Below are 55,015 nucleotides of genomic sequence, written 5' to 3' on the forward strand. Positions count from 1 at the left end.
CTCGCTCAGCCACCTCAAGCGCCTGCCCATGAGCGAGCTCAAGATCGACCGCGCCTTCATCACCGAGGTGGCGCGCGGCGGCCGCGATGCCGCCCTGGCCTCGGCCATCATCACCCTGGGCCGCGAGCTGGGCCTGCAGGTGGTGGCCGAAGGGGTGGAGACGCAGGAACAGTCCGAGTTCCTGATCGGCCGCGGTTGCCGCCTGCAGCAGGGTTACTGGTTCGCACGACCACTGCCGCCGGAGGCCTTCGAGGCCATGCTCAGGGCCGGTACGACGCGGGTGTGAACTCGCTGGGTTCTCGGGCTCTGGCCGGCCATGCGAGGGTCAGAGGCTGAAGTCGTAATCCACCGTCAGCGGCGCATGGTCGCTGAACTTCTGGTCTTTGTAGATGGCGGCGCGCTGGGCCAGGGCGGCCAGCTTCGGCGTCGCGAAGTGGTAGTCCAGGCGCCAGCCCACATTCTTGGCATAGGCCTGGCCGCGGTTGCTCCACCATGTGTAGCACTCGTCGGTGGTGTCGGGTTGCAGCTGGCGGTAGACATCGACCAGGCCGCCCTGGCCCTGGCCGCTGCCGAAGAGCTGGTCCAGCCAGGTGCGTTCCTCGGGCAGGAAACCGCTGTTCTTGAGGTTGCCCTTCCAGTTCTTCAGGTCGGCTTCCTTGTGGGCGATGTTGACGTCGGCCACCAGGATGAACTCGCGCTGGGACTTGAGTGCCATCAGGTGCGGGAACATGGCGTCGAGGAAACGGTACTTGGCTTCCTGGCGCTCGGGGCCGCTGCTGCCGCTGGGGAAGTAGCAGCTGATCAGGCTGAGCTTGCGGCCGGGCTTGTCGAAGCGCTTTTCGATGTAGCGGCCTTCGGCGTCGAATTCGGGGTTGCCGAAGCCGATCAAGACCTCGCTGGGTGTTTCGCGGGTGTAGAGGCCCACGCCGGAGTAACCCTTTTTCTCGGCGTAATGGAAATGGCCTTGCAGCTCACCGGAGCTGCAGTAGGTGCCGGCCACATGCTCGTCCTGTGCCTTCACTTCCTGCACGCCTAGGGCGTCGGCATTCTGCGCTGGCAGCCAGTCGAAGAAGCCCTTGGTGGCGGCGGAGCGGATGCCGTTCAGATTGGCGGTGATGAAGCGCATGGGCGGGGTCTCTCAAGAAGGCGGCGAACAGGATGTGAAGGCTGCGCAGAGCGCGGCGCAGTATCGCAAATGGCGGGGCGAGCTTTGTCAGCAGCCTGGGTCGTCCCGAGCGACTGCGAGACGTATTGGTATCTCAATTGGTCTGCATGATTTTGGCAACAAGCGCAGCAAGTTCAGCCGGGTTCGCCGATTTCCGGCACGCGACTTGCTAGATTTCAACGTTTCGAGGAGCGGCCTCGGCGCAGGCTTTGAGCCTTGCTTCTCGCAGATTCATCTCAGTCGCCCTTTTGGGTTTTTTGGAGTTCCCCGCATGAAAGCGCAGTTCCCGGTTCAGTCTCCCTCTCGTTTGACCTTGGCGCTCGGCCTGGTGCTGGCCGCCTGGCCCCTGAGCTCTGCGCTGGCGCAGACCTCAGAGGACGCAGGCGCGGCCAAGTCCGACAAGAGCAAGCTGGACACCGTGGTCATCACCGCCGAGCGCCGCACCGAGAACATCAAGGACGTGCCCAATGCCGTCTCCGCCATCAGCGGCGAGAAGCTCGATGTGCTGAACTCCAGCGGCCAGGACGTGCGCTTTCTGTCCGGCCGCGTGCCCAGCCTGAACATCGAGTCGTCCTTCGGCCGCGCCTTCCCCCGCTTCTACATCCGCGGCTACGGCAACACCGATTTCCGCCTCAATGCCTCGCAGCCCGTCTCGCTGATTTATGACGACGTGGTGCAGGAGAACCCCATCTTGAAGGGCTTCCCGGTCTTCGACGTCAAGAACGTGGAAGTGATCGCCGGCCCGCAGGGCACGCTGTTCGGCCGCAACACGCCGGCCGGCGTGGTCAAGTTCGATTCGGTCAAGCCGGGCAAGAAGCAGGAAGGCTATGCCAGCTTCTCCTACGGCACCTACGGCACCAGCAACCTCGAAGGTGCTTTCAACCTGCCGCTGAGCGGCGAGTGGGCCGCACGCATCTCGGCCCAGGTGCAGCACCGTGACGACTGGGTCAAGAACCAGGTGCCCAATGCCCAGACCCCGGCCACCGAAGGCTATGACGACCGCGCCGTGCGCATCCAGGCCCTGTACGAGCCGAGCAAGACCTTCAGCGCCCTGTTCAATGTGCATAACCGCGAGTTGGACGGCTCGCCACGCATGTTCCGCTCCAGCATCATCAAGCCGGGCAGCAACGAGCTGGTCGCCGGCTTCGACCCGGCCAAGATGTACATCGATGGCAAGAACGAGCAGCGCCTGCACGCCACCGGCGGCAGCGCCAAGCTCAAGTGGGTGATGGGCGACCTGACCCTGCACTCGATCACGGCCATCGAGACGGTGCAGCCCTTCAGCCGTGCCGACGTGGACGGCGGTTACATCTTGCGGGTCATCCCCAGCAACTTCAAGCTGCCGCCTTACGACAAGGAAGGCGAAGTGTTCTTCCCGGTCGAAACCTCGGACGCGCTGCGTGACCACCGCCAGCTGACCCAGGAATTGCGCCTGGAGTCGAACGCCGCCGGCCCGCTGCGCTGGCAGGGTGGCGCCTACTTCTTCGATGAGCGCTACACCATGGAGTCGTACGACTACACGGTGGCCGTGCCGCCTTTGGTCAGCACGCGCCAGACCAACAAAGCCTGGGCCTTGTTCGGTTCGGTCAACTACGAAGTCACGCCCGAGCTGAAACTGCGCGCCGGCCTTCGCTACACCAACGACAAGAAGACCCTGGCCACCACCGGCAAGGTCATCGACACCGCGGGCACCAGCGCCGAGACCGACGACAACAAGGTCAACTGGGACGTTTCCGGTACCTACAGCCTCAGCCGCGACACCAACCTTTATGCCCGCGTGGCCACCGGCTTCCGCGCGGCCTCGATCTACCCGGCCGACGGTTTCGGTGCGCAGAGCAAGGCACGCCCGGAGAACGTCACGTCCTTCGAACTGGGCATCAAGAGCGACTTCTGGCAGCGCCGCGCCCGTCTGTCGGCCAATGTCTTTTCCTACAAGGTCAAGGACCAGCAGCTGACGGCGGTGGGCTCGACCAGCAACACCAACACCCTGCTCAATGCCAGCAAGGCCACCGGCCAGGGCTTCGAGATCAACCTCGATCTTCTGCCCACCGAGAACCTGATGCTGACCCTGGGCGCCAGCTACAACGACACCAAGATCAAGGACGCCAGCCTTTCCGACCTGCGCCCTGGCAGCGGCGCCATCCCCATCGGCACGCCCGATGGCCAGGGCCGCTACAGCCTCTATGGCAATCCCCTGCCCAATGCCCCCAAGTGGATTGCCAACATGACCGCCCGCTACGGCGTTCCCCTGGCCGACGGCAGCGAGGTGTTTGTCTACACCGACTGGGCCTATCGTTCGAAGATCAACTTCTTCTTGCTGCCCTCGGTGGAGTTCACCGGCAAGTCCCTGCTGGAAGGTGGCGTGCGCGTCGGCTACATCTGGAACAACGGCAAGTACGAGGTGGCTGCGTTCGGTCGCAACATCACCAACAAGGTGGTGGTCAACGGCGCGATCGCCTTCAACAACCTGACCGGTTTCATCAACGACCCGCGCACCTACGGCCTGCAGTTCAAGGCCCTGTTCTGAAGCTGATTTCCGGTGCATGACGCCGGGAATTCGCACAGTCGGCAGCCCGTCCCTCTTAGGGGGGACGGGCTTTTTTGCGCCTCTACAATGTGTTGCACACCCTTGCATGAAGCCTCCATGAACGCCTCGACCTCTCCCGCCGCCCCCGCCACGCCCGACCTGCTGGCCCAGGAATTTGTTGCCTTCGCGGTCGAGTCCGGCGTGCTGCGCTTCGGTGAATTCAAAACGAAAGCTGGGCGCCTGAGCCCTTACTTTTTCAACGCCGGTCTGTTCGACGATGGCGCCAAGCTGGGCCGTCTGGTGCAGTTCTATGCCCAGCGCCTGATCGCCTCGGGCCTGCAGTTCGACATGATCTTCGGCCCCGCCTACAAGGGCATCACCCTGGCCGCGGCCCTGTCGGTGGAGCTGGCGCGTCTGGGCCACAACAAGCCTTACGCCTACAACCGCAAGGAAGCCAAGAACCACGGCGAAGGTGGCACCCTGGTCGGCGCGCCGGTGCGGGGCCGGGTCTTGATCATTGACGATGTCATTTCCGCCGGCACCTCGGTGCGCGAGTCCATCGCCATGATCGCCGCAGCGGGTGCCACGCCCTGCGGTGTCACCATCGCCCTGGATCGCCAGGAGAAGGCGGTCGAGAACGGCGTCGAGAGCCCCAAATCCGCCGTGCAGTACGTCAGCGAAGAATTGCAACTACCGGTGATTGCGATTGCCGGCCTGGCCGACTTGCTGGAATACTTGCGCACCACCAGCGACAGCGGTGTCACCGCTTACGCGGGCGCTGTCCAGGCCTATCGGGATCGCTACGGAGTCTGATGAGCGCTGCTTCAGCCATGGTCGCCAGTCGCACGTTTCAGCGCATGAAGTGGTCCGCCTGCTCCGCAGTCGTGCTGGCGCTGGGCTGTGTGGCCACGGCCCAGGCCATTGCCCAGCCCCCCTCGCCCGGACCCAGCGGCATCTACAGCTGCACCCTGCCCGACGGGCGGCGCCTGACCTCGGACCGGCCGATCGCCGAATGCACCTCGCGCGAGCAGCGCATCCTCAATGCCGATGGTTCCCAGCGCGCGGTCCTGCCACCCTTTCTTTCGCCCGAGGAGCGCGCTGCCCAGGAAGCCAAGGAGCGCCGCCTCGCTGCCGAACAAGCCGCCAAGAACGATGCGATCCGCCGCGACCGCAATCTGGTGCTGCGCTTTCCGAACGCGCAAGTTCATCAGCAGGCGCGCGCAGCCGCGCTCGACGATGTCAAGAAGGGCATCGAGCTCTCCGAGCGCCGCATCAAGGAGCTGGCGCTGGAGCGCAAGCCCTTGCTCGATGAGACCGAGTTCTACAAAGGCAAGCCCCTGCCGCCCAAGCTCAAGCTGCAGCTGGATCGCAACGAGGCCGCCAGCACCGCCCAGCAGCAGTTGATCGGCAATTCGCGCGCCGAGATGGTGCGCATCAACGCCCGCTACGACGAAGAACTGGCCCGCCTCAAGCGCCTCTGGGGCGGTGCCGCGCCCGGCAGCCTGGGCGTGATGAGCACGCCGGAAGCGGCGGCCTCGGGCTCACGCTGATCGGCGGGCAAGACCAAACAAAACGGCGCCGAGGCGCCGTTTTTTCTGGGAGAAACCGCCTGCTGGCCCTCAGCCGGCCAGCTTCTTCTTCAGCAGCTCGTTCACCAGGCTGGGGTTGGCCTTGCCCTTGGTGGCCTTCATGGCCTGGCCGACCAGGGCGTTGAAGGCCTTGTCCTTGCCGGCGCGGAACTCTTCCACCGATTTGGGGTTGGCGGCCAGCACCTCGTCGAGGATGGCTTCGATGGCGCCGGTGTCGCTGACTTGTTCGACGCCCAGTGCCTTGATGACCTCGTCAACGACTTCGGGGAGATCTCGCGAGTCTTCGCAAATGGCCTTGAAGACGTCCTTTGCGCCGCTGTTGCTGATCACTCCAGAGCTAATGCGCTCGATCAGACGTCCCAAAACGCGTGGTTGCACGTGAACGTCTTCAAATGTCTGACCCTTGGCGTTCAAAAGTCGAGCGATTTCGCCGTTCATCCAGTTCACCACCAGCTTCGGGTGCCCGCAAGCGTCGCGAGCAGTCTCGAAGTAACGAGCTTTCGCAAGACTTTCAGTAATCAATGCGGCGTCGTACGGTGACAGCCCATCTTGCTCCTCGAACCGCTTCGCCATTTGAGAGGGCAGCTCGGGCATCTCCTGCTTGACCCGCTCAATCCAGTCGGCGCCGATCACCAGCGGCGGCAGGTCGGGGTCGGGGAAGTAGCGGTAGTCGGCCGAATCTTCCTTGCTGCGCATGGCGCGCGTCTCCCCCGTGTCGGGGTTGAAGAGCACGGTGGCTTGCTGGATCTTGCGGCCGTCCTCGATCTCGTCGATCTGCCAGTTGACCTCGTAGTCCACGGCCTGCAGCAGGTAGCGGAAGCTGTTGAGGTTCTTGATCTCGCGGCGGGTGCCGAAGGGCTCGCCGGGCTTGCGCACCGAGACGTTGACGTCGCAGCGGAAGGAGCCTTCCTGCATATTGCCGTCGCAGATGCCCAGCCACATCACCAGGGCGTGCAGGGTCTTGGCGTACTCGCAGGCCTCGGCGGCGGAGCGCATCTCGGGCTCGGAGACGATTTCCAGCAAGGGCGTGCCGGCACGGTTCAGGTCGATGCCGCTCTGGCCGTGGTAGTCCTCGTGCAGGCTTTTGCCGGCGTCTTCCTCGAGGTGGGCGCGGGTCAACTGCACGACCTTCTTCTCGTCGCCGACGAAGAATTCGACCTTGCCGCCTTGCACCACCGGGATCTCGAACTGGCTGATCTGGTAGCCCTTGGGCAGGTCGGGGTAGAAATAGTTCTTGCGCGCGAAGATGGACAGCGGCGCCACCTTGGCGCCCACGGCCAGGCCGAAGCGGATGGCACGCTCGACCGCACCGCGGTTCAGCACCGGCAGAGTGCCCGGCAGGGCCAGGTCCACGGCCGAAGCCTGCGTGTTGGGCTCGGCGCCGAAGGCGGTGGAGGAGCCGCTGAAGATCTTGGAGACGGTGGACAGTTGGACGTGGTTTTCCAGGCCGATCACGACCTCGTAGCCACGGATCAATTTGCTGCTGCTAGATGCCATGTGCTTAGATTCCTGCGGGAGCGGCACGGTGCCAGTCGGTGGCTTGCTGCAGCGCGTGGGCGGTGTGCAGCAGCTGGCCTTCCTTGAAGTAGTTGCCCAGCAGCTGCAAGCCGACGGGCATGCCGCCTTCGCCCAGGCCCACCGGCACGCTCATGCCGGGCAGGCCGGCCAGCGAGCCGGGCAGGGTGAAGATGTCGGCCAGATAGGCCTTGACCGGGTCGTCCTTGCCCTCGCCATGCTTCCAGGCCACGGTGGGCGCCACCGGGCCAGCGATCAGGTCGCACAGCTGGAAGGCCTGCTGGAAATCGTCGGCAATCATGCGGCGCAGCTTTTGCGCTTGCAGGTAGTAGGCGTCGTAGTAACCGTGAGACAGCACGTAGCTGCCGATCATGATGCGGCGCTTGACCTCGGCGCCGAAGCCTTCGGCGCGGGTCTTTTTGTACATGTCCAGCAGGTCGTCGTACTGGGCGGCGCGGTGGCCGAACTTGACGCCATCGAAGCGGCTCAGGTTGGAGCTGGCCTCGGCCGGGGCAATGATGTAGTACACCGGAATCGCCAGCTCGGTGCGCGGCAGGCTCACATCCACCAGGGTGGCGCCGAGCTTTTCCAGCTCGGCCAGGCCGGCGCGCACGGCGCTGTTGACATCGGCCGACAGGGCGGCGGGGAAGAACTCGCGTGGCAGACCGATGCGCAGGCCCTTGAGCGGCTGGGCGGCGGTGGCGCCCTCGCGGGCGCTCAACATTTGCGCGTGGAAATCCTGCGGGGCTTGCTGCACGCTGGTGGCGTCGCGCTCGTCAAAGCCGCTCATGGCCGAGAGCAGCAGGGCGCAGTCCTCGGCCGAGCGGGCCATGGGGCCCGCCTGGTCCAGGCTGGAGGCGAAGGCGATCATGCCGTAGCGGCTGCAGATGCCGTAGGTCGGCTTGATGCCGGTGATGCCGGTGAAGCTGGCCGGCTGGCGGATCGAGCCGCCGGTGTCGGTGCCGGTGGAGGCCGGCAGCAGGCGTGCGGCCACCGCAGCGGCCGAGCCGCCCGAAGAGCCACCCGGTACGCGGCTGGCGTCCCAGGGGTTGGCCACCGGCTGGTAGGCCGAGTTCTCATTGGCCGAGCCCATGGCGAATTCGTCGCAGTTGAGCTTGCCCAGCGAGACCGTGCCGGCCGCATTCAGGCGCGCCACCACGGTGGCGTCGAAGGGGCTGCGGTAGCCGGCCAGGATCTTGGAGCCGGCCGTGGTCGGCATGTCGGCGGTGACGAAGATGTCCTTGTGCGCCAGGGGCACGCCGATCAGGGCGCCGCCGGCTTGTGCGCCTTCGCCGGCGGCCAGGCGGGCATCCGCCGCACGGGCGCGGGCCAGGGCATGGTCCGCGTCCACATGGAGGAAGGCGCCCAACTGGCTGTCGCTGGACTGGACGCGCTGCAGCAGATGCTGGGTCAGCTCGACGCTGGAGAACTGCTTGTCGCGCAGGCCTTGGCCCAGCTCGGCCACGCCCAGGTCGTGCAGGGGGGTGTTGTTCGAGATGCTCATTCGATGACCTTGGGAACCAGGAACAGGCCGTCTTCCACGGCCGGGGCGCTGCGCTGGTTGAGTTCGCGCTGGTTGCTTTCGGTGACGGCGTCCTCGCGCAGGCGCAGATGCACCTCCTGGATGGCCGACAGCGGGGTGTACAGCGGCTCGACGCCGGCGGTGTCCACCGCGCTCATCTGCTCGACGATGGAGAAGAAGTCATTCAGCTGGGGCAGCAGGGCGGCGCTTTCGGCCTCCTGCAGCTCCAGGCGCGCCAGATGGGCGATGCGGCTTACGTCTTGTGGTGTCAAGGCCATGGGAAAACCGGGTCCGGAGGTGGCGGAAACATCGGCCGTGGCGAGCTGTAAAGAGCGCAACAAACGGCCCGTCCCAGCCGATAACTAGGGGGTGATCGGGTATTATCTCCGCTTATCTCCAATGTCACGGGGCTGCGTGGCCGCAAGGGCTCACCCAGCCTCGTTGCATATGGCGAACACCGAACAGCCCGACCCCCTCTTTTCCGACCTCCCGACCAACCCGCGAGTCACCCACGATCTCCAGCCCACAGGCTCAGATGTCGGTACTTTGCGCTCCAGACACATCATGTTCGCTTCCCTGCGCCGCTATTTCTCCTCCGACCTCGCCATCGACCTGGGCACCGCCAACACGCTGATTTATGTGCGCGGCAAGGGCATCGTGCTGGATGAACCCTCGGTCGTGTCGATCCGCCACGAAGGTGGCCCGCACGGCAAGAAGACCATCCAGGCTGTGGGCCGCGAAGCCAAGGCCATGCTGGGCAAGGTGCCGGGCAATATCGAGGCGATCCGCCCGATGAAGGACGGCGTGATCGCCGACTTCACCGTCACCGAGCAGATGCTCAAGCAGTTCATCAAGATGGTGCACGACTCCAAGATGCTGCGCCCCAGCCCGCGCATCATCATCTGCGTGCCCTGCGGATCCACCCAGGTCGAGCGCCGCGCCATCCGTGAATCGGCCCTGGGCGCCGGTGCCTCCGAGGTCTACCTGATTGAAGAGCCGATGGCGGCCGCGATCGGCGCCGGTCTGCCGGTGTCGGAAGCCTCCGGCTCCATGGTCGTGGACATCGGCGGCGGCACCACCGAGGTGGGCGTGATCTCGCTGGGCGGCATGGTCTACAAGGGCAGCGTGCGCGTCGGCGGCGACAAGTTCGACGAAGCCATCATCAACTACATCCGCCGCAACTACGGCATGTTGATCGGTGAGCCCACCGCCGAAGCGATCAAGAAGAACATCGGCAGCGCCTTCCCGGGCTCCGAGGTCAAGGAAATGGAAGTCAAGGGCCGCAATCTGGCCGAAGGCGTGCCGCGCAGCTTCACGATTTCGTCCAACGAGATCCTGGAAGCCCTGACCGACCCGCTAAACCAGATCGTCTCCGCCGTGAAGAACGCGCTGGAACAGACCCCGCCCGAGCTGGGTGCCGACATCGCCGAGCGCGGCATGATGCTGACCGGCGGCGGCGCGCTGTTGCGCGATCTGGACCGCCTGCTGGCCGAGGAAACCGGCCTGCCGGTGCTGGTGGCCGAGGATCCGCTGACTTGCGTGGTGCGGGGTTGCGGGATGGCTTTGGAGCGCATGGAGCGCCTCGGCTCCATCTTCACCTCCGAGTGATTGTTTTCGCCTACTGCGCGAGCCTCATGCGTCGTTGGGCGGTGCTCGCAATCCTCACGTACTGCAAGTACGCTCCGGTTGCTCCGCTCCGTCCGCCTCGCCTGCGGCCCGCTCGCTACGGCTGCTGAGAGCGGGCGTTAGCGGTCAGATTGTTCTTCACCAGCGCCATGCCCCTCGGCCCCCCAGATCGCAACCCGCCACCATTTTTCCGCCAGGGCGCGTCGGCCCAGGCGAGGTTGCTGCTGTGCGCGGCGCTGGCGGTGTTCTTGATGGTGGCGGATGCGCGCTTTCATGTGGTGGGGCCGGCGCGGGCGGGCTTGGCCTTGTTGCTGCATCCGTTTCAGCGTTTGCTGCTGACGCCGGTGGATGCCTGGGAGAGCTTCGAGGCCTACCGGCTGGGCACGCAGCGGGCCATGGAGGCCGAGGCGCTGGCGCGCCAGCAACTGGTGCAGCAGGCCGAGCGCCTGGCGCGTGCGGCCCAGCTGCAGGCGGAAAACCAGCGCCTGCGTGCGCTGCTGGAGCTGCGCCCGGCGCTGGAAGTGGCTTCGCTCTCCGCCGAGGTGCTCTACGAAGCGGCCGACCCCTACTCGCGCCGCGTGGTCATCGACCGCGGCAGCAAGCATGGCGTGCAAGCCGGCTCGCCCGTCATCAACGATGCCGGCGTGCTGGGCCAGGTCACCCGGGTCTACACCCTGTCGGCCGAAGTGACCCTGCTGAGCGACAAGGACGCGGCCATTCCCGTGCTCAACACCCGAACCCAGGCGCGCAATGCCGCCTTCGGCAGCAGCGATGGCAATGGCATGGAGCTGCGCTTCCTGGCCGCCAATGCCGACATCAAGCCGGGTGACTTGATGGCCACCTCGGGCCTGGACGGGGTCTACCCCTCCGGCCTGCCGGTGGCCAAGGTGAGCTCGGTCGAACGCCGCGGCGACACCAGCTTTGCCAGCGTGCGCCTGCAGCCCGTGGCCCAGGCCGACAGCGTGCGCCATGTGCTGGTGCTGCAGCCGCAGGAGCAGCATGCCAAGGCCATGGCTGAAGCCGCGGCCGCACAGGCTGCCGACGCGGCCTCGGCCGCCCAGCTCAAGGCGCAGCGCAAGGCCGCCGCGGCCCAGGCCAAGGCCGAGGGCAAGACCGATGGCAAGAGCGAAAAATCAGATGCGGGAGCTGCCCCATGATCATGCCGCGTGGCGCCGGTCAGCTGCTGCTGCCGGTCAACCCAGCTTTCATCGCCCTGAGCCTGTTCCTGGCCTTGCTGGCCGATATGGTGCCGATCGGCCGCTTCCCGGCCATGCCTGATTTTCTGGCCGTGGTGCTGGTGTTCTGGGGCGTGCACCAGCCGCGCCGGGTCGGCGTGGTCTGGGCCTTTGTGCTGGGCCTGATGATCGACATCCACCATGGCGCCCTGCTGGGCCAGCATGCCCTGGCCTACAGCCTGCTGAGCTTCGGTGCCATCACCCTGCACCGCCGTCTGACCGGCTTCAGCCTGGGCGCGCAGGCCCTGCAGGTGCTGCCGCTGTTCGTGCTGGCGCATGCCGTGTCCTTGCTGGTGCGCCTGGCCGTGGGCGGCATGTGGCCGGGCTGGTTGCTGCTGCTGGCGCCGGTGTTCGAGACCCTGCTCTGGCCGCTGGCCAGCGTGGTGCTGCTGGCGCCGCAGCGCCGCGCGCCCGACCGCGACGCCCACCGCCCGCTGTGAGGCGGCCTGCCGAGCTGTCGATGAACACGCAGACGAAGAAGAAAAAGACCGCGCGATGACGGTGCTCAAGAACGTCAAGCAGGAGCTGGGCCGCTTCCGCCTGCGCTTGCTGGCCGCGGCGGCCTTTGTGCTGTTCTGCTTCGGCCTGCTGCTGGCGCGCCTGGTGTTCCTGCAGGTGATCCAGCATGAAAGCCTGTCGGACCGGGCCGAGTCCAACCGCATCACGGTTGTGCCCATCGTGCCCAACCGCGGCCTGATCAAGGACCGCAACGGCATCGTCCTGGCCAGCAATTACTCGGCCTACACCCTGGAGATCACGCCCTCCAAGGTGCCCGATCTGGAGGCCACCATCGATGCCCTGGCCCAGGTGGTCGAGGTGCAGCCGCGCGACCGCCGCCGCTTCAAGCGGCTGATGAGCGAGAACAAGAACTTCGAATCCCTGCCCATCCGCACCAAGCTGAGCGAGGCCGAGGTGGCGCGCTTCACCGCGCAGCGCTTCCGTTTTCCCGGGGTCGAGATCAAGGCGCGGCTGTTCCGCAGCTACCCGCTGGGCGAGGTGGGCTCGCACCTGATCGGCTACATCGGCCGCATCAACCAGGCCGAGAAAAAGGCCATGGACGAGTGGGAAGAAGAGGACATCGCCAACTACCGCGGCACCGAGTACATCGGCAAGCTGGGCCTGGAGCAGAGCTACGAGCGCGAACTGCACGGCATCACCGGCTTCGAGCAGGTGGAAACCAGCGCCGGCGGCCGCGCCGTGCGCCGCCTGGCCCACCGGCCGCCAACGCCGGGCAACACGCTGATGTTGTCCATCGACATCCGCCTGCAAGCCCTGGTCGAGGAGCTCTACAAGGACCGCCGCGGCGCCCTGGTCGCCATCGACCCGCGCAACGGCGAGGTGCTGGCCTTTGTTTCCAAGCCGACCTTCGACCCCAATCTCTTCGTTGACGGCATCGATGCCGACAGCTGGCGCGACCTTAACGAAGACCTGGACAAGCCCCTGCTGAACCGTGCCCTGCGTGGCACCTACCCGCCGGGCTCGACCTTCAAGCCCTTCATGGCCATGGCCGCGCTCAACAGCGGCAAGCGTTCGGCGAGCACGGTGATCATGGACAACCTGACCTACAGCTTCGGCGGCCGCACCTTCGGCAGCCCGGAAAGCGACCGTCCGGGACCCAAGGACATGCGCCTGGCCATCGTCAGCTCGTCCAATGTCTACTTCTACAGCCTGGCCAATGAGATGGGCGTGGACTTGATCCACGACGAGCTGGAGCCCTTCGGCTTCGGCCGCAAGACCGAGATCGATGTGCAGGGCGAAGTCTCGGGCGTGCTGCCCTCGCAGGCCTGGAAGCGTCGCTATTTCGCCCGCAGCCCGGCCAACCAGAAGTGGTTTGCCGGCGAGACCATCTCGCTCGGCATCGGCCAGGGCTACAACAACTTCACCATGCTGCAGATCGCCACCGCCGTGTCCACGCTGTCGACCGGCGGTCAGCGCTTCAAGCCCCGCCTGGTGCGTGAGATCGAAGACGTGGTACGCCATGAGCAGCGGCGCATCGCCAGCGATGCCCTGCCGCCGCTGCCACTCAAACCCGAGCAGGTCGAGGTGATCCGCAATGCCATGTACGGCGTGACGGTGGAGGGCACTTCCACCGAGGTGTTCCGTGGCGCCGGCTACAAGAGCGGCGGCAAGACCGGCACGGCTCAGGCCGTGGGCCTGAAGGCGGGCGAGCGCTACAAGGACATCAAGGCCGACGAGCGCAAGCGCGACCATTCGCTCTACGTCGCCTTTGCGCCGCTGGAGGCGCCTACCATCGCCCTGGCTGCGATTGTCGAGAACGCCGGCTTTGGCTCCACCTCGGCCGCGCCAATTGCGCGTCGGGTGTTTGATTTCATGCTGATGGGCCAGTACCCCAGCGAGGAAGACATTGCCCTGACCCAGCAGGGCAAAACGAAGGCGCCCGTGGGCCAGCCGCGTCGCATCGATCAGGTGCCGCTGCCGGGCCAGGTCTCGCAGGCGGAGGCTGCAGCATCCGGCGTCGTTGCTGCTGCATCGGGCGTGGCGGCGACGGCACCCACGGCTGCGTCAGCGCCTCGTATCCCCTCGCCCGCGGCGAGGCCATCGTCTGCGGTAGCGACCTCGAGACCCGCCTCTGCCCCTCGTGCCCTGCCTGCCGGCGCCTCCGGAGTTCGTCCATGAGTGCCAATGCCTTCAACGGTCCCAGCTGGTGGCAGCGCCTGCGACCCTGGTTCTCCGGCTTCGATCTGCCCTTGCTGCTGTCCATCGCCTGGCTGATGGGGCTGGGTCTGGTGAGCATGTATTCCGCGGGTTATGACCATGGCACGCGTTTTGTGGATCATGGTCGCAACACCTTGCTGGCGATTGCCCTGATTTTTCTGGTGGCCCAGGTTTCGCCACAGCGCATGATGGCTCTGGCTGTGCCGCTGTACACCGTGGGCGTGGCGCTGCTGGTGGCCACGGCCTTGTTCGGCATCACCAAGAAGGGCGCGACGCGCTGGCTCAATGTCGGCGTGACGCAGATCCAGCCCTCGGAGATCCTCAAGATCGCTGTGCCGCTGATGCTGGCCTGGTGGTTCCAGAAACGCGAAGGGCAGCTGCGCCTGCCGGACTTTGTGGCCGCCTTCATCCTGCTGGCTGTTCCTGTGGGCCTGGTGGCCAAGCAGCCCGACCTGGGCACCTCCATCCTGGTGCTCTCGGCCGGCTTGTACGTGATCTTTTTTGCCGGCCTGTCCTGGCGCTTGATCATCCCGGCCTTTGTGCTGGCGGGGGCGGGCATCACGGCCCTGGTGGTGAGCGAGGAGGCGATCTGCCAGCCCGATGTGACCTGGCCGGTGCTGCGCGAGTACCAGAAGAACCGCGTCTGCACCCTGCTGGACCCGACCAAGGATCCGCTGGGCAAGGGCTTCCACATCATCCAGGGCGAGATCGCCATCGGCTCCGGCGGCCTGACCGGCAAGGGCTTCATGAAGGGCACGCAAACCCATCTGGAGTTCATTCCCGAGCGCACCACCGACTTCATCTTCGCCGCCTACGGCGAGGAGTTCGGCCTGTTTGGTGCCCTGGGGCTGCTGCTCGGCTTCACGGCCCTGATCCTGCGCGGGCTGATGATTGCCTCGGACGCACCCACGCTGTTCTCGCGGCTGATGGCGGGGGCCATCACGCTGAGCTTCTTCACCTATGTGTTCGTGAACATGGGCATGGTCAGCGGCATCCTCCCGGTGGTGGGCGTGCCCTTGCCCTTCATCAGCTACGGCGGTACGGCCATGGTGACCCTGGGCTTTGGCCTGGGTCTGTTGATGTCGATCGCCAAATCGCGGCGCTTCAACCGTTCCTGAGCCCGCCTCACTCCGTGGCGGGCTGAGCCGGCCGCGCATGGAAGCGCACGGTGAAGCGCGCGCCGGGGCCCTGGCCATCGGGTTCGGGCTGTTGACCGGGGCGGCGCGGGCGGGTGTCGTCCAGGCTGAGCTCGGCCTCATGCTGCTGGGCGATCTCGCGCACGATGGCCAGGCCCAGGCCGGAGCCATCGACATTGGTGCCCAGGGCCCGGTAGAAGGGCTGGAAGACCTTGTCCCGCTCACTCTCGGGAATGCCCGGGCCGGAGTCTTCCACCTGCAGCACGCTGACCTGGCCGAAGGGGTCTTCGACGATGCGCACGGTGACCGTGCCGCCGGCCGGCGTGTAGAGCAAGGCGTTGTCCACCAGGTTGCGGATCAGCTCGCGGATCAGCAGGGCGTGGCCGTGCAGGGTGAGGCTGCAAGCTTCGGGGTCAGGGCCCTCGTAGCCCAGGTCGATGCGCTTGTCGAGCGCGCGCGGCACGAAGTCGCGCACGGTCTCGGTGGCCAGCTCGGCCAGATTGACCTCGCCACGCCGGGCCGCATGCTCCTGGTCCTCGGCCCGGGCCATGGCCAGCAGCTGGTTGACCATGTGAGCGGCGCGCTGGCTGGACAGGGCAATCTGTTGCAGCGAACGCTTCAGTTCAGCAGGCTCGCTGCGGCCTTCGTCAATCTCGCGCTGGGCGAATTCCGCCTGCGTGCGCAGGCCGGCCAGCGGGGTCTTGAGCTGGTGGGCGGCGTCGGCCAGGAAATGCTTCTGGCTGCTGATGGACTGGTCCAGGCGCGCCAGCAGGTCGTTGATGGCCCGCACCAGGGGCGCCACCTCGTCGGGGATGCGGCGCTCGTCGATGGGGCTCAGGTCCGAGCTTTCTCGCGAGCGGATGCGGCGCTGCAGCTCGTTGAGCGGGGCAATGCCACGCGCCAGGGCCAGCCAGACCAGCAGCACCGCCAGCGGCAGGATCACGAACTGCGGCAGGATCACGCCCTTGATGATTTCGTTGGTCAGGCGCGAGCGTTTGCCCAGCGTCTCGGCCACCTGCACCAGCATGGTTTGGGTGCTGCCCGCCATGCCCTCGGGCGACACCCAGAGGTAGGCCACGCGCACGCGTTCGCTGCCCATGTCTTCATCGCGGAAATGCAGCTCCCAGGGCACGATGACATCGTCCTCGGGCGGCACGGGCAGCTTGGCATCGCCGTTGAGCAGCTCGCCGCGCAGGCCCAGCACCTGGTAGTAGACGGTGTCGGTTTCGTCCGCGCGCAGCAGGGCCGCTGCCTCCGGGGCCAGGGCGTAGCGGGAGCGGGCGCTGCGCCCCTCGGGCAGCGGCGCGGCCGAGGCCACTTGCAGGCCCAGGGTGCGGGCCATTTCGCCGAGCTCTCGGTCGTAGGGCCGGCTGGCGATGCCTTGCGCCACCAGCCAGGTCAGGGCCACGCTGATCGGCCAGATCAGCAGCAAGGGCGCGAGCATCCAATCGAGGATCTCGCCAAACAGCGAGCGTTGGCCGGTTTCAGCCGCCATGGTGGGGCAGGCTCCGGTTGGGCGCGGGCGTGGGCGTGGGCTTCAAGCGCCGGGCTGGATCTTTTCCAGGCAGTAGCCGAGGCCGCGCACGGTGGCGATGCGGATCGGGCCTTGCTCGATCTTCTTGCGCAGGCGGTGGATGTAGACCTCGATCGCGTTGTTGCTGACCTCTTCGCCCCACTCACAGAGGCGCTCGACCAGTTGGTCCTTGCTGACCAGGCGGCCGGCGCGCTGCAGCAGCACTTCCAGCAGGCTCAGCTCGCGGGCCGAAAGCTCGATCATCTGGTCGTTGATGTAGGCCACGCGGCCGGTGGCGTCGAAGCTCAGCGGGCCATGCTTGATCACCGAGGAGGCCGTGCCCAGGCCGCGCCGGGTCAGGGCGCGCACGCGGGCTTCCAGTTCCTGCAGCGAGAAGGGCTTGGCCATGTAGTCGTCGGCGCCCAGGTCCAGGCCCTTGACGCGCTGCTCGACGCTGTCGGCCGCCGTCAGGATCAGCACCGGCATGGAGGAGCCTCGGGCGCGCAGCTTGCGCAGCACCTCCAGGCCATGCAGGCGCGGCAGGCCCAGATCCAGGATGACCAGATCGAACTCATGCGAAGCCAGGGCCGCATCGGCCTCGGTGCCGCTGCCGACCTGATCCACCGCATAACCGGAGGCGCGCAAGGAGCGCAGCAAGGCATCGGCCAGGACTTGGTCATCTTCGGCAATCAGGATGCGCATGCGTCAGTCTCCATCACTCATGGCCAGGGGGCTAGTTCCCGCATTCTAGGGATGCCAGCCAGGGCTTCGGCGGCTCACAGCTGCTTGTGCGCGGTGAAATCAAGCGCCATCCGAATTTTGACTTCATCAATTGCTGGCTCATCCAGTGAGCCAGTGGCGCCCTAGGATTCAGCGATGACACGGCGAGAACCGAAACGGCTTGCCAAAGTTCAATCGTCAAACTACTGTACAAACATACAGATTGCGACATAATCCGCCCAGCCCTTTTCAGGAGAACGAATCATGGATGCCCCCGTCAAAGCCCTCAACACCGAAAAAGCCAAGGCCTTGCAAGCCGCCCTCAGCCAGATCGAGAAGCAGTTCGGCAAGGGTTCCATCATGCGCCTCGGTGAAGGCGAGGTGATCGAGGACATCCAGGTCGTCTCCACCGGCTCCCTGGGCCTGGACATCGCTCTGGGGGTCGGTGGCCTGCCGCGCGGCCGTGTGGTCGAGATTTACGGCCCGGAGTCCTCGGGCAAGACCACCCTGACCCTGCAGGTCATCGCCGAGATGCAAAAGCTGGCCGGCACCTGCGCCTTCATCGATGCCGAACACGCGCTGGACATCCAGTACGCGCAAAAGCTGGGCGTCAATCTGCAAGAGCTGCTGATCAGCCAGCCCGACACCGGCGAACAGGCCCTGGAAATCGTCGACGCCCTGGTGCGCTCCGGCTCGGTCGACCTGATCGTGGTCGACTCCGTGGCCGCGCTGACGCCCAAGGCCGAACTCGAAGGCGAAATGGGTGATTCCCTGCCGGGTCTGCAAGCCCGCCTGATGAGCCAGGCCCTGCGCAAGCTGACCGCCACCATCAAGAAGACCAACTGCATGGTCATCTTCATCAACCAGATCCGCATGAAGATCGGCGTGATGTTCGGCAGCCCCGAAACCACGACCGGTGGCAACGCGCTCAAGTTCTACGCCTCGGTGCGCCTGGACATCCGCCGCATCGGCTCGATCAAGAAGGGCGATGACGTCATCGGCAGCGAAACCAAGGTCAAGGTCGTCAAGAACAAGGTCTCGCCTCCGTTCAAGACCGCCGAGTTCGACATTCTTTACGGCGAAGGCATCAGCCGCGAAGGCGAAATCATCGACATGGGCGTGATTGCCAAGGTGGTTGAAAAGTCGGGCTCCTGGTACGCCTACCAGGGCGAGAAGATCGGTCAGGGCAAGGACAACGCCCGCGAGTTCCTGCGCGAGAACCCCGACATCAGCCGCGAGATCGAAAACCGCATCCGTGAATCCCTGGGTGTGGCGCTGCTGAACCAGACCGGCGCGGCCGAGTAAGGCCGCCCCGCTGCGGCAGCCCGGCCTGCAACCGTTTTGCCAGGCCTCGGGGCACCTGGCCGCGGCGGCGCTTGAAGCCCTGCGGCTTGGCTGCCCGGTGTGCTGCCGAGCCCCGAACTTCAACTTTTCTCGTGAGAGCTGCCCAGCCCCTCTCTCTGAAGGCCCGGGCCATTGCCCTGCTGGCCCAGCGTGAGCACAGCCGCAGCGAGCTGCGGCGCAAGCTGCTGCGCATCGCCCGCGATCAGCGGGCTGCCGCCGCGCGCCAGTCGGCCGCGGCGAAGGAAAGCCTGTGCGGCGGCCCGGCCTGGTTCGAGCCGCTGTCGCCGGAGTCGCCCGAGCGCTTGAGCGCGCGCGAGCAAGACGAGGGTGCCGCGCGGGATATCTCCGAAGTGGGTGACTCGGAAGAACCCGCTGCCGCCATTGCCGCCGAGGTGGATGCTCTGCTGCTGTGGCTGCAGGAGCGCGGCTACCTCAGCGAGGAGCGTTTCGTCGATGCACGCATCCACGCGCGGGCACGGCGCTTCGGCAGCCAGCGCATCCAGCAGGAGCTGGCACAGCACGGCGTGCAAATGAGCGCCGAACAGCGGGCCAGCCTCAAGGACAGCGAGCTGGCCCGAGCCCGCGAGGTCTGGCAGCGCAAGTTCGCCGGTCGCTGGCCTGAGGATGCCGCCATGCGCGCCAAGCAGACGCGTTTCTTGATCAGCCGGGGTTTTGGCAGCGAGGTGGTGCGCCGCATCTTGCGCGGCCCGGCGGACGAGGACGAAAGCTGATCTCGACCGGCCGCCGCGCCAGCCCCGCGTCCTTGATCCGGGTCAACCCTGAGTGAATTGTCACCTTGGGCGACGGGCGAACTGGCTGCACGACAGCTTGGTGAAAGGCTTGGTGCAGTGCGACATGCTACATTCTCGCCCTGCGCAAATGCCCGGCGGGCGGCGGATTCATGCCGTTAGATGCCGGTTTGCGAAGCCGTTTTGCCACCCATGTCTCTCTCATCCCCCACCTCCGAGCGCCGTTTGCTGCATCGCCGCGCCATCGATGTGCAGGTCTATGCACGCGATGATGGCCTGTATGAGGTCGAGGCTGGGTTGACCGACACCAAGACGCGCGACCTGCCGCTTGCCACCGGCCTGCGCCTGGCCGGCGACCCCATCCACGCCATGCAGCTCCTGCTGACGGTGGACGCCGAGCTGAACGTGCTGGCAGCCCGCTCCGCCACCACCTGGATGCCTTACGCCGGCGTGTGCGACGAACATGGCAATGCCTACGGCCGCTTGGTCGGCCTGAACCTGATGAAGGGCTTCCGTCTAGGCCTCAAAGAGCGTCTGGCCGGCGTCAAGGGTTGCACGCACCTGACCGAGCTCTGCCAGATCCTGCCCACCGCTGTCATTCAGGCCTTTGCCGGCCTGGTGCTGGATGTGCGTGAAGGCAGTGCCGATGGCCTGCCGCCCTTCCAACTCGACCGCTGCCACGCCCTGCGACGCGATGGCGAGGTCGTTCGTACCCATTACCCTCGCTGGTACCGCAGTGCCGACGCAGCCTCACCGCTGGCCGCCGTCACCGCGATGCCCGCCTCCACTTCCTGACTTTCCTCACAAGCGAGACCCCTATGAAGATTCACGAGTACCAGGGCAAGGAAATCCTGCGCCAGTTCGGCGTGCCGGTGCCGCGCGGCATCCCGGCTTTCACGGTGCAAGAAGCCGTTGAAGCCGCTCAAAAGCTGGGCGGCCCGGTCTGGGTGGTCAAGGCGCAGATCCACGCCGGTGGCCGTGGCAAGGGCGGCGGCGTCAAGCTGGGCCGTTCGCTGGATGACGTGAAGTCGCTGTCCGAGCAGATCCTGGGCATGCAGCTGATCACGCACCAAACCGGCCCGGAAGGCCAAAAGGTGCGTCGCCTCTACATCGAAGAAGGCGCTGACATCAAGAACGAACTCTACGTCTCGCTGGTCACCGACCGCGGCACGCAGAAGGTGGCCTTCATCGCTTCCAGCGAAGGCGGCATGGACATCGAGGAAGTGGCCCACTCCACCCCCGAGAAGATCCTGACCGAGATGATCGACCCGCTGGTCGGCCTGACGGTCGAGCAAGCCAAGAAGATCGCCGGTGGCATCGGCCTGACGGGCCACTCGGTGGACCAAGCCGTCGACCTGTTCCAGAAGCTCTACAAGTGCTACATGGACACCGATGCGTCGCTGGTGGAAATCAACCCGCTGAACTGCGATTCCAAGGGCAATCTGATCGCCCTGGACGCCAAGTTCAACTTCGACGCCAACGCCCTGTTCCGTCATCCTGAAATCGTGGCCTACCGCGATCTGGACGAAGAAGATCCGGCCGAGGTGGAAGCCTCCAAGTTCGACCTGGCTTACATCAGCCTGGACGGCAATATCGGCTGCCTGGTGAACGGCGCCGGTCTGGCCATGTCGACCATGGACACCATCAAGCTGTTCGGCGGCGAGCCGGCCAACTTCCTGGACGTGGGCGGTGGCGCCACCGCCGAGAAGGTCACCGAAGCCTTCAAGATCATGCTGAAGAACCCTGAAGTGAAGGGCATCCTGGTCAACATCTTCGGCGGCATCATGAAGTGCGACACCATCGCCGAAGGCGTGATCACTGCCTGCAAGGCCGTGAACCTGTCCGTGCCGCTGGTCGTGCGCATGAAGGGCACCAATGAAGAGCTGGGCAAGAAGATGCTGGCCGAATCCGGCCTGCCCATCATCGCCGCCGACACCATGGCCGAAGCCGCGACCAAGATCGTCGCCGCGGTTGCCTGAGTCTGCCTAAGCCCACGCAAGGAAAAAAATCATGTCGATTTACATCAACAAAGACACCAAGGTCATCACCCAGGGCATCACCGGCAAGACCGGTCAGTTCCACACCCTGGGTTGCCAGGCCTATGCCAACGGCAAGAACGCCTTCGTGGCGGGCGTGAACCCCAAGAAGGCCGGCGAGAAGTTTTCGGACATCCCAATCTACGCCACCGTCAAGGAAGCGGCTGCGCAAACCGGCGCCACCGTGTCGGTGATCTACGTGCCGCCCGCCGGTGCTGCGGCCGCTATCTGGGAAGCCGTCGAAGCCGACCTGGACCTTGCCATCTGCATCACGGAAGGCATCCCCGTCCGTGACATGCTGGAAATCCGCAACAAGATGAAGGCCAAGGAAGCGGCCGGCGGCAAGAAAACCTTGTTGCTGGGCCCCAACTGCCCCGGCCTGATCACGCCCGATGAAATCAAGATCGGCATCATGCCCGGTCACATCCACCGCAAGGGCCGCATCGGCGTGGTCTCGCGCTCGGGCACGCTGACGTACGAAGCCGTGGCACAGCTGACCGAAATCGGCCTGGGCCAGTCCAGCGCCGTCGGTATCGGTGGCGATCCGATCAACGGCCTGAAGCACATCGACGTGATGAAGGCCTTCAACGACGATCCGGACACCGACGCCGTCATCATGATCGGTGAAATCGGTGGCCCGGACGAAGCTGAAGCCGCTCGCTGGTGCAAGCTGAACATGAAGAAGCCGGTGGTCGGTTTCATCGCTGGCGTGACCGCCCCTCCGGGCAAGCGCATGGGCCACGCAGGCGCACTGATCGCCGGCGGTGCCGACACGGCCGATGCCAAGCTCGCCATCATGGAAGAGTGCGGTTTCACCGTGACCCGCAACCCGTCGGAAATGGGCAAGCTGCTCAAGGGCCTGCTCTGATTCGCTGAGAGCCGGCCACGGCGGCCGGCCGGTGCCGAATGCGTAATTTCACGCATCGCGCCGGCCTCGCCTGGCACCAGACTGCACGCTCCGCCGTGCAGCCACGCAAAAAGGGGCAGCAGCCCCTTTTTTCATGCCTGCGTGCTTTGAACCATGCCTTCGCTATAGTGGGGCGCGACGCCGATGTCAGGCGTGCGCTCCCGGCAGGCAGCAACTGTTGAAACGAGTATGGACACCTTGACGAGTCCCGAATTCTGGTTGGCCGTGGGCCAGATCATCATGATCGACATCCTGCTGGGTGGCGACAACGCGGTGGTCATCGCCCTGGCCTGCCGCAAGCTGCCCGATGCGCAGCGCACCAAGGGCATCATCTGGGGCACCGCCGGCGCCATCGTGCTGCGCGTGGTGCTGATCTTCTTTGCCCTGACCTTGTTGCAGGTGCCCTACCTGAAGATCGTCGGCGCCGCCTTGCTGCTGTGGATCGGCATCAAGCTGCTGGTGCCGGAAGATGAAGACGAGCATGGCAACATCCAAGCCAGCGACAAGCTCTGGGCCGCCGTCAAGACGGTGATCGTGGCGGACTTCGTCATGAGCCTGGACAACGTGATCGCCATCGCCGGTGCGGCGCAAAGCAGCGGCGGCGACCACCAGATGCCGCTGGTGATCTTTGGCCTGCTGGTGTCCATCCCCATCATCGTCTGGGGCAGCCAACTGGTGATCAAGTTGATGGACCGCTTCCCGGCCGTCATCACCCTGGGCGCCATGCTGCTGGGCTGGATCGCCGGCACCATGGCCGTGGGTGACCCGGCCCTGAGCAGCTGGGTGCCGACCGTACCGGGCGCCAAGGAAGGCAGCAGCCAGGTGATGCCGGCTCTGCACTACGGTGCCGGCGTGGCGGGTGCGCTGCTGGTCTTGGCGCTGGGCCGCTGGATGGCCGCCCGGCAGAAGCCGGCCGAGGCCTGAGCGCCCGCTGCGCACAAGAACAAGGGCGAACGGGCATGGCAGGTTTCTGGAAACGGTGGCTGGGCAAGCCCGATGCGGTGGATGGCGAAGCCTCGACGGTGCCCGAGGCCTACCCGACGCTCAGCCCGGCCGGACCGGGCCTGCAAGCCTATGAGCTGCAACGTGAGTTGGGCCGCGGCGCCATGGCCGTGGTGCACCTGGCGCGCGAGCGCGCCAGCGGCCAGTTGGTGGCCATCAAGCGCTTGGCGCTGCAGCGCGAATTCGCCGCCGAAGACCTGATCGATGTGCGCCAGCGCTTCATGCGCGAGGCGCGTGCCGCCGGTCATCTGCAGCATCCTGACATCCTGCATGTGCTCGACGCCGGCGAGGCGGGCGCAGATGCCTGGATCGCGATGGAGTATGTCCAGGGCCAGGACCTCAGCCACTTCACCCGGCCGGGTCAGCTCCTGCCCGTGCGTGAGGTGCTGCACTTGGCGCGGCGCCTGGCGCTGGCCCTCGATTACGCGCATGGCCAGGGTGTCGTGCACCGCGACATCAAGCCCGCCAACGTGATGCTGGATCGCGAGCACGATGTGCTCAAGATCATGGACTTTGGCATCGCCCGCATTGCCGACGGCAGCCGCACCCGTACCGGCCTGGTTTTGGGCACCCCTTCCTTCATGTCGCCCGAGCAACTGGCCGGGCTCAAGGTGGACGGGCGCAGCGATCTCTATTCGCTCGGTGTCATGGTCTACCAGCTGCTGACCGGCCATCTGCCGCATCAGTCGGATTCCATGGCCAAGCTGATGTACCAGATCGCCAACGAGCCGCCGCCTGATGTGCGCCACCACCGCCCCGGTCTGCCCGAGTCGCTCGCGCTGGTGCTGGCCCTGGCGCTGGAAAAGCGGCCCGAGTTGCGCTACGCCAGCGGCGCGCAGATGGCCCAGGATCTGGAGGCTGTGCTGCAGCAACTGCCGGCGGCCGCGCCGGCGGCAGAGGCCGCTTCCGGGACGGATGCCCGCGCCCCGGTGACGACGAAGCCCGAGTCGGGGACTGTCGACGCTTTTGCACAAACAGTCCGCTTGAATAAGGCGGAAGCAGGGCAAAATCCCCCCGCATCGCAACCAGACACAAAGCCATGACCCTGGAGTTCTTCAGCGCCACCGATGTCGGCCGCGCCCGCGACAACAACGAGGATTCGGTTGCTCTGGATGAGTCCGTGGGTCTGGCGGTGCTGGCCGATGGCATGGGGGGTTACAACGCCGGTGAAGTGGCGAGTCAGATGCTGACCGGCTTCATCCGAGCCGAGCTGGGTCGCTGGCTGAAAGAGGCCGGAGCCACGGCCAGCGTCGGCGATGTGCGTCGCGCCATGGACATCTGCGTGGACAACGCCAACCGCGCCATCTTCAATGCCGCCAACACCAACCCGCGTTATGCCGGCATGGGCACGACCCTGGTGCTGGGTGTGTTCCGGCCCGAGGGCTTGCTGCTGGGCCATGTCGGTGATTCACGCGCCTACCGCTTGCGCGGTGGCCAGCTGACCCAGATCAGCCGCGACCATTCCCTGCTGCAAGAGCAGCTCGACGCTGGCCTGCTGACGCCTGAAGAGGCAGTCTTCTCCAGCAACAAGAATCTGGTCACGCGCGCGGTCGGCGTAGAAGACGCTGTCATGCTGGAGTTGCACCAGCATGAAGTTCAACCTGGGGATCTCTACCTGTTCTGCTCGGACGGTCTGTCCGATATGCTGGACGACGATGCCCTGCGCCAGTTGTTGATAAACCACCCTTCGCTGTCCGAAGCGGCCCAAGCCTTGATAGATGGGGCCAATGACATGGGCGGCCGGGATAATATCGCGCTGGTGCTGGTTCGTGCCGAGGGCCGCGTGCGGTCGGAAGGGCGGGCCTGGTGGCCGTTTGGCAAGCGCTGATGGGCTGGTTTTCGGCCGTGAGGCCTGTCGCGACCGGTCGCTGACTCGGGCATCGTCTGTAGCAGTCACAACTCTTGCGGCGCACAGAGGGCTGCCGCCAACACAAGTAAGAAGACAACAGGATCGAGGTCAAAGCATGGGCAAGCTGGTGGTGTCGCTCGACGGCGTGGTGATCAAGGATGTGCAGATCACAAAGGACAAGACCACGCTCGGGCGCCGGCCCTACAACGATATCGTGATCGACAACCTCGCGGTCAGCGGTGAGCATGCTGTGCTGCAGATGGTGGGCGCCGATGTCTTCATCGAAGACCTCAATTCGACCAACGGCACCTACATCAACGGCAAGGCGATCAAGAAGCAGCTGCTGGCCAACAACGACATCGTCGAGATCGGCAAGTACAAGATCAAGTTCCTGCTCGAGGACAGCGGCGATTACGAAAAGACCATGATCCTGAAGCCTGGCTCGGGTGCGCCCAGCGGCTTCGGTCTGCCATCCAATTTCGGCTCCCTGCCCTCGGCCTCGGCGGCCGCACCGGCCACCATTCGGGTGCTCACCGGTGCCGCAGCCGGTCGTGAGGTCAGTCTGACCAAGGTGGTCACCACCGTCGGCAAGCCTGGCGTGCAGGTGGCCTCCATCACCAAGCGCCCCAGCGGTTATGTGTTCGCCCATGTCGAAGGCGCTGCACGGCCCAATGTCAATGGCGTGCCGCTGACCAGCGAGTCGGTCGCCCTCAAGAGCGGTGATGTGATCGAGTTGGCCGGCACGCAAATGCAGTTCGTGCAGGGCTGATCGCCCCGGCCGTCCCTGTTTCAGGCTTCAGAGCGCCACAAAGTTGGCCTGAATTGCCGGCAAATGGCGCCAAGCTGGGATTAACCCTGCTGTTGCGCCCGCCTTTGTGCGCAATGCGCCGTGCACAATCTGTCACACAGGCAGTCGCATGGGCATGGCACCGCTGCCTGGCCAAGATTATTGACTTGCAAACTGATCGCGTCTGCGCGGGCTGGATGCGGCCTGCGCCACGCCAGCGTATCGGGTGCCGCCCTTGCTTTCGAAAGGCCGCTGTGAGTTTCGATACGTCATCCGCTGCCGATCTGACCTTGCCGCATCGCCAGCCCCCGGGCACGTCCTTGCGGCGCCGCACGGTCTGGGTGGTCTTGCTGCTGAGCGTGTTTCTGGTGGGCGTGACGGATGCCATCCATCTGCGCCATCAGGCCCAGGCGCATGCCGCGGCCTTCGAGGCCGAACTGTTGGCCCTGCCCAAGGTCTACGGTCAAGCCCTCGCCAGCAGCATGGCTGAGCTCGGCGCGGGGGAGCGGCCGGGCGGTGCCACCCAGGTGTTGATCGACAAGCTCAAGGCGCGGCCTGGGGTGTTGTCGGTCGAGCTGAAGACTTCGAGCGGCGCGGTGCTTGCCAGTGGTGATGCCAGCCTGCGTGGTCAGGCCGATGTGCGTCAGATCGATTTCGAGCTCGGCCCGCCGGCCTCGGGCGGTGCCCTGGTGCAGGTGTTGGCGCAAGAAGAAGCGGCGCAACGGGCTTTCATGCGAGAGGCCTTGCCGGCCCTGCTTTTGCGCGATCTGGCGCTGGTGATGTTGTTGAGCCTGAGTCTGATGCTGGTGCTGGATCGCATGATGCTGCGGCCTTTGCGTCGACTGGCCGATCGCGCGGATGAGCTGGATCCGCTCGATGCACCGCAGGCCTTGAGCCATGCGGCCTTGGCCGAACAGCCGGCGGAGCTGGCGCGCGTCTCGCGCTCGCTGGCGCGGGTGCAGCAGGGCCTGTGGCTGCAATGGCAGGACGAAAGCCAGCGCGTCTCCCAATTGCAGCAGCAACTGCAGGCCCAGAGCCAGCAATTGCTGGCGGCACAGCAGGCTTTGGAACAAAAGAACCGCGAGCTGGGCAGTCTCAGCCGATCCGATGCCTTGACCGGCCTGGCCAATCGGCGCGAGTTCGACGAAGCCTTGCGACGCGAGTTCAAGCGCGCCCAGCGGCAGCGCGGCCAGCTGGCGCTGGCAGTGCTCGACCTCGACCATTTCAAGAGCTACAACGAACGCTACGGCGCGGCCGCGGGCGATCTGGTGTTGCAGCGTTTCGCGCAACTGCTCAGCGAGCGCTTCAAGCGTGACACCGATTTCGTGGCCCGTCTGGGTGGGGAAGAGTTTGTGGCCTTGCTGCCCGGTTTCGGGCTCGACGTCACGCAAGAGCTTTTGGAGCAGCTGCGCGAAGAGCTGCGTGCCCTGGCCCTGCCGCATGAGGGCGGTGTGAGTGGCCCGTGGCTGACAGTGAGCATCGGCCTGGCGGCCTACAGCCCGGCGCATCCCTATCTGAGCCCGCAAGCTTTGATGCAAGCGGCCGATGAGGCGCTCTACATCGCCAAGCATGCCGGTCGTGACCGGATCAGCCTGGCTTCATCCAGCAGCTTGGCCGAGCGCGTCTGATTTTCAAAGCCCGCCCCGGGGCTGGCGGGTTCAGCCGCGCTCGTGTTCCTTGGCAGTTTCCAGCTGCTCGGTGATGCGGCGGGCGGCGCGCAGCATCAGGGCTTCGTCCAGCGAGGCCTGAGGTGCGATTTCATGTGTCACGGTTTCCAATTGGGTCACGTCACTCAGCAGCACGCTGGCGATGGTTGAGATGGCACTGATGCCGCGCCGCTGCAGGGTGTCGGGCATTTGCAAGGTGGCTTGCACTTCGACATGGTGGCGCACACTCGCCACGGCCGCTGGCGCCAGGCCCCAGCTTTCGCACAGTGCCGCCCCGAGCGCATCGTGGCTGACGCCGAAGGCGGTGCGCTCCAACTGCACGAGCTCTGCATCAGATCCGGCCGCGCGCAGCATGGCGGGGTAATGCGACGGCGCATGCCGGTAGAGCACGGCCTTGCCGCATTCCTCGAACAAACCCGCGGAATGGGCGGCCCAAGGATCCACGCCCAGCATCTGGCCCATGCGACCCATCATCAGGCCGCGCTCGGCCGCGCGTTGCCAGACCGGTTCCAGCTCCGCAGCGGGCGGGAAAGCCGCGCGCAAGCCCATCTCAAACGTGATGGCGGAGACCTCGCGCAGCCCCAGATAGGTCAGCGCCTGCTGTACGGTTTGCACCCGGCCCCGCAAGCCGTAAAGCGAGGAATTGACCGCCTTGAGCACTGCGGCCGCCAGGGCCATATCGGTCTCCACCAGGGACGAGATGGCGTTCAGATCGATGTCCTCCTCGGACATCAGCATCGACAGCTGCACCAGTACTTCAGGCTGGGTGGGGATCTCGATGTCGAGTGTGCGCAAATTCGGATCGACTGGCATGGTGGGTGGTCCTTCCCTGTTTGGCCCCAATGGTAGCGGGACTGGCGCAGGGGCTGGTTACAAAAAGCTCAGCGAAAGAAGGCGTCCCAGGCCGTTTTCAGGATCAGGGCCGACACCACCAGCACGAACATCGAGCGCACAAAGCCGGCGCCACGCGCCAAGGCCATGCGGGTGCCGAACAGGCTGCCAATCACATTGGCCACGGCCATCACCAGAGCGACCTGCCACCAGATGTGGCCGGTGCTGCCAAACAACATCAAGGCAGCGGCGTTGGTGGCTGTATTCATCAGCTTGGCGGTGGCCGAGGCATGGAGAAAGTCGTAACCCAGCAAGCGCACGAACAGGAAGACGAAGAAGCTGCCGGTGCCAGGGCCGAAAAAGCCGTCATAGAAACCGATCAGCAGGGCAATGGCACCGGCGACCGCGGTTTCGCGCCAGCCCTGGTGCCGAGGCGCATGGTGCCGTCCCATGTCCTTTCGCACCAGGGTGTAGATCAAGACGGCCAACAGGATCACCGGCAAGGCGCGACGCAGGAAGCCGGGGTCAATCTGAGTGACCAGCCAGGCGCCGCCGAAGCCGCCCACCATGGCCAGGGCTGCTGCCGGTAGCAGGGCGGACCAGTTCAGCTGGACACGCTTGGCATACTGAAGCGTGGCCCAGGCAGTGCCCCAGATCGAGGCGCCTTTGTTGGTGCCGAACAAGGTGGCCGGCGCGGTTTGCGGATAAACGCTGAACAGGGCGGGCACCAGCACCAAGCCACCTCCGCCCACCACCGCATCAATGAATCCAGCCAGGAGCGAGGCAAGGGCGACAGTCAGCAAATCCATGGAGAAGCGTTCGGATCAGGGCGCGGCGGGGCCAGCGAGCGCGGCCACGAGAGCCGCAAATGAAACGGGCACCTGAAGTGGCTTCAGGTGCCCGTCGATTGTGACTGTGTCACTTTATACGTCGTGCTATCACTACAACTTGAGTTTGTCTCCTCAGCCCCGCCTGGCACCGTCCGTTCGCACGGCCTGTGCATCGAGTGATGCGAATGTAGGCAGCTGGCCCTGTGCACGCACTTGGGGTTTTTACGGGCATTTCGCACCAAGATAGTGAAGTCAGCGCGTGCACACTTTTGATATTGGTGAGATTTCACCGTCTCTGGGGCTGCGAATGCATGCCCCGGCCTGGGGCTGCCGGACCTGCAAATATGGGGGCGCTCGGCACGCCGAAGAGCGCATGTGTGGCATTTCTGCACAGCGTGCGGGTCGGCACTTGTAGATCCGGAAGGCGGAAAACGGTTTGCAATTCTTGTCTTCGAACCCGCAAGGCCTGTGAAAACATCCGGCCCATGAACGCTGTCGTGAGTCCACTCTCCAATCTTCTTTCTTGGCTGGGCCGCCGTGCGCGTTTCGGCCTGGTGTGCGCAGTGCTGCTGAGCTTGCAAGCCTGTGGTGGAGGAGGGGGCGGAGGCAGTGACAGCACAGGGAGCACACCCACGCCAGCGCCCAGTGCCACCAGCACCTATGGCCTCAGCCTGCCGCGCGCCGGCCTGGTGCCAGCCGATCTGGCCGTTCTGGTGGCCGAAGGCGATGCGCTCGGTGAATCCATTGCGGCCTACTACCTCAGCGCCCGTGGCGTGCCGGCAGCCAACTTGATTCGTGTCAAGCTGCCCACCAAAACCGATGCCATTTCGGCCAGTGACTTCGCCACCCTCAAGGCTGAGATCGACGCCAAGCTGCCGTCAGGGATTCAGGCCTTGATGCTGACCTGGACCGCGCCGTCGCGCGTGGTGGGTACGTGTGCCATGGGCATCACCAGCGCTTTGGCGTTCGGCTATGACGCGAAGTCCTGTGTCTCGCCCGCCGGCAGCTGCCTCGCCACCCAGGCCTCGGCCTACTTCGACTCGGATTCCACCCAGCCTTGGACTGACCATCAGGTCCGGCCGGCCATGATGCTGGGCGCCCGCAGCCTGGAGGTCGCCAAGGCGCTGATTGACCGCGGCGTCAAGGCCGATGCCAGCCAGCCCTTGGGCGATGGCTATCTCCTGCGCACTAGTGACAATCTGCGCAGCACCCGCTGGAGTGACTTCAGCGCTTTGCCAGGCCTCTGGTCCGGCCGACTCAAGCTCAATTTCCTGGACAACTCGGCGGGCGGATCGCGTGACAGCGTGCAGGGCAGCAGCGGCGTTCTGTTCTATTTCACCGGCTTGGAGCTGACGCCGGGCTTGGCCACCAACACCTACCAACCCGGGGCGGTCGGAGACTCCCTGACCTCGTACGGCGCACTCTTTCCCAACGGCGGGGGACAAACCTCGGTCCTCGCCTGGCTCGACGCCGGCCTCACCGGCAGTTACGGCACGGTCGAGGAGCCCTGCAATTTCACGCAGAAGTTCTCCAAAGCCTCGGTGTTGATCGAGCAGTACTACCGCGGCGCCAGCTTGATCGAGGCGTACTGGAAGTCCGTGCAGCAGCCGGGCCAAGGTCTGTTCGTCGGTGAACCGCTGGCGCGGCCCTTTGCCGATGCGCCCAGCTTCAAGCTGGAGGGCAGCCAGTACCTGATCAGCAGCCGCGCCCTGCGCCCGGGCGCGAGCTACAGCCTGGACTATCAGATCGGCGCTGCCGGCAGCTGGATCACCCTGGCCAGCTTCAAGCCCAGCAAGGCCGAAGTGCAGAATCTCAGCGCCCCCTTGCCGCCGGCCACGGCCACGGCCCTGCGCTGGCGCGGTCCCTGCCCGACCCAGCCCAGCCAGCAATGCACCTTGGCGAGCAGCCCCTGATCCTGTGCTGCCTGTGTTGCCTGTGATCGCCTGAGCGCACGGGCGGGAGGCCCGGCTGGCAAAATGGCACACCCTGCCGGCCCTGTCTTCATGTCCTCGACGCCTCCTCTCTCGCCCTCCAGCTTCCGCGTGTTGTCGCTCATCCCGCCGATGACGCAGCTGAACACGCCGTATCCGTCCACGGCTTATCTGACCGGCTTTCTGCGCTCGCGCCAGATCGATGCGGTGCAGGAGGACCTGGCCCTGGCCCTGATGCTGCAGCTGTTTTCTCGCGCCGGCTTGCTGGCCCTGCGCGAGCGCATACAGGCCTTGGCGCCCGAGCAGCGTACGCCCATGGTCCAGGGCTTTGACGTCTACTTTGACCGTTATCTCTCGACCATCACGCCGACCATCGCGTTTCTGCAGGGGCGCGACCCGACCCTGGCGCACCGCATCAACAGTCGCGCCTTCCTGCCCGAGGGCCCGCGCTTTGATTCGCTCGATGTTTATGTCGACGAGGAAGGCGGCGACCCGCTGGCCTGGGCCTTCGGTGCCCTGGGCCTGCAGGACCGGGCGCGCCACCTGGCCACGCTTTATCTGAACGACCTGGCCGATGTGCTGCGTGAGGCGGTGGACCCACGCTTCGAGTTCGTCCGCTATGCCGAGTCCCTGGCGACCAGCCAGCCCACCTTCGACCCGTTGGCTGAGGCCCTGGCCGCGCCCTTGAATCTGGTCGATGAAACCCTGCGCACCCTGGCCCTGGCCGCTGTGTCCAAGCACCAGCCGCAGCTGGTGCTGATCTCGGTGCCCTTCCCGGGCGCGGTCTATGCCGCCTTCCGCATCGCGCAGGCGATCAAGGCCGAGCATCCCGGCGTGGTGCTGGCCCTGGGCGGCGGCTTCGTCAACACCGAGCTGCGCGAGCTCAGCGAGCCGCGCGTGTTCGATTACTTCGACTACCTGACCCTGGACGCCGGCGAGCGCCCCCTGCTGGCGCTGCTGGAGCATCTGCAAGGCCGTCGCTCGCGCCAGCGCCTGGTGCGCACGTTTGTGCGCGAAGACGGCCAGGTCCGCTACATCAACTTCGTCGAGCCTGACATCGCCTTTGCCGAGGTGGGCACACCGACCTGGGACGGTCTGCCGCTGGATCGCTACCTGTCCTTGCTGGACATGCTCAACCCCATGAACCGGCTCTGGTCCGATGGGCGCTGGAACAAACTGACCGTGGCGCACGGCTGCTACTGGAAGAAGTGCAGCTTCTGCGACGTCAGCCTCGACTACATCTCGCGCTATGAGGGTGCATCGGCCGCAACCCTCGTGGACCGCATCGAGTCCATCGTCGCCGAGACCGGCCAGACCGGTTTCCACTTCGTCGACGAAGCCGCGCCGCCCAAGGCCTTGAAGGCGCTCGCTGCTGAGTTGCAAGCGCGCCAGCTGGGCATCTCCTGGTGGGGCAATATCCGTTTCGAGAAGTCCTTCAGCCCGGAGCTTTGCCAGCAGCTGGCCGACAGCGGCTGCATCGCCATCTCGGGTGGCTTGGAGGTTGCGTCCGACCGTTTGCTGAACCTGATGAAAAAAGGCGTCTCGGTCGACCAGGTCGCGCGCGTGACCAAGGCCTTCACCGACGCCGGCATCCTGGTCCATGCCTACCTGATGTACGGCTTTCCGACCCAGACCGTGCAGGACACGGTCGACGCGCTTGAATATGTGCGCCAGTTGTTCGAGAACGGCTGCATCCAGAGCGGCTTTTTCCACCGCTTTGCCTGCACCGTGCACTCGCCCGTGGGTCAGAAGCCGGAAGAGTTCGGCGTGCAGCTGCTGCCCCTGCCGCCCAGCCCCTTCGCCAAGAACGATGTCGGCTTTGTCGACCCTACGGGCGTGGATCACGATGTGCTGGGCCAGGCGCTCAAGAAAGCCATCTACAACTACATGCACGGCATCGGCCTGGAGCAGGACGTGCGCAGCTGGTTCAGCATCAAGGTGCCCAAGACCACGGTGGCGCGCCACCGCATTGCCCGCGCTCTAACGCAGGCGCATTGACGGTCGGTGCCGCACGCGCTCCTGCCGCTCGTTCAGCCAGGCGCTGAAGGCCTGCAGCAGGGGCTCGTAGCGCTCAGCTTGGGTTTCCAGTGTCTGCAAGGCCAGCACAGCCGCCTCCAGCGTCGAGCGCTGCTCGGCCCGCTCCGCCTTGCGGTGGTCGGCATAGCGGGAGGGTGGCGGGTCTTGCAGGGCCAGCCGCGGCAGGGCTTGCAGGGCCGGGTTGAGCCAGAGCATCTTGCGGCTCTTGCGCCAAGTGGCGTCGATCACGACCAGGCGCAGCGGTCGGTCATCGTTCGCCGGGGGATCGAACATCGGCTCGGTCTGGCCCGGCGTGGGCGGGTAGAGCAGCAGGGCGCGCCGCCCGTCTTGATGCAGGGCGGCCTGCAGCGCGGCCGGGTCGAATTGCTCGCCCACCCACAGGCGGCAGCGGGCCAGGCTCAAGCGCAGCAGACGCGCCGAACCCTTGGCCTGCTGCTGTTCCTGCGGGTGCTGCAGCAGCAAGAGTTCGACCGGGTTGTCGATGGCATGCGCCCAGTGGCACAGGCAGCTCGGGGTGGGCAGCTCGCAGCGCGGACAGCGCGGGCGCCTGGCTGGGGGCGGAGACGTTTCAAGCGAAAGATCGGTCGGCATGGCGGCCGTGATCAGAACACAGCCGCGCTGCTGCAGCGGTCAGGCTGCCTGGCGCGCTGGAGCCCCTGCCAGACCGCGCTGCAGGCGCGAGTCCAGCTCGGAATCGAGGTCGGAGTCCAGGTCCGAGTCCAGCTGGGAGCTCAGCTGCGAGTTCAGCTGCGAGTTCAGCTGAGATTGCCGCGCCTTGCGCCGCCGACGCAGCCGTGCCGACCAGCGGCCGGCCGAGAGAATGGCCAGCAGCACCGCCACGCCGTTCAGCGAACCCCAGAGCGGCGGCACGGTGGAAGAGAGCAGCAGACCGGTCAGCGAGGGCTGGTAGCCACCGGCGCGGCTGCTGACTTCAAGCACGCCGGCCAGCAAGGCCAGCAACCAGGCCAAGCCCATGCCACCCAGGCACCAGGCCGTGGTCGGATGGCGGCTGTGGCCGCGCTGAGGCCGTACGGTGTAGTAGGCCCAGATCCAAGCCATGCCGTAGAGCAGCACCGCGATCAACACAGCCTGGGCAAGCTGCAGCGTCCAACTGCCGCTGCCACCCAAAAGGCTTTGCAGACTCAAAGGCCAACGTTGACTGGCCAGGCTGTGAGCCAACCCCAGGGCGCTGAGGTAGAGCAAGGCGCCGGACACAAAGGACCAGATGCGTCTTGCGGTTCTGATTTCGCTGCCCATGGCGATGCGTTGGCTCCGTACGTCTGAGGATGACAAATGCGTCAGCTCGATTCTGGGTGCCGCACTGTTGGCCGCCCAGAGGCCGCGCACCCGCAGACCGGGGGACCGCAGCTCGCGTAGATGGCGCAAGCGTTGAATCCGTCACGCTTTTCGGTCCTCGGCCCGCTGTTCAAGGCCGGGTGTTTGCGCTCAAAGCCTGGGAACGTTGGCCTGCTGAAGCAGGGGCAAGGCCGCGATGCGGGCCTCGATCTCGGCCATCATCTGCCGGTAGGCGGGCGCATCGATGCCGCCGTAGCGCTGCTGGAAGGCCTCGGCGCTGAGGAACTCGGGCAGGTCGGCCACGCCGGGCATGAAATCCAGCTCGTGCAAGCCCACCCGCATCAAGGCCTGCAGGCTGCGCGGGGCGTCCTTGGCCAGCAGGCCGAAGCGGGTGCCGGCCCGGTCGGCGGCGATGTCGTTGAAGCTGAAACCGCTGCCACCGCGCGAATCGGCCACTTCCTTGTAGACCCCGATGGCATCGGCCAGCGGCCCGCTGCCTTCCAGCGCCAGCACGGCCGAGACCAGGAAATGCTGGGGGAAATCATCGCGCCCTGCCAGGGTCACCATGCGCGGCAGCGGCTGCGGCCAGGCGCGGGCGCTGGGCAGCAGCTTGCTCCAGCGTTGGCCGGTGGAGAACAGGGCCAGGGTCAGCAAGGCGGCGCGATTCTCGGCCACGGGGTCGGCGTCCGGCCGCTCGCTGCGAGCACGCGCCAGCTCAAAGATGGGGGGCATCAGGAGCGCCAGGGAAACTGCGCTGCCCGGCGGGTAGGCTGCACTGATCTCGACCAGGCGCCGGTTGTAGGCTTGGGCTCGCTCCTGTTCGTCCGGGGTCCAGAAGGCGCCCAGCACATGATCCAGGCTGTCGGCTTGCCAGTGGTAGCCGAGCAGCAGCTCCTGGGGATTGAAGCGCAGGGACTCCACCAGTTCGCCGGCCCGTTGGGCCTGGACCGACAAGGCCAGATGGCCCAGCCCCCGCCGCAAGGCCGCTTCCGCCAGCCAGGCTGGCAAGGGCAGGTGGCCCAGGCGCAGTTCTTCCACCTGGGGCAGGGCAAGCGTCTGGCTCAGCCGGGCCTCCAGATTCAGCCAGACCCCTAGCGCCGGCATCTGCAAGCTGGCTTGCAGTCGGGCAGTGCCCGCCTGCAGCTGGATCTGCGCAGCCCCGCGGCCTTGGCCGTAGCGCTGGGCCAGCTGCATGAGCATCAGATTGAACTGGCGCTCTTCGATGCGCAGCAGGCGATGCGGGCTGGCTTGGAGGCGGCGCGGGTCATTGCGGCGCAGAAAGTCCTTGGTGCTCTGGATCTCTTCGGGTTTCAGGCCGCCGTCGACAGGCTCGACAAGGGGCCGACTTTGCACGGCCAGTGTGGCGGCGATTGCGATCAGAAGCAGGGGGCTGAGCAAGAGCCAGGGCCAGAGCCGGCGCGAGCGGCGAGGCGAGACGGAGGCGGGGTCGAGAGACGCAAACTTCATGGCAATCAGTCTGCCAGCAAAGCCGCGCTCCGACCGTTCGTCAGCCGCCGCGTCTTCGTCCGCCCCCGACAATGCGCGCCATGTTGGAGACTTCTGCCGCATCAGCCGCCCCCCCAGGCCCTTCGGCCCCGCGCATCTGGCCGCCCACGGCCGAGGTCCTGGCGCGCCTGTTCGAGCGTGGCCGGCTGCAGCGCGCGCGCCAGTTGCAGGGCCAGATCCTGGAGCTCCGTGCCGATGGCCAGGGCGCCAGCGCCCGGGTGCGCGGCGCGCGCGAGCAGGTCTTCGAGCTCGATCTGCAAGGTGTGGCCGATGCCTCCGGCCAGCCGCGCTACAGCGCCCTGTGCAGCTGCCGCACCCAGCGCTTTTGCGAGCATGCCGCGGCGGTGCTGCTGCGCTTGCAGACCGAGGCCGATGCGCCGCTGCGCGAGGCTCTGCTGCAGCAATGGGTGCAGGCCCTGCGCCGCAAGGCCGGCCGCGAGGAGCTCAAACGCCTGCCGCCGCTGCCCGAGGCCGATGCGGCGCGCTTGATGGATTTGCTGCTGCGGGGAGATGAGGAGGAGCAAGCGCCGAGTCCGCTACCCGCGGCCGAGCCACCTGTGCCGCCTGCCGAGCCTGACCTGGGCGTCGAGCCAGCGCGCTTCCAGCCCGAGCTGCGCCTGATGACCCTGGGCCGCGGCGACGGCCTGCTGGGCCTGGCGCCGGGCGGCCGGCTCGGGCCGCGTGGTGACCATGTCAGCGTCGCCCAGTTGCACTGGGTCTACCGCTTTGACGATGGCTGCCGCTGGCAGACCGAGGCGCCGCGCTCGCTCTTGAACAGCCGCCCGCCCGCCCAGCAGCTGGTGGACACCCCCAGCGGCCCGCGCCGCCTGGCCCGCGATCTGCTGGCCGAGGCCGAGGCGCGCGATCAGCTCTGGGCCAGCGGCCTGGTCCCGCTCGCGCCCGAGCAGCTGCAGTGGCGCCACCCCAGCGCCGCCCAGGGCCTGGAGGCCTTGTGGACGCTCAGCCAGGAGGAGTTCTTCGCCGCCTTCTGGCTGGAGCGGGTGCCGGCGCTGCAGGCGGCGGGCTGGAAGGTGGATGTGCGCCCCGGCTTTGCCCACCGGCCCGCCCCGGCCGAGGCCTGGCAGCTCAAGATCGAGAAGCTGGGCCTGCCGGGCCGCCAGGGCTCCTGGCTGCTCAGCCTCGGTGTCGAGGTGGACGGCGAAACCCTGGACCTGGCGCCCATGATTGCCGACCTGCTGCGCCGTGATGCGCGCTGGTTCGATGCCGAGGCCATTGCTTGTATCGATGACGCGGCCCTGATCCTGCTGCACGCGCCAGGCGGCCGCCGCATCGAAGCGCCAGGCTCCATTCTCAAACCCATCATCGGCGCCATGGTGGACCTGCTCAGCGACCCCAAGCGGGCCGAAGGTCCGATCCCGCTCAGCGATTGGGACGCCGGCCGCTTGCTGGCGCTGGACGCGCGCAGCGGCTGGCAGTTCCAGGGTGATGCCGATCTGCGCCGCCTGGCGCAGCGCCTGCAGCAGGCCGGCAGCCCGCAACCGGTGGCGCCGCCGCAAGGCCTGGCGCTGACCCTGCGGCCCTACCAGCGCAGCGGCCTGGCCTGGCTGCAATACCTGCGTGAGCAGGGCCTGGCCGGCATCCTGGCCGATGACATGGGCCTGGGGAAAACCGCCCAGGCTTTGGCCCATCTGCTGCTTGAAAAAGAAGCAGGCCGCCTGGACCGGCCGGCCCTGGCCGTGCTGCCCAGCTCCCTGCTGTTCAACTGGCTGGCCGAGGCGCGCCGGGTGGCGCCGGGCCTGCGCGTGCTCTTGCTGCAAGGGCCGGAGCGCGCGCGCGACTTTGCCCGCCTGGGCGAGTTCGATCTGGTGCTGTCCACCTACCCGCTGCTCTGGCGCGACATCGCGGCCTTGGCCGCCCAGCCCTGGCACCTTTTAATCCTGGACGAGGCGCAGACGGTCAAGAACGCGGCCAGCCGGGCGGCGCAAGCGGTGCGCCGCCTGAACGCGCGCCACCGGCTCTGCCTGACCGGCACGCCGCTGGAGAACCATCTGGGTGAGCTCTGGGCACAGTTCGATTTCCTGATGCCTGGATTCCTGGGCGATGCACGCAGCTTCGCCCGGCTCTGGCGCAAACCCATCGAGGAAAACGGCGAATCCCTGCGCGCCCAGCTGCTGGCCCAACGCGTGCGTCCTTTCATCCTGCGCCGCCGCAAGGACCAGGTGGCAGCCGAGCTGCCGCCCCTGACCGAGGTGACGCGGCGGGTGCAGCTCTACGGCGCCCAGCGCGATCTCTACGAGAGCGTGCGCGTGGCGGCCGACACCCAGGTGCGGCGCGTGCTGGCCCGGCGCGGCTTTGCCGGCGCGCAGATCTCGGTGCTGGATGCCTTGCTCAAGCTGCGCCAGGTCTGCTGTGACCCGGCCTTGGTCAAGGGCGTGGATCTGGCGCCGGACATGGGCCGGGCCAAGCTGGAGCTGCTGGAGCAGATGCTGCCCGAGCTGCTGGCCGAGGGGCGGCGGGTGCTGGTGTTCTCCCAGTTCACCGAGATGCTGGGCTTGATCGAAGCGCTGCTACAGCACCTGAAGCTACCCAGCCTGACGCTCAGCGGCGACACGCCCATCGGCCAGCGCGGCGAGATCGTCCGGCGCTTTCAGGCCGAGGAGATACCGCTGCTGCTGGTCAGCCTCAAGGCGGGCGGTGTGGGTTTGAATCTGACGGCAGCCGACACGGTCATCCATGTCGACCCCTGGTGGAACCCGGCGGTGGAAGCCCAGGCCAGCGCGCGGGCGCACCGCATCGGCCAGGACAAGCCGGTGTTTGTCTACAAACTGGTGGTGGGCGGCAGCATCGAGGAGCGGATGCTGGAGCTGCAGGCCCGCAAACTGGCCCTGGCGCAGGGTGTGCTGGGCGAAGATGGGGCCGATGCAGCCAAGTTCAGCGCTGAGGATTTGGCGCTCTTGCTGGCGCCGCTGGGCTGAACGAAAGCGGGTTTTGCGAACCTGCGCAAAACCCGCTGGAGCGGATCACCGTTTACGGTCGAAGCGGAGTGCGCGAGCCAGGCTGCGGCGATCGCAGGCGAAGTTGCCGGATTCAAAAGCCTCGTGCTTGCGGCCCTTGTTGTCCAGCGATGCCCAGTCGGGGCAGGGCATGCGACGCGGTTGTTGTTCGGGGTGCTGCTGAGTTTTCATGGCGATTCAGAGGCCTTGCGGCTGCTGCTACGACGTTAGCGACGGCTTGCAGGAGATCTGCCTTGGCTGTCGCTTGCTGGGTCAACGCGACAGGAAAACCCTTGGTTGACAGTGCCCGCAAGATTTTTTGCAGAGCTTTGCCGGGCTGGGCGTCGCCAGATCGCAACGGCTTGACCTTGGATCAAGGTCGGTGAATGCTTTGTCGTTAAGCTTCGCCACCATGTCCAGCCCCGCCGTGTCCGCCCTTCCGTCTTCGCCCGATGCCGCCCTCCAGCCCATGCTGGTGGCTTGCTTGTGCGCGGCCTGGTGCCGCACCTGCGACAGCTACCACGAGGTGGTGGCTGCGCTGCGTGAGCAGTTCCCGCAGCACCGTTTCATCTGGGTGGACATCGAAGATGACGAGGAGCTGGTGGGCGATCTGGAGGTGGAAACCTTCCCGACCCTGCTGATCGGCTCGGGCGCGCAGCTGCGCTTCATCGGCCCGGTCACGCCCCATCTGAGCACGGCCCAGCGCCTGCTGGCCACCGCGGCGGATCTGCCGGTGCAGGCCGGGCAACCGGCCGCCCAGGCTTTGTTGATGCGTTTGCAGCGCAGCTGCTGAACCTGCGCGCGCCAAAAGCGGACAATCGCCGCTTTTGATTGCTCAGCCGCCCACGAGGCGCACCCTGCACCATGACAGTTCACCTGAAAGCCAAGGCGCCCAGCGGCGCCGTTGCCATCACCGTGGTCGACCGCGCCGCCTTCCAGGCCCTGGTGACCGAGCTGCCGGCGCCGACGCGCCACTGGCTGGCCACCCTGGGCTTCAAGGGCGCCGCGGACAGCTTCGCCCTGGTGCCGGGCGCCGATGGCAAGCTGGGGCAGGTGTTCGCCGGTGTCGAGCACGCCGCCCATCCCTTTGCCCTGTCGGCCCTGCCGCAAGCGCTGCCCGAGGGTGACTATGTGCTGTCCGAGCAGGGCCTGCAGCTGCGGCCTGAGCAGGCCGCCCTGTCCTGGGAGCTCGGCGCCTACCAGTTCGACCTCTACAAGCCGCGCCGCCGCGCCCCGGCCGCGCTTTACCTGCCGGCCGACGCCAGCGCCCAGCGCGGCATCGCCCTGGCCACGGCCATCTCGGCCACGCGCGATCTGGTCAACACCCCGGCCGAGCACATGGGCCCCGAGGAGCTGGCGCAAGCGGCTCAGCTGATCGCCAAGCAGCATGGCGCCAAGTTCAAGCAGATCGTCGGTGACGCGCTCTTGAAGCAGAACTTCCCGGCCATCCACGCCGTCGGCCGTGCCAGCACGCGTGCCCCGCGCCTGATCGAGCTGAACTGGGGCAGCCCGAAAGCCCCGCTGCTGAGCATCGTCGGCAAGGGCGTGTGCTTCGACACCGGCGGCCTCGATATCAAGCCGGCCGATGGCATGCGTCAGATGAAGAAGGACATGGGCGGCGCCGCCAATGCCCTGGGCCTGGCCGCCCTGGTCATGGCCTTCAAGCTGCCGGTGCGCCTGCAGCTGCTGATCCCGGCGGTTGAGAACTCGATCTCGGGCAATGCCTACCGCCCCGGCGATGTGATCAAGACCCGCCAGGGCCTGCACATCGAGATCGGCAACACCGATGCCGAAGGCCGCGTGGTGCTCAGCGATGCGCTGGCCTATGCCTCCGAGCACAAGCCCGAGCTGATCATCGACCTGGCCACCCTGACCGGCGCCGCCCGCGTGGCCCTGGGCGCCCAGCTGCCGGCCCTGTTCAGCAAGCATTTCGACACTGCGCGTGACCTGGTCGACCTGGGCCTGAAGCTGGAAGACCCGATGTGGCACATGCCGCTGTGGGCGCCCTACAAAGAGGGCATCGCCAGCAGCATCGGTGACATCGTCAACACCGGCCGCAATGCCCTGGGCGGCGCCATCAACGCGGCGCTCTTCCTCGAGTACTTTGTGCCCGAGCACCAGGACTGGCTGCACATCGACCTGTTCGCATGGAACGATGTGGCCCGTGCCGGCCGCCCGGTGGGCGGCGAGGCGCAGACCATCCGCACCCTGCTGGCCTATCTGGAGCAGCGCTTCAGCGCCAAGAGCTGAAGGCTGGAGGGACCGTCAGGCCCCGGCCAGGATCCAGGCCGCGGCCTTCTCCGCAATCATCAGCGTCGGTGAATTGGTGTTGCCGCTGGTGATGCGGGGCATGACGCTGGCATCGACCACGCGCAGCCCGGCCACGCCGCGCACGCGCAGCCGGCTGTCCACCACGGCCATGGCGTCTTCGGTGCGGCCCATCTTGCAGGTGCCCACCGGGTGGAAGATGGTGGTGCCGATGTCGCCTGCTGCACGTGCCAGCTCCTCCTCGCTCTGCAGCTGCGGGCCGGGCTTGATCTCTTCGGGCCGGTGGGCGGCCAGGGCTGGCTGGGCCACGATCTGGCGCGTCAGGCGCAGGGCGGCGGCGGCCACGCGCCGGTCGTGCTCGGTGGCGAGGTAGTTGGGCTGGATGCGCGGCGCTTCGCTCGCATCGGGCGAGCGGATCTGCACCGTGCCGCGGCTCGTCGGGTTCAGCTGGCAGACGCTGGCGGTGAAGGCGTTGAAGGGGTGCAGAGGCTGGCCGAAGGCCTCCAGCGAGAGCGGCTGCACGTGGTATTCCAGATCCGGCCCGTCCGGATCGAGGCCGCTGCGCGCAAAAGCACCCAGCTGCGAGGGCGCCATGCTCATCGGCCCGCTGCGCTTGATCAGGTATTCGAGCCCGATCTTGGCCTTGCCCCACCAGCTTTGCGTCAAGGTGTTGAGGGTGCGCGCGCCTTCGACCTTGTAGATGCTGCGGATCTGCAGATGGTCTTGCAGATTGGCGCCGACCCCGGGCAGGTCCTGCTGCACGGCAATGCCCAAGCTTTGAAGCAAGGCTGCCGGCCCCAGGCCCGAGAGCTGCAAAAGCTGTGGCGAGCCGATGGCGCCGGCTGCCAGGATCAACTCGCCACCTGGGTTCAGCGCGACGCTTTCCAGGCCACGCGGCGTGCGCACTTCGGCGCCTTCACACTGCAGCGCACCGCTCTCCGCGCGCGCCAGCGTCAGGCGCTGCACGGCCGCACCGGTCCAGAGTTCGAAGTTGGGCCGGGCATAGCAGGTCGGGCGCAGAAAGGCCTTGGCCGTGTTCCAGCGCCAGCCAGCGCGCTGGTTGACCTCGAAATAGCCCACGCCCTCGTTGCTGCCGGCGTTGAAGTCATCGCTGGCTGGGATGCCGGCCTGCACGGCGGCCGAGGCAAAGGCATCGAGGATGTCCCAGCGCAGGCGCTGGCGCTCGACCCGCCATTCGCCGCCGTGGCCATGGGCGGCCTTGAAGCCCGGGCTGGCGGGGCTGGCCCGGCTGTCGTTGTCGTCCAGGCGCCAGTGGTCTTCGTGCTTGATGAAATCGGGCAGGCAGGCCTGCCAGCGCCAGGCCGGGTCGCCGGTGGCCGCCGCCCAGGCCTCGTAGTCGCGCGCCTGGCCGCGCATATAGATCATGCCGTTGATGCTGGAGCAGCCGCCCAGCACCTTGCCGCGCGGGTAGCGCAGGCTGCGGCCGTTGAGGCCGGGCTCCGCCTCGGTCTGGAACAGCCAGTCGGTGCGCGGGTTGCCGATGCAGTGCAGATAGCCGACCGGGATGTGGATCCAGTGGTAGTCGTCCCGGCCGCCGGCTTCCAGCAGCAGCACGCGCTTGCTCGGGTCGGCCGAGAGCCGGTTGGCGAGCAGGCAGCCGGCGGTGCCGGCGCCGACGATGATGTAGTCGAACATGGCGGCGGCGCAGCGGGCTTCAGCGCGCCAGATGCGAGGCCAGCACCGGGAAGAGCTTGATCAGGCCGTCGGCCAGCAGCTCCACCGCCAGCGCGGCGAGGATCAGACCCATCAGCCGGGTCATGATGTTGATGCCGGTCTGGCCCAGCACGCGGGCGATGCGGCCGGCGGTCGAGAACACGCCGAAGGTCACCAGGCCCACCACCACGCCGTAGCCCACCAGGATGGCCAGCTCCCACCAGTGGCGGGTCTTTTCGGCGTAGATCACCATGGTGGAAATGGTGGCCGGGCCGGTCAGCAGGGGGATGGTCAGAGGCACGACGGCAATGCTGGCACCGGCGCTGAGCTTGCTGGAGCCTTCGCTGAGGTCTTCCTTGCGCGACTCGGCCGGCTGCGCATTCAGCATCTGGATGGAGCTGATCAGGAGCAAGGTGCCCCCGCCGACCTGGAAGGAGGCCAGCGAGATGCCGAAGAACTCGATCACCTTGAGGCCGAACAGGGCGCTGATGCTGATGACCAGAAAAGCGCTGAAGCTGCTGACGCGGATGGTGTGCTGGCGCTGCTGGCGGTTGAAGCCGGTCGTGAAATGAATGAAGAAGGGGATCACGCCGATCGGGTTGACGATGGCGAGCAGGGCAACGAGAGGCTTGTAGATGTCCATGGTCTTGATTGTGGGCCGGGCGGGCCGGCGACCAGGCCCTGGCGTGCTCCCGAATTACCCGCTCTTTCCGACCCCGGTGTGGATCCGCGGGGCGGCTTGCACCGAAGCGCGTTCCGTCGCGAGCGCGCGCAGCAGGTCCAGCCCCTCGCTGGCGCGCGGGCCGTACCAGCTGATCAGCTCGCCATCGATCAGCTGCACCTGCGCCTGAGGGCACAGGGCCCGGGCCAGGGGCAGGTGGCTGGCATCGAAGCGGTAGGGTTCCGAGCTGAGCAGCACCCGGTCGACCTGCTGCAGCCAGGGCTCATCGCCGCGCAGCTGCGGGTAGCGGGCCGCGCCGGTGTCGCCGCCGCGCTGGTTGGGCCAGGTCTGCCAGCCCACCTCGGCCAGCATGCGGGCGATGTAGGTGTCGCGGGCCACGGTCATCCAGGGCTCGCGCCAGATCAGGTAGAGCACCTGCTCACCCGGCCAGCCCTGTTGCCGGCAGGCTTGCAGGCTGTGGCTCAGGCGCTCGCTCAGGGCCTGGGCGCGCTCGCGAACGCCGGGCAGGTGGCCGAAGTGGTGCAGCATCTGCGCCAACAGGGCTAGGTTGTCCTCGGGCCCCTGGGGATGCGAGACGATCAGCTCGGGCACGAACTGGCGCAGCGCCTCCGCCGTGTCCAGGCGGTTCTCGTCGGGATTGAGCAGCACATGGCTGGGCGCGAGGCGGCGCAGCTTGTCCAGATTCACATCCTTGGTGCCGCCGACTTTGGGGATGTCCGCCACCTGCTCGGCCGGGTGGATGCAGAAACCGGTGCGCGCCACCATCCAGGGCCCCAGGCCCAGGGCCAGCAGCAGCTCGGTGAGGCTGGGCACCAGGCTGGCGATGCGCGGCGCGTTCGGATCGAAGGCCGGCATGTTCACAGGGCTGCGTCGTCGCTGGGCGCGTCCTGCAGGGCCAGGTAGACCGCGCAGCAGCCACGCAAATACACCAGGGTCGGCAGCACCAGGGCCACCGCGAAGACCACGCCGCCGCCGGTCTGTGCCGCCACGGCCAGCGGGTGGGTGGCCACCGGCGCGCCGTTCGCGCCCAGGGTGCGCAGGCCGTAGCCGAACAAGCCGGCCATCAGCTGCTGGGCCGGCACATCGATGCCGATCAGCCAGACCATCAAGAGCGCCAGCACCCGGCCGCCGCTGATCACCACAAAGCTGACCGCCGCGCTGACCAGGGCCGTCACCAGAAACACGGCCATCATCAAGGCACCCGCTTCCAAGGGGCCGCGGCGCAGCTGGTGCGCCAGCATGCGGGCGGTTTGCAGCGGGCTCTGGCCCGACCAGATCGAGGGGCCGGTCAGCGGCCCGATCAACATCACGCCACTGAAGGCCATCACCCCCAGCGCCGTCACACTGACCGGCACCAGCAGGGCGAACAGCGCTGGCCCGACGCTGGGCAGGCGGGCGCTGTACAGCAGCCCGATCAAGCCGGCCGCCACCAGGCCCAGCGTGCCCAGCACCAGCAGCAGGGTCAGCAGCACTTTGGGGGCAGTGCGCAGGGCGTCATGGAATGCATCGGCCACCTCGCGCACTGCGCGCCCGCGCGCCTGATCCATCAGCAGCAGGCCCGTGGTGTTGACGCCGAGAAATGCGGTGATCAGCCCGCCCACGGCCCAGATCACCCCCAGGGTGGTGTCGGCCTTGGCCAGGGCCGACTCGGCCGAAGCCAGCATCAGGCCAGCCAGGCAGAAGGCCGAGAGCAGGGCGTAAAGGGCGCGCCCATTGCGCGGCGCATCAATACTGGACAGCACGCGGTTGAGCGCGTGCAAGGACAGGGTTTGGGACATGGAGCTCATCATAGCCAGCGGTCTTGACGCCCCGATTTGCTGAAAAACAGCAGTTCGGTCCGCCCAGCGCCCGTCAAAACCCGAGGGTTTCTTCTATCAGCCGAAAAACAACACTTGCGGTGGGCCCCGTGTTTGCGGCTGGACCCATCAACCATAATCGTTTACCTGTGTATGGACGCCGCACCTTCGCTTGAATGGTTCACGATGGGTTGAAGCTCCACATGGTTTCTTGGTATTGAAAGGGCTTCCCCATGGGAAACAAGCTTTACGTCGGCAATCTTGCCTACAGCGTGCGTGATGAGTCTCTGCACGAAGCGTTCGCGCAATTTGGTTCGGTGACCTCCGCAAAGGTCATGATGGATCGTGACACAGGTCGTTCCAAGGGCTTCGGCTTTGTGGAAATGGGTTCGGATGCCGAAGCGCAATCGGCCATCAACGGCATGAACGGTCAAGACCTCGACGGCCGCGCCGTCGTGGTGAACGAGGCTCGTCCTCGTGAAGAGCGTCCCGGCGGCTTCGGCGGCGGTCGCTCGGGTGGCGGCGGCTTCGGCGGCGGTCGTTCGGGTGGCGGCGGCTTCGGTGGCGGCGGCGGCTACGGTGGTGGCGGCGGCGGTGGCGGTTACGGCGGTGGCCGTTCCGGCGGTGGCGGCTTCGGCGGTGGCGGCGGTGGCCGCTCCGGCGGTGGCGGCGGCTACGGCGGTGGCCGTTCCGGCGGCTACTGATCCAGCCTCAGGCCGTTCTGCGGAACGGCTTGAAACGGATGCAAGAAAAAAGCAGCTTCGGCTGCTTTTTTCGTTTCTGGAAGGGTCTGGACTGGCCGTGATGCTGTGGCGCCCGGCCCTGCGGGGCGCTGACTGCCCACACGACCCGCCGCGTGAGTGGCGTCAGCCCTGGCCGGCGCTCAGGGCTGCCAGGCCACCTGGGCCTTGGCGAACAGCTCGGTGCTGCGACGCCCGCCCGGGCTGTCGTTGAAACGGGTCAGGCCCAGGCTCAGCACGCGGGACAGGCCGACGCGGTGCTGGTACATCAGCGAGGTGTGGCGGGTGTGTGAGGCATCGGCCGCCAGGCCCAGCTCTTCGCGGCGCTGGAAATGGGTGGCCTGGGCGATCAGGCGCAGCGAGTCGCGCGGGCTCCAGTGCAGCACGGCCAGGGTCTGGCGGAAGTTGTCGGTGAAGCTGCGGCCCCGCTGGGCGCCGTGCACATAGCCCTCGCTCCATTGCTGCTCCACCTCCAGCCCCAGGCCGGTGGGCATGGGCACGCGCAGCTTGGCCAGCAGCCAGACATTGCCACCGCGCCCGAGTCGGTCGGCATCCACGTCGAGGCGGCGGCCCCATTCCATCTCGGCGGTGATGAAGGCCAGGACGGGGTGGGGGTTGGACTCAAAACCCAGGGTCAGAGTGCGCGGTTCATGCAGGCGCCCGCCGGTCTTGGCGCGCTGCTGGTCCAGGCCCAGATGGCCCCAGATGCCGGTGTTGCGTGCGGTGGCGATCCAGAAGCCTGGCTGCACGCGGCGCTCGATCAGCTCGCCGCCGGGCACGCCGTGCAGCGCATCCTGCACGCTGCGGGTTTCGGCCAGACGCAGCTCGGCTTCCAGCTCGTAGGTCGGGAAGCGTGACCATTCACCGAGCGGTGCCAGGCTTTCTTCATTGAAGCGCCGGCTCAGCTTGAGCGTGCCGCGCCGGTAGCCGGACTGGCTGACGAAGCCGTTGTCGTTGGCAAAGCGCGGCGACACATCTTCCAGATTGAAGAGGGTGTTCCACTGCTCGGTGCGGCGGCGCCAGCCCAGCCAGAGGTGGTGGCCGTTCTCGCTGCGCGGGCGCAGATCGGGCGTGTCGGGGGTGAGCTGGCTGCGCGTGCTGGACAGCAGCAGGTGGCCGCGCAGGAGATCCACATCGCTGGCGGCCCAGGAGAAGTCGCTGCCGCCGACGCGGTTGTACTGGCCGTGGCCGTAGCGGCGGTCCGAGGCCAGCAGGCCCAGGTTCAGCGCGTCGATCTGCATGCGGCCGCGGGCGAAGCTGGCCTGCGAGTCGCGTGGCTGCACAAAGCTGTCGGTGCCGTAGGCATGGGGGCGCAAGACCTGGCCCCCGCCGGCATCGCGCAGGCTCAGCAGGGTGGCGTCGGCCGAGGCGCCGCGCCAGGTGCTGCGCAGGCCCCAGTCGGGGTCGGTGATGGCGCGCGAGTAGAAGGCCGCCAGGCTTCGGTTCTGGCCTTCTTCGTCGGCCTTGGTCTGGCCGACCACATCGGCGCTTTCCAGAAAGAAGGGGCGCTTTTCCGGCAGGCTCAGGGCGAAACGGGTGTTGCCCGAGAGCTGGGGCGTGTCCAGCTCGACCTGTGAGAAATCGGGGTTGAGCACCGCATCGATCACCCAATCGGCGCGCGGCCGCCATTTGAGCTCGCCGCCGAGATTGGATTCGCGCTTGCGGCTGTCGGGTCGGCCTTCGGCCTGGTCCTCGAGGCGGCGCAGCGTCAGCTCGGGGCGCACGCTCAGAAAGCTGCGCTCACGCACCTGCTCGACCAGATCACTCAAGCCCTCGATGGGCTGCAGCTCGGCAATGAAGCTCAGCGCGTCCTTGGTCAGCGGGGCGCTGACATTGAGGGTGTTGGCCTCCTGACGCGGGATGTTGCGCACCACCATCAGGCGCCAGGGCAGGCCGCCGCTGTAGGGGTAGCGCAGCGAGGCCAGGGGCCAGCGCAGCTCGATGCTGTAGCCGTCGGGCAGGCGCTGGGCGGCGGCTTCGAGCTCGAAATCGGGCGCGAAATCCTCGCCATCATCGGCGGCGGTGAACATGCCGTCGCCGATCACGCCGGCCGCGCTGACGCGGGCGAACTGGGCCGAGCGGCGCAGGCCGATCGGGTCCAGCACCACCGAAATGAAATCCTGGTCGCGCGCCACCGTGTCGCGGCGTTTGAGCGGCGCGCGGATCAGATCCGGCGCCGGGTCGTAGGCGCGGATGCCGAAGACCAGCGCGTCCTGGGTGACCAGGATCTGCACCGTGGTGCGCCAGGCCGCCGGCTTCTTGTCTTCGGGTTGGAACTGCATGAAGCGGTCGTACACCGGGGCGCGTTGCCAATGGGCTTCGTCCAGCTGGCCATCGATGCGCAGCGGTGCGCTGTCTTCGCTCAGGCGCAGGGCTTGAGGGTGGGTGGTGCTGCTGGCCTGGGCGCAGGCGGTGGACAGCGACAGCAGGCTCAGGAGCAGGAATCTCATCGGCGGCGAAGGCATCAAAGGCTGGCAGCAGATCGCGCCCGGCCGGTTCGGCCGTCGCGAGGCGAGGTGATGGGCAGAGCAGCCCCGGCGCAGTGTAGGCGGGCGGGCCACAGGCCCGACCTGTCAGAACTACCAGCCTGTCCCGGGGCTGCAACTGTTTCCCACCTCAGTGGGCTTGACATTCACTCGCTCTGGCGATGCTTGCGGGGGCGACCGGCCAGAAGCCGATCGAACAGGGCGTTAGGCAGCAGGCGCAGCAGGCGCGCCACCCAGCCCATCTGCCAGGGGATGACGCGGAAGCTGGCTCCCGCCTCGATGGTGGCGTAGGCGCGCGCCGCGAAATTCTCGGGCTGCATAAGAAAGGGCATGCTGTAGCGGTTCTCGCGCGTCAGCGGCGTGTCGATATAGCCCGGGGCGATGGTCACCACCTGGACGCCGAAGGGGCGGCACTCACCGCGCAGGCTCTCGCAGTAGCTGATGACGGCGGCCTTGCTGGAGCAATACGCCGCATGGCCGGGCAGGCCGCGGATGCCGGCCACGCTGGCCACGCCAACCAGGCGGCCGCTGCCGCGCGTGCGCATGGCTGCGATGAAGGGCTGGAAGGTGGCGGCCAAGCCGAGGTTGTTGGTGGCGTAGACGCGCTGCATCACCGCCAGGTCTTCAAAGATGGCGCTGTCAATACCGACGCTGATGCCGGCATTGGCGATCACCACATCGGGCAGGCCCTGGGCGGCGATGCAGGCGCGGCCGGCGGCGGTGATGGATGCGATGTCGCAGACATCGGCGCCGTAGATCGCGTACTGCGCGGGCTTCAGGCCTTGGGCCTCGGCCCAGCTCTGCAGCTCAGTAGTGCGCCGTGCCACCAGGGCCAGGCGCCAGCCGGCGCGCGCGTACTGCAAGGCCAAGGCCTGGCCGATGCCGCTGGAGGCGCCGGTGATGTAGACGAGACGGCTCATGGCGTGGCCTTGGCTTTTTTCTGGGCACCAGGCGCCGCCAGGCTGGCCGTGGTGCGGCCCTGGAAGCTCAGGCGGGCGTTGAGGTGGTCGTATTCGAAACTTGCGGCCTGCACCGTGGTGCCGCCGTGGCGCAGCTGCACCGGCAGGTGGCTGCGCAGCTGCTCGCGATTGACAAAGGCCTGCAGGAACTCGCCGCGGATGTCCAGCTTGGCTTCGGATGGCGCTGCGCCATCTTTGGGCGCCTCATAACGTTTCACTTCCACGTCGCCGTACAGCTGGATCTCGCTGGCATCGGCATTGGCCACGGCGCGGCGGGCGCTGGCCAGGACCCAGCTGCCATCGGCCGAATAGCTGCGCAGATGGATCTGGTCGATCTCGAGCGTATCGGTGTCCGGGTAGTGGCGCAGGGCCGCGCCTTCGATGCGGGCGCGCAGGCGGCCGTCGCCGCCCATGCGCTGCAGCTCGAAATTGCGCATCTGGTAATCGGGCTCGTGGCGCGGCGGTGGGGCCTGGGTGGCCTCCTCGGGTACGGGCGTGTGTTTGACCAGCCACCAGGTGCCGCTGGCCAGCATGGCCATCAGCAGCAGGGGCAGGTAGTTGGAGACCAGCTGCTGCAGCCGCCACAGCCAGCTCTGGCTCGGGCGGACGCGGCCGGTCGGCGCCGGCGCCAGCGTGGCCATCAGGGATGGCCTCCGTCCAGGGTGTCGAGATGGCCGTTCAGCAACTGCTGGTAGCGGCCGTTGGCTTGCAGCATCAGGTCGCAGCACTCGCGCGCGGCGCCATGGCCGCCGACGGCTGCGGTGATGTAGTGGGCCACGGCCTTGACCTCGGCATGCGCTTGCGCCGGCGCGCAGGCAAAGCCGACGCGGGTCAGCAGGGGCAAGTCGGGCCAGTCGTCGCCCATGGCCGCCACCTCATCCCAGTGCAATCCCAGCTGATCGAGCAGAGGCCGGGCCACGGCGTACTTGTCCTTGGCGCCGTAGACGGCGTGTTGCAGGCCCAGATCCGCGACACGGCGGCGCACGGCCGGCGAATCGCGGCCGGTGATGATGATGGGCGTGATGCCGCCCTGGGCGAGCAGCTTGAGGCCATGGCCGTCCAGGGTGGAGAAGGCCTTGAAGCTCTCGCCCTGTTCACCGATGTAGATGCGGCCGTCGGTCAGCACGCCGTCGACATCGAAGATGGCAGCCTTCAGCCCGAGGGCGCGCCCCTGAGCCTTGAGCAGCAGTTCGGGCGGAAAGCGCAGCGCGGCTTGCAGCGGGGTGGTGCCCATCAGATCACCTTGGCCCGCATCAGGTCGTTGATGGTGATGGCGCCTTGGAGCGTGCCGTCGGCCGCCACCACCAGCACCACGGTGATGCGTGCTTCTTCCATCAGATCGGCCGCGTCCACGGCCAAGGCTTCAGCGCTGACGGTGCGGGGGTTCTTGGAGGCTACGGTGGCGGCCGTGAGGCTGCGCAAGTCCTGACCCTTTTCCACCAGGCGGCGCAGATCGCCGTCGGTGAAGATGCCTTGCACCCGGTCGCTCGCGTCGACCACGATGGCCACGCCCAGGGCTTTGGCCGACATCTCGCGCATCATGTCGGTGAAGGGCGTGTCCGGCGCCACGCGCGGCAGATCGGCGCCGCTGCGCATCAGGTCGCGCACATGGGTCAGCAGCTTGCGGCCGAGCGCGCCGCCCGGGTGGGAGCGGGCGAAGTCTTCCGGCTTGAAACCGCGCGCATCGAGCAGGGCCACGGCCAGGGCGTCGCCCAGGGCGATCTGGGCCGTGGTGCTGGCCGTGGGGGCCAGGTTCAAGGGGCAGGCCTCTTCGGCCACAAAGCTGTCGAGCACCAGGCTGGCATGGCGCGCCAGGCTGGATTCAGCGCGGCCGGTCATGGCGATGATGGTCACGCCCAGACGCTTGAGCACGGGCAGGACGGCGTTGAGCTCATCGCTCTCGCCCGAGTTGGACAGGGCCAGCACCACGTCCTTGGCGGTGACCATACCGAGGTCGCCATGGCTGGCCTCGGCCGGGTGCACAAACAGGGCCGGCGTGCCGGTGGAGGCCAGGGTGGCGGCAATCTTGCGGCCGACATGGCCACTCTTGCCCATGCCCATCACCGCGACACGGCCCTGGCAGGCCAGCACCACCTGCACCGCCCGCACAAACGATTCACCCAGGCGCGGCACCATGGCCTGGATGCCGGCGGCTTCGATCTGCAGGGCCTGCCGGCCTCTTTGCAGGGCCAGATCGGGGTCAAAGGGCGGGACTGTACTCATAGCCGGGCAGTGTAGCGGCGTCATACCCGGCTGTTACCCCGCTCTGAGTCACCTGGGGCCGCGCTGCCGCGTGTTTGAATGGCCGGCTGCGAAAGCAGCGAATGACAGCCCCAGATTGGAAATGAGGAAAACATGCCATTGTTCGTCGCCCTGTTCACAGACAAGAAGGATCATGGACATGTCCGTGAGGCAGCCTTGCAAGCCCACATCGAGTGGCTGGAGCAAAACAAGGACGTGATCCCTGTCGGTGGGTCGCTCAGATCGGAGCCGGATCAAACACCCCGCGGGGGGATGTGGATTGCAAGAGCGGCCTCCAAGGAGGCGCTCGACTTGCTCATCAGGTCAGATCCGTTCTATGCCGCCGGGCTCAGAGAGAGTTACGAAATTCTCTACTGGTCGAAGGCAAACGCGGGGCGGATGGAGTTGATTTGAGGGACCGGCCCGGCCGTTGGCTGGCGGCCGAACCTTCGATGGGCGGCAGGCAGCCCGCAGGGGGCTGCCTTCGGTCCCATTTCAGCCATGCTGCTTGCAGGCAGCACGGCCTTCGGCAGGGGGCGGTGGGTCCGCAGGGACCCACCTCGCTCCAGCCTCAGCCCGGCCGCAGGCAGGCGGCCGGTCCTTCGATGGGCGTCAGGCAGCCCGCAGGGGCTGCCTTCGGTCCCATCTCAGGGATACAGGCCGCGTTCTTCGCGGGCTTCGAGCACACGGGTGCAAGCCACCACGAAGGCGGCGGTGCGCAGCGAGATCTTGTGGTGCTCGCTGGTGTCCCAGATGTGCTTGAAGGCGCCGGTGATGATCTTGTCCAGGCGGACGTTGATCTCGTCTTCGGTCCAGAAGAAGCTGGAGAAGTCCTGCACCCATTCGAAGTAGGACACGGTCACGCCGCCCGAGTTGGCGATCACGTCCGGCACCACGACGATGCCGCGGTCGGCCAGCACGGCGTCGCCGTCCGGGGTGGTCGGGCCGTTGGCGCCTTCCAGCACCAGGCGGGTCTGCAGGCCTTCGGCGCGTTCCTTGTTGATCTGGCCTTCCAGGGCGGCCGGGATCAGCACATCGCTCTTGACCTTCCAGAAGTCCTCGTTGGCGATGCGGTCACCGCCTGAGAAGCCGGCCACGCCGCCCGTCTGGGCCACATGGTCGAGCAGGTTCTGCATGTCGAAGCCGCGCTCGTTCAGGATGGTGCCGGTGTGGTCTTGCACGGCCACGATCTGGGCGCCGGCGGCGGCGAAGAGCTTGGCGGCGATCGAGCCGACATTGCCGAAGCCCTGCACGGCGATGCGCGCGCCTTCCATGCTGATGCCCAGGCGGCGCATGGCTTCACGGCCGATCACGAAGACGCCGCGGCCGGTGGCCTGCACGCGACCCAGCGAACCGCCCAGGGCGATGGGCTTGCCGGTGACGACGCCGGTGGCGGTGGCGCCGACGTTCATCGAGTAGGTGTCCATCATCCAGGCCATGATCTGGCCGTTGGTGTTCACGTCCGGCGCCGGGATGTCCTGCTGCGGGCCGATGATGATGCCGATCTCACTGGTGTAACGGCGCGTAACCCGCTCCAGTTCCTTCTTGGACAAGACCTTCGGGTCGAGGCGGATGCCGCCCTTGGCGCCGCCGTAGGGCAGGTTGACGGCCGCGTTCTTGATCGTCATCCAGGCCGACAGGGCCATCACTTCTTCCAGCGTCACATCGGGGTGGTAGCGCACGCCGCCCTTGCCCGGGCCGCGGGTCAGGCTGTGCTGGACGCGGTAGCCCTCGTAGTGGGCGATGGTGCCGTTGTCGAGCTCGATCGGCACGTCCACGATCAGGGCGCGCTTGGGCCGGCGCAGGGTCTCCACCCAGCGGGCCAGATGGCCCAGATAGGGCTCCACGGCATCGATCTGCGAGAGGTAGGTGCCCCAGGGGCTGTTGCGCGTCGGCGCCACGAAAGAGAGGTTGGACATTTGGTAATGCTCCGTAACTTTTTTGGACGGGGCGAACGGTAACGCGAAGTCGATACGGCGCCGGGCTGCGCCCAAAGCCGAGTGCACATGCAATTATGCGGCTTGTGCATAAACAAAGGCTCGCGCATGTTTTCGCTAAAACAATGCCTCTCTGCGCGAGAAATCAGCGAGCGCCCGCGGCGGCCTGCCCAGCGCCCGGGCTGACCTCAAGCCTTCATATGGAGCCGTTACAGTGCAGGGCTGCCCAGGGGGCCCGGGCTGGATTCACTCGAACGTGGGGGGGTCAAGTCCCAATGGCTGCAGCCCGCGGCAGCTGTCACAGTTCAGGGCCAGCTGCGGCCCGGCTGTGAGTGAGCATGTGCCGACCTGTCCGAGGGTCGGGGCCGCAAAAGATCAAGGTTTTCGAGGGTTTTAGACAAGATGCCGTTCCACATCCAATCCCAGCGCCAAGCGCCTGCCGCCCGCCGATCCGGCCGCGGTTTCACCCTGCTGGAGCTGCTGGTGGTGATGGTCATCATCGGCCTGCTGGCCGGTTACGTCGGCCCCAAGTTCTTTGGCCAGATCGGCAAATCCGAGGTCAAGGCCACGCGGGCGCAGATCGATGGGCTGCAAAAGGCGCTCGATCAGTACCGCCTCGATGTCGGCCGCTACCCCAGCACCGAGCAGGGCCTGGCCGTGTTGGTCACCAAGCCCAGCGATGAACCGCGTTGGGCCGGCCCCTATCTGAGCAAGGCGCTGCCCCAGGACCCCTGGCGCAATGACTACCAGTACCGCTCGCCCGGCGAGCACGGCGAGTACGACCTGTTCTCCTACGGCCGCGACGGCCGTCCGGGCGGTGAGGGCGAGGACGCCGATCTGACCAGCTGGTGAGATCGCCGCGGCAGCCCCGAGCTGGTGCTGCCGCGGTCCGACGCCTTGCCTTCTGCCCGCCCATTCCTGAGCCCGCCTCATGCCCAGTTACCAGGTCCGCGTCTTTCACCCCGAGGGGGTGAGGAGCGTGCGCGTCGATGCGCTGGACGCGCATGCCGTGGCCGGCGCCCTGGGCGTGCCGCCCCAGCATGTGCTGGAGGTGCAGGAGCTGGGCGCGTCCAGCGCCCCGTCGGCCGGCGCGGCGCGCCGTTCGGCCGGGCGCTTCCCCTTGCAACTGTTCAGCCAGGAGCTGGCGGTGCTGCTCGATGCCGGCATCGCCCTGCTCGAAGCGCTGAACACCTTGCGCGAGAAGGAAAGCCAGGCCTCGGTGCGCCAGGCGCTGGATGCGGTGGTTCGCCAGGTCGAGCAGGGTCAGCCGCTGTCGGTCGCC

Annotated in this window: 50 protein-coding genes and 1 pseudogene (2 of these 51 running past the window's edge); 29 read left to right on the forward strand and 22 right to left on the reverse strand. The window is 66.7% G+C overall.

The genetic code is table 11. The annotated features are described in order from the left end of the window. On the forward strand, positions 1–286 hold the 3' portion of the coding sequence (locus OOB33_RS05285; protein WP_243392808.1) for a putative bifunctional diguanylate cyclase/phosphodiesterase. Its footprint begins 1,811 nt before the window's first position; only the last 286 of its 2,097 coding nucleotides appear in the window; its start codon lies off the left edge, out of view; it ends in the stop codon at positions 284–286. 39 nt (positions 287–325) lie between these two features. Here OOB33_RS05285 and OOB33_RS05290 read toward each other — a convergent pair whose 3' ends face one another. Continuing rightward, positions 326–1,126, reverse strand: a complete 801-nt coding sequence (locus OOB33_RS05290) for an exodeoxyribonuclease III (RefSeq protein WP_271007938.1) — start codon at positions 1,124–1,126, stop codon at positions 326–328. A gap of 310 nt (positions 1,127–1,436) precedes the next feature. Here OOB33_RS05290 and OOB33_RS05295 point away from each other — a divergent pair, with 310 nt between their 5' ends. From OOB33_RS05295 to OOB33_RS05305, 3 genes are all read left to right on the forward strand, one after another. After that, a complete protein-coding gene (locus OOB33_RS05295) occupies positions 1,437–3,692 on the forward strand; it encodes a TonB-dependent receptor (protein WP_171827283.1) in 2,256 nt (751 codons plus the stop codon). A gap of 117 nt (positions 3,693–3,809) precedes the next feature. Beyond that, positions 3,810–4,505, forward strand: a complete 696-nt coding sequence (gene pyrE, locus OOB33_RS05300; protein WP_271007939.1) for an orotate phosphoribosyltransferase — start codon at positions 3,810–3,812, stop codon at positions 4,503–4,505. Continuing rightward, the gene (locus tag OOB33_RS05305; RefSeq protein ID WP_271007940.1) at positions 4,505–5,242 is read left to right on the forward strand and encodes a hypothetical protein; all 738 of its coding nucleotides are present in this window, start codon (positions 4,505–4,507) and stop codon (positions 5,240–5,242) included. The genes pyrE and OOB33_RS05305 overlap by 1 nt, the downstream gene beginning before the upstream one ends. A 69-nt stretch (positions 5,243–5,311) precedes the next feature. On the opposite strand, the gene gatB is transcribed toward OOB33_RS05305, so the two are convergent. Genes gatB through gatC form a run of 3 tightly spaced genes read right to left on the reverse strand, consistent with a single transcriptional unit; the run spans position 5,312 to position 8,596 of the window. After that, positions 5,312–6,778, reverse strand: coding sequence for an Asp-tRNA(Asn)/Glu-tRNA(Gln) amidotransferase subunit GatB (gene gatB, locus OOB33_RS05310; protein WP_102768599.1), 1,467 nt, complete (start codon positions 6,776–6,778; stop codon positions 5,312–5,314). A gap of 4 nt (positions 6,779–6,782) precedes the next feature. After that, positions 6,783–8,300 carry an Asp-tRNA(Asn)/Glu-tRNA(Gln) amidotransferase subunit GatA gene (gene gatA, locus OOB33_RS05315; protein ID WP_271007941.1) on the reverse strand — a complete coding sequence of 506 codons (1,518 nt, stop codon included), beginning with the start codon at positions 8,298–8,300 and terminating at the stop codon, positions 6,783–6,785. Next, positions 8,297–8,596 (reverse strand): Asp-tRNA(Asn)/Glu-tRNA(Gln) amidotransferase subunit GatC, encoded by a 300-nt coding sequence (gatC, locus tag OOB33_RS05320; RefSeq protein ID WP_102768597.1) that lies wholly within the window; start codon positions 8,594–8,596, stop codon positions 8,297–8,299. Before gatC ends, gatA begins: the two co-directional genes overlap by 4 nt. A 286-nt stretch (positions 8,597–8,882) precedes the next feature. Here gatC and OOB33_RS05325 point away from each other — a divergent pair, with 286 nt between their 5' ends. The 5 genes from OOB33_RS05325 to rodA all read left to right on the forward strand — a co-directional run bounded on the left by OOB33_RS05325 (position 8,883) and on the right by rodA (position 14,973). Continuing rightward, positions 8,883–9,926 carry a rod shape-determining protein gene (locus OOB33_RS05325; RefSeq protein ID WP_102768596.1) on the forward strand — a complete coding sequence of 348 codons (1,044 nt, stop codon included), beginning with the start codon at positions 8,883–8,885 and terminating at the stop codon, positions 9,924–9,926. 167 nt (positions 9,927–10,093) lie between these two features. Next, complete coding sequence (mreC, locus tag OOB33_RS05330) at positions 10,094–11,101, forward strand: rod shape-determining protein MreC (RefSeq protein WP_271007942.1); 1,008 nt, start codon at positions 10,094–10,096, stop codon at positions 11,099–11,101. Then, positions 11,098–11,619 (forward strand): rod shape-determining protein MreD, encoded by a 522-nt coding sequence (gene mreD / locus OOB33_RS05335; protein ID WP_102768594.1) that lies wholly within the window; start codon positions 11,098–11,100, stop codon positions 11,617–11,619. Before mreC ends, mreD begins: the two co-directional genes overlap by 4 nt. A gap of 55 nt (positions 11,620–11,674) precedes the next feature. Continuing rightward, positions 11,675–13,816, forward strand: a complete 2,142-nt coding sequence (gene mrdA, locus OOB33_RS05340; protein WP_271007943.1) for a penicillin-binding protein 2 — start codon at positions 11,675–11,677, stop codon at positions 13,814–13,816. Further along, positions 13,813–14,973 carry a rod shape-determining protein RodA gene (rodA, locus tag OOB33_RS05345; protein ID WP_102768592.1) on the forward strand — a complete coding sequence of 387 codons (1,161 nt, stop codon included), beginning with the start codon at positions 13,813–13,815 and terminating at the stop codon, positions 14,971–14,973. The genes mrdA and rodA overlap by 4 nt, the downstream gene beginning before the upstream one ends. Positions 14,974–14,980: 7 nt before the next feature. On the opposite strand, the gene OOB33_RS05350 is transcribed toward rodA, so the two are convergent. After that, entirely contained in the window at positions 14,981–16,486 is a 1,506-nt protein-coding gene (locus tag OOB33_RS05350; RefSeq protein ID WP_171827278.1) for a sensor histidine kinase, read from the reverse strand. 42 nt (positions 16,487–16,528) lie between these two features. Further along, positions 16,529–17,206 carry a response regulator transcription factor gene (locus OOB33_RS05355; RefSeq protein ID WP_102768590.1) on the reverse strand — a complete coding sequence of 226 codons (678 nt, stop codon included), beginning with the start codon at positions 17,204–17,206 and terminating at the stop codon, positions 16,529–16,531. Between the two features lie 282 nt (positions 17,207–17,488). Between OOB33_RS05355 and recA the strand changes: the two genes are divergently transcribed. The 11 genes and pseudogenes from recA to OOB33_RS05410 all read left to right on the forward strand — a co-directional run bounded on the left by recA (position 17,489) and on the right by OOB33_RS05410 (position 27,526). Continuing rightward, complete coding sequence (gene recA, locus OOB33_RS05360) at positions 17,489–18,529, forward strand: recombinase RecA (RefSeq protein WP_102768589.1); 1,041 nt, start codon at positions 17,489–17,491, stop codon at positions 18,527–18,529. A gap of 131 nt (positions 18,530–18,660) precedes the next feature. Then, positions 18,661–18,753, forward strand: a pseudogene (locus OOB33_RS05365) (recombination regulator RecX); the annotation flags it as partial. 207 nt (positions 18,754–18,960) lie between these two features. Beyond that, entirely contained in the window at positions 18,961–19,299 is a 339-nt protein-coding gene (locus tag OOB33_RS05370) for a regulatory protein RecX (RefSeq protein WP_271010017.1), read from the forward strand. Between the two features lie 210 nt (positions 19,300–19,509). After that, positions 19,510–20,112, forward strand: coding sequence for a DUF2889 domain-containing protein (locus OOB33_RS05375; RefSeq protein WP_102768588.1), 603 nt, complete (start codon positions 19,510–19,512; stop codon positions 20,110–20,112). A gap of 23 nt (positions 20,113–20,135) precedes the next feature. Continuing rightward, a complete protein-coding gene (gene sucC, locus OOB33_RS05380; RefSeq protein WP_102768587.1) occupies positions 20,136–21,296 on the forward strand; it encodes an ADP-forming succinate--CoA ligase subunit beta in 1,161 nt (386 codons plus the stop codon). Positions 21,297–21,327: 31 nt separating this feature from the next. Continuing rightward, complete coding sequence (sucD, locus tag OOB33_RS05385; protein WP_102768586.1) at positions 21,328–22,221, forward strand: succinate--CoA ligase subunit alpha; 894 nt, start codon at positions 21,328–21,330, stop codon at positions 22,219–22,221. 228 nt (positions 22,222–22,449) lie between these two features. Then, the gene (locus OOB33_RS05390) at positions 22,450–23,184 is read left to right on the forward strand and encodes a TerC family protein (protein WP_271007944.1); all 735 of its coding nucleotides are present in this window, start codon (positions 22,450–22,452) and stop codon (positions 23,182–23,184) included. 35 nt (positions 23,185–23,219) lie between these two features. Further along, positions 23,220–24,305, forward strand: coding sequence for a serine/threonine-protein kinase (locus tag OOB33_RS05395; protein ID WP_271007945.1), 1,086 nt, complete (start codon positions 23,220–23,222; stop codon positions 24,303–24,305). After that, positions 24,302–25,090 carry a Stp1/IreP family PP2C-type Ser/Thr phosphatase gene (locus OOB33_RS05400; RefSeq protein WP_102768583.1) on the forward strand — a complete coding sequence of 263 codons (789 nt, stop codon included), beginning with the start codon at positions 24,302–24,304 and terminating at the stop codon, positions 25,088–25,090. Before OOB33_RS05395 ends, OOB33_RS05400 begins: the two co-directional genes overlap by 4 nt. Positions 25,091–25,226: 136 nt before the next feature. Continuing rightward, positions 25,227–25,880 carry an FHA domain-containing protein gene (locus OOB33_RS05405; protein WP_102768582.1) on the forward strand — a complete coding sequence of 218 codons (654 nt, stop codon included), beginning with the start codon at positions 25,227–25,229 and terminating at the stop codon, positions 25,878–25,880. 272 nt (positions 25,881–26,152) lie between these two features. Then, positions 26,153–27,526, forward strand: a complete 1,374-nt coding sequence (locus OOB33_RS05410; protein WP_271007946.1) for a GGDEF domain-containing protein — start codon at positions 26,153–26,155, stop codon at positions 27,524–27,526. Positions 27,527–27,556: 30 nt separating this feature from the next. Here the strand turns inward: OOB33_RS05410 and OOB33_RS05415 are convergent, their stop codons facing one another. Further along, on the reverse strand, positions 27,557–28,378 hold the full coding sequence (locus tag OOB33_RS05415) for an HDOD domain-containing protein (RefSeq protein ID WP_271007947.1): 822 nt from the start codon (positions 28,376–28,378) through the stop codon (positions 27,557–27,559). Between the two features lie 68 nt (positions 28,379–28,446). After that, positions 28,447–29,205, reverse strand: a complete 759-nt coding sequence (locus tag OOB33_RS05420) for a sulfite exporter TauE/SafE family protein (RefSeq protein WP_102768579.1) — start codon at positions 29,203–29,205, stop codon at positions 28,447–28,449. A gap of 518 nt (positions 29,206–29,723) precedes the next feature. Here OOB33_RS05420 and OOB33_RS05425 point away from each other — a divergent pair. Then, positions 29,724–31,139 carry a TIGR03790 family protein gene (locus OOB33_RS05425; RefSeq protein WP_271007948.1) on the forward strand — a complete coding sequence of 472 codons (1,416 nt, stop codon included), beginning with the start codon at positions 29,724–29,726 and terminating at the stop codon, positions 31,137–31,139. Between the two features lie 90 nt (positions 31,140–31,229). Continuing rightward, a complete protein-coding gene (locus tag OOB33_RS05430) occupies positions 31,230–33,155 on the forward strand; it encodes a B12-binding domain-containing radical SAM protein (protein WP_271007949.1) in 1,926 nt (641 codons plus the stop codon). Here the strand turns inward: OOB33_RS05430 and OOB33_RS05435 are convergent. The 3 genes from OOB33_RS05435 to OOB33_RS05445 form a co-directional block, all read right to left on the reverse strand. Then, positions 33,138–33,785, reverse strand: coding sequence for a tRNA-uridine aminocarboxypropyltransferase (locus tag OOB33_RS05435; protein WP_271007950.1), 648 nt, complete (start codon positions 33,783–33,785; stop codon positions 33,138–33,140). The genes OOB33_RS05430 and OOB33_RS05435 overlap by 18 nt on opposite strands. Positions 33,786–33,824: 39 nt before the next feature. Then, positions 33,825–34,451: a hypothetical protein gene (locus OOB33_RS05440; protein WP_271007951.1), complete on the reverse strand. Its 627-nt coding sequence runs from the start codon at positions 34,449–34,451 to the stop codon at positions 33,825–33,827. A 189-nt stretch (positions 34,452–34,640) separates the two neighbouring features. Further along, on the reverse strand, positions 34,641–35,957 hold the full coding sequence (locus OOB33_RS05445) for a hypothetical protein (RefSeq protein WP_271007952.1): 1,317 nt from the start codon (positions 35,955–35,957) through the stop codon (positions 34,641–34,643). A gap of 80 nt (positions 35,958–36,037) precedes the next feature. Between OOB33_RS05445 and OOB33_RS05450 the strand changes: the two genes are divergently transcribed. Beyond that, positions 36,038–38,932: a DEAD/DEAH box helicase gene (locus tag OOB33_RS05450; RefSeq protein WP_271007953.1), complete on the forward strand. Its 2,895-nt coding sequence runs from the start codon at positions 36,038–36,040 to the stop codon at positions 38,930–38,932. A gap of 45 nt (positions 38,933–38,977) precedes the next feature. On the opposite strand, the gene OOB33_RS05455 is transcribed toward OOB33_RS05450, so the two are convergent. Next, positions 38,978–39,142 carry a hypothetical protein gene (locus OOB33_RS05455; RefSeq protein ID WP_165794623.1) on the reverse strand — a complete coding sequence of 55 codons (165 nt, stop codon included), beginning with the start codon at positions 39,140–39,142 and terminating at the stop codon, positions 38,978–38,980. A 220-nt stretch (positions 39,143–39,362) separates the two neighbouring features. Here OOB33_RS05455 and OOB33_RS05460 point away from each other — a divergent pair, with 220 nt between their 5' ends. Continuing rightward, positions 39,363–39,743, forward strand: a complete 381-nt coding sequence (locus tag OOB33_RS05460; RefSeq protein ID WP_271007954.1) for a thioredoxin family protein — start codon at positions 39,363–39,365, stop codon at positions 39,741–39,743. Positions 39,744–39,814: 71 nt separating this feature from the next. Then, positions 39,815–41,200, forward strand: coding sequence for a leucyl aminopeptidase family protein (locus OOB33_RS05465; protein WP_271007955.1), 1,386 nt, complete (start codon positions 39,815–39,817; stop codon positions 41,198–41,200). 15 nt (positions 41,201–41,215) lie between these two features. On the opposite strand, the gene OOB33_RS05470 is transcribed toward OOB33_RS05465, so the two are convergent. The 4 genes from OOB33_RS05470 to OOB33_RS05485 are packed head-to-tail and all read right to left on the reverse strand — an operon-like array spanning position 41,216 to position 45,352. Next, positions 41,216–42,874, reverse strand: a complete 1,659-nt coding sequence (locus OOB33_RS05470; RefSeq protein WP_271007956.1) for a GMC family oxidoreductase — start codon at positions 42,872–42,874, stop codon at positions 41,216–41,218. Between the two features lie 19 nt (positions 42,875–42,893). Beyond that, positions 42,894–43,535, reverse strand: coding sequence for a MarC family protein (locus OOB33_RS05475; RefSeq protein ID WP_102768571.1), 642 nt, complete (start codon positions 43,533–43,535; stop codon positions 42,894–42,896). A 54-nt stretch (positions 43,536–43,589) separates the two neighbouring features. Further along, on the reverse strand, positions 43,590–44,429 hold the full coding sequence (locus OOB33_RS05480; protein ID WP_271007957.1) for a helical backbone metal receptor: 840 nt from the start codon (positions 44,427–44,429) through the stop codon (positions 43,590–43,592). 2 nt (positions 44,430–44,431) lie between these two features. After that, a complete protein-coding gene (locus OOB33_RS05485) occupies positions 44,432–45,352 on the reverse strand; it encodes a hypothetical protein (RefSeq protein ID WP_271007958.1) in 921 nt (306 codons plus the stop codon). Between the two features lie 251 nt (positions 45,353–45,603). On the opposite strand from OOB33_RS05485, the gene OOB33_RS05490 reads away from it, so the two are divergent. After that, positions 45,604–46,074, forward strand: coding sequence for an RNA recognition motif domain-containing protein (locus OOB33_RS05490; RefSeq protein WP_102768568.1), 471 nt, complete (start codon positions 45,604–45,606; stop codon positions 46,072–46,074). A gap of 179 nt (positions 46,075–46,253) precedes the next feature. Here the strand turns inward: OOB33_RS05490 and OOB33_RS05495 are convergent, their stop codons facing one another. From OOB33_RS05495 to OOB33_RS05515, 5 genes are all read right to left on the reverse strand, one after another. Then, a complete protein-coding gene (locus OOB33_RS05495; protein WP_271007959.1) occupies positions 46,254–48,560 on the reverse strand; it encodes a carbohydrate binding family 9 domain-containing protein in 2,307 nt (768 codons plus the stop codon). A 182-nt stretch (positions 48,561–48,742) separates the two neighbouring features. Further along, positions 48,743–49,516, reverse strand: a complete 774-nt coding sequence (locus tag OOB33_RS05500; protein ID WP_271007960.1) for an SDR family oxidoreductase — start codon at positions 49,514–49,516, stop codon at positions 48,743–48,745. Beyond that, positions 49,513–50,196, reverse strand: a complete 684-nt coding sequence (lptC, locus tag OOB33_RS05505) for an LPS export ABC transporter periplasmic protein LptC (RefSeq protein WP_271007961.1) — start codon at positions 50,194–50,196, stop codon at positions 49,513–49,515. The genes OOB33_RS05500 and lptC overlap by 4 nt, the downstream gene beginning before the upstream one ends. Then, a complete protein-coding gene (locus tag OOB33_RS05510; RefSeq protein ID WP_271007962.1) occupies positions 50,196–50,789 on the reverse strand; it encodes a KdsC family phosphatase in 594 nt (197 codons plus the stop codon). Before OOB33_RS05510 ends, lptC begins: the two co-directional genes overlap by 1 nt. Then, positions 50,789–51,778, reverse strand: a complete 990-nt coding sequence (locus tag OOB33_RS05515; RefSeq protein WP_271007963.1) for a KpsF/GutQ family sugar-phosphate isomerase — start codon at positions 51,776–51,778, stop codon at positions 50,789–50,791. The genes OOB33_RS05510 and OOB33_RS05515 overlap by 1 nt, the downstream gene beginning before the upstream one ends. A gap of 132 nt (positions 51,779–51,910) precedes the next feature. Between OOB33_RS05515 and OOB33_RS05520 the strand changes: the two genes are divergently transcribed. Continuing rightward, positions 51,911–52,210 (forward strand): YciI family protein, encoded by a 300-nt coding sequence (locus OOB33_RS05520; protein ID WP_271007964.1) that lies wholly within the window; start codon positions 51,911–51,913, stop codon positions 52,208–52,210. Between the two features lie 233 nt (positions 52,211–52,443). Here OOB33_RS05520 and OOB33_RS05525 read toward each other — a convergent pair whose 3' ends face one another. Then, positions 52,444–53,715 (reverse strand): Glu/Leu/Phe/Val family dehydrogenase, encoded by a 1,272-nt coding sequence (locus OOB33_RS05525; RefSeq protein WP_102768562.1) that lies wholly within the window; start codon positions 53,713–53,715, stop codon positions 52,444–52,446. A gap of 420 nt (positions 53,716–54,135) precedes the next feature. On the opposite strand from OOB33_RS05525, the gene gspG reads away from it, so the two are divergent. Both gspG and OOB33_RS05535 read left to right on the forward strand, forming a co-directional pair. Continuing rightward, positions 54,136–54,585 (forward strand): type II secretion system major pseudopilin GspG, encoded by a 450-nt coding sequence (gene gspG, locus OOB33_RS05530; protein WP_171827256.1) that lies wholly within the window; start codon positions 54,136–54,138, stop codon positions 54,583–54,585. 79 nt (positions 54,586–54,664) lie between these two features. Beyond that, on the forward strand, positions 54,665–55,015 hold the 5' end (the start) of the coding sequence (locus OOB33_RS05535) for a type II secretion system F family protein (RefSeq protein WP_271007965.1). 852 nt of this gene lie beyond the right edge of the window; 351 of the gene's 1,203 nt are visible here — the first part of the coding sequence; the start codon lies at positions 54,665–54,667; its stop codon lies off the right edge, out of view.

This window comes from Paucibacter sp. B51 (assembly GCF_027863535.1).
In the GTDB taxonomy this organism is placed as follows: Bacteria; Pseudomonadota; Gammaproteobacteria; order Burkholderiales; family Burkholderiaceae_C; genus Paucibacter_A; species Paucibacter_A aquatilis.

Excerpts from the sequence above, each read along its gene's own strand:
- recA (WP_102768589.1), top strand. The coding sequence starts at position 17,489 with ATGGATGCCCCCGTCAAAGCCCTCAACACCGAAAAAGCCAAGGCCTTG.
- OOB33_RS05395 (WP_271007945.1), top strand. The coding sequence starts at position 23,220 with ATGGCAGGTTTCTGGAAACGGTGGCTGGGCAAGCCCGATGCGGTGGAT.
- OOB33_RS05450 (WP_271007953.1), top strand. The coding sequence starts at position 36,038 with ATGTTGGAGACTTCTGCCGCATCAGCCGCCCCCCCAGGCCCTTCGGCC.
- OOB33_RS05470 (WP_271007956.1), bottom strand. The coding sequence starts at position 42,874 with ATGTTCGACTACATCATCGTCGGCGCCGGCACCGCCGGCTGCCTGCTC.
- OOB33_RS05455 (WP_165794623.1), bottom strand. The coding sequence starts at position 39,142 with ATGAAAACTCAGCAGCACCCCGAACAACAACCGCGTCGCATGCCCTGC.
- OOB33_RS05400 (WP_102768583.1), top strand. The coding sequence starts at position 24,302 with ATGACCCTGGAGTTCTTCAGCGCCACCGATGTCGGCCGCGCCCGCGAC.
- OOB33_RS05305 (WP_271007940.1), top strand. The coding sequence starts at position 4,505 with ATGAGCGCTGCTTCAGCCATGGTCGCCAGTCGCACGTTTCAGCGCATG.
- OOB33_RS05515 (WP_271007963.1), bottom strand. The coding sequence starts at position 51,778 with ATGAGTACAGTCCCGCCCTTTGACCCCGATCTGGCCCTGCAAAGAGGC.
- gatB (WP_102768599.1), bottom strand. The coding sequence starts at position 6,778 with ATGGCATCTAGCAGCAGCAAATTGATCCGTGGCTACGAGGTCGTGATC.
- OOB33_RS05520 (WP_271007964.1), top strand. The coding sequence starts at position 51,911 with ATGCCATTGTTCGTCGCCCTGTTCACAGACAAGAAGGATCATGGACAT.
- OOB33_RS05500 (WP_271007960.1), bottom strand. The coding sequence starts at position 49,516 with ATGAGCCGTCTCGTCTACATCACCGGCGCCTCCAGCGGCATCGGCCAG.
- mrdA (WP_271007943.1), top strand. The coding sequence starts at position 11,675 with ATGACGGTGCTCAAGAACGTCAAGCAGGAGCTGGGCCGCTTCCGCCTG.
- sucC (WP_102768587.1), top strand. The coding sequence starts at position 20,136 with ATGAAGATTCACGAGTACCAGGGCAAGGAAATCCTGCGCCAGTTCGGC.
- OOB33_RS05375 (WP_102768588.1), top strand. The coding sequence starts at position 19,510 with ATGTCTCTCTCATCCCCCACCTCCGAGCGCCGTTTGCTGCATCGCCGC.
- OOB33_RS05495 (WP_271007959.1), bottom strand. The coding sequence starts at position 48,560 with ATGAGATTCCTGCTCCTGAGCCTGCTGTCGCTGTCCACCGCCTGCGCC.
- OOB33_RS05405 (WP_102768582.1), top strand. The coding sequence starts at position 25,227 with ATGGGCAAGCTGGTGGTGTCGCTCGACGGCGTGGTGATCAAGGATGTG.
- OOB33_RS05480 (WP_271007957.1), bottom strand. The coding sequence starts at position 44,429 with ATGCCGGCCTTCGATCCGAACGCGCCGCGCATCGCCAGCCTGGTGCCC.
- OOB33_RS05430 (WP_271007949.1), top strand. The coding sequence starts at position 31,230 with ATGTCCTCGACGCCTCCTCTCTCGCCCTCCAGCTTCCGCGTGTTGTCG.
- OOB33_RS05355 (WP_102768590.1), bottom strand. The coding sequence starts at position 17,206 with ATGCGCATCCTGATTGCCGAAGATGACCAAGTCCTGGCCGATGCCTTG.
- mreD (WP_102768594.1), top strand. The coding sequence starts at position 11,098 with ATGATCATGCCGCGTGGCGCCGGTCAGCTGCTGCTGCCGGTCAACCCA.
- OOB33_RS05290 (WP_271007938.1), bottom strand. The coding sequence starts at position 1,126 with ATGCGCTTCATCACCGCCAATCTGAACGGCATCCGCTCCGCCGCCACC.
- OOB33_RS05445 (WP_271007952.1), bottom strand. The coding sequence starts at position 35,957 with ATGAAGTTTGCGTCTCTCGACCCCGCCTCCGTCTCGCCTCGCCGCTCG.
- OOB33_RS05325 (WP_102768596.1), top strand. The coding sequence starts at position 8,883 with ATGTTCGCTTCCCTGCGCCGCTATTTCTCCTCCGACCTCGCCATCGAC.
- OOB33_RS05415 (WP_271007947.1), bottom strand. The coding sequence starts at position 28,378 with ATGCCAGTCGATCCGAATTTGCGCACACTCGACATCGAGATCCCCACC.
- pyrE (WP_271007939.1), top strand. The coding sequence starts at position 3,810 with ATGAACGCCTCGACCTCTCCCGCCGCCCCCGCCACGCCCGACCTGCTG.
- gspG (WP_171827256.1), top strand. The coding sequence starts at position 54,136 with ATGCCGTTCCACATCCAATCCCAGCGCCAAGCGCCTGCCGCCCGCCGA.
- OOB33_RS05490 (WP_102768568.1), top strand. The coding sequence starts at position 45,604 with ATGGGAAACAAGCTTTACGTCGGCAATCTTGCCTACAGCGTGCGTGAT.
- gatC (WP_102768597.1), bottom strand. The coding sequence starts at position 8,596 with ATGGCCTTGACACCACAAGACGTAAGCCGCATCGCCCATCTGGCGCGC.
- OOB33_RS05420 (WP_102768579.1), bottom strand. The coding sequence starts at position 29,205 with ATGGATTTGCTGACTGTCGCCCTTGCCTCGCTCCTGGCTGGATTCATT.
- OOB33_RS05465 (WP_271007955.1), top strand. The coding sequence starts at position 39,815 with ATGACAGTTCACCTGAAAGCCAAGGCGCCCAGCGGCGCCGTTGCCATC.
- gatA (WP_271007941.1), bottom strand. The coding sequence starts at position 8,300 with ATGAGCATCTCGAACAACACCCCCCTGCACGACCTGGGCGTGGCCGAG.
- OOB33_RS05440 (WP_271007951.1), bottom strand. The coding sequence starts at position 34,451 with ATGGGCAGCGAAATCAGAACCGCAAGACGCATCTGGTCCTTTGTGTCC.
- OOB33_RS05475 (WP_102768571.1), bottom strand. The coding sequence starts at position 43,535 with ATGGACATCTACAAGCCTCTCGTTGCCCTGCTCGCCATCGTCAACCCG.
- OOB33_RS05525 (WP_102768562.1), bottom strand. The coding sequence starts at position 53,715 with ATGTCCAACCTCTCTTTCGTGGCGCCGACGCGCAACAGCCCCTGGGGC.
- sucD (WP_102768586.1), top strand. The coding sequence starts at position 21,328 with ATGTCGATTTACATCAACAAAGACACCAAGGTCATCACCCAGGGCATC.
- OOB33_RS05350 (WP_171827278.1), bottom strand. The coding sequence starts at position 16,486 with ATGGCGGCTGAAACCGGCCAACGCTCGCTGTTTGGCGAGATCCTCGAT.
- OOB33_RS05390 (WP_271007944.1), top strand. The coding sequence starts at position 22,450 with ATGGACACCTTGACGAGTCCCGAATTCTGGTTGGCCGTGGGCCAGATC.
- OOB33_RS05295 (WP_171827283.1), top strand. The coding sequence starts at position 1,437 with ATGAAAGCGCAGTTCCCGGTTCAGTCTCCCTCTCGTTTGACCTTGGCG.
- OOB33_RS05510 (WP_271007962.1), bottom strand. The coding sequence starts at position 50,789 with ATGGGCACCACCCCGCTGCAAGCCGCGCTGCGCTTTCCGCCCGAACTG.
- OOB33_RS05435 (WP_271007950.1), bottom strand. The coding sequence starts at position 33,785 with ATGCCGACCGATCTTTCGCTTGAAACGTCTCCGCCCCCAGCCAGGCGC.
- mreC (WP_271007942.1), top strand. The coding sequence starts at position 10,094 with ATGCCCCTCGGCCCCCCAGATCGCAACCCGCCACCATTTTTCCGCCAG.
- lptC (WP_271007961.1), bottom strand. The coding sequence starts at position 50,196 with ATGGCCACGCTGGCGCCGGCGCCGACCGGCCGCGTCCGCCCGAGCCAG.
- OOB33_RS05460 (WP_271007954.1), top strand. The coding sequence starts at position 39,363 with ATGTCCAGCCCCGCCGTGTCCGCCCTTCCGTCTTCGCCCGATGCCGCC.
- rodA (WP_102768592.1), top strand. The coding sequence starts at position 13,813 with ATGAGTGCCAATGCCTTCAACGGTCCCAGCTGGTGGCAGCGCCTGCGA.
- OOB33_RS05485 (WP_271007958.1), bottom strand. The coding sequence starts at position 45,352 with ATGTCCCAAACCCTGTCCTTGCACGCGCTCAACCGCGTGCTGTCCAGT.